The sequence below is a fragment of the Cryomorpha ignava genome (genome assembly GCF_010686655.1).
GTDB classification, from domain to species: domain Bacteria; phylum Bacteroidota; class Bacteroidia; order Flavobacteriales_D; family Cryomorphaceae; genus Cryomorpha; species Cryomorpha ignava.
The window spans coordinates 1-52,500 of the sequence record NZ_JAAGVY010000005.1 but is presented as its reverse complement, the minus strand read 5'-3'; the positions used below and the strand labels follow the sequence as shown (position 1 = coordinate 52,500).

39 protein-coding genes and 1 rRNA gene (1 of these 40 only partly in view) are annotated in these 52,500 nt (G+C 38.8%); 26 read left to right on the top strand and 14 right to left on the bottom strand.

The features are described from left to right. The 4 genes from rrf to G3O08_RS04415 all read left to right on the top strand — a co-directional run. Positions 1-91 (top strand): 5S ribosomal RNA (gene rrf, locus G3O08_RS04430) (it extends 17 nt beyond the left edge of the window). 500 nt (positions 92-591) lie between these two features. Further along, positions 592-1,398 carry a hypothetical protein gene (locus tag G3O08_RS04425; RefSeq protein ID WP_163283477.1) on the top strand — a complete coding sequence of 269 codons (807 nt, stop codon included), beginning with the start codon at positions 592-594 and terminating at the stop codon, positions 1,396-1,398. 79 nt (positions 1,399-1,477) lie between these two features. Further along, positions 1,478-2,005 (top strand): hypothetical protein, encoded by a 528-nt coding sequence (locus G3O08_RS04420; protein WP_163283476.1) that lies wholly within the window; start codon positions 1,478-1,480, stop codon positions 2,003-2,005. 500 nt (positions 2,006-2,505) lie between these two features. Then, positions 2,506-8,985, top strand: a complete 6,480-nt coding sequence (locus tag G3O08_RS04415; RefSeq protein ID WP_163283475.1) for a PKD domain-containing protein — start codon at positions 2,506-2,508, stop codon at positions 8,983-8,985. A gap of 121 nt (positions 8,986-9,106) precedes the next feature. Here G3O08_RS04415 and G3O08_RS04410 read toward each other — a convergent pair whose 3' ends face one another. Further along, a complete protein-coding gene (locus G3O08_RS04410; RefSeq protein WP_163283474.1) occupies positions 9,107-9,757 on the bottom strand; it encodes a sulfotransferase family 2 domain-containing protein in 651 nt (216 codons plus the stop codon). Positions 9,758-10,108: 351 nt separating this feature from the next. Here G3O08_RS04410 and G3O08_RS04405 point away from each other — a divergent pair, with 351 nt between their 5' ends. From G3O08_RS04405 to G3O08_RS04390, 4 genes are read left to right on the top strand one after another with little or no spacing between them, the layout of a single operon-like run. Beyond that, positions 10,109-10,771 (top strand): outer membrane beta-barrel protein, encoded by a 663-nt coding sequence (locus tag G3O08_RS04405; RefSeq protein WP_163283473.1) that lies wholly within the window; start codon positions 10,109-10,111, stop codon positions 10,769-10,771. Then, positions 10,768-11,379, top strand: a complete 612-nt coding sequence (locus G3O08_RS04400; RefSeq protein ID WP_163283472.1) for a hypothetical protein — start codon at positions 10,768-10,770, stop codon at positions 11,377-11,379. The genes G3O08_RS04405 and G3O08_RS04400 overlap by 4 nt, the downstream gene beginning before the upstream one ends. A gap of 19 nt (positions 11,380-11,398) precedes the next feature. Further along, a complete protein-coding gene (locus G3O08_RS04395) occupies positions 11,399-12,034 on the top strand; it encodes a hypothetical protein (protein WP_163283471.1) in 636 nt (211 codons plus the stop codon). Further along, positions 12,034-12,624, top strand: a complete 591-nt coding sequence (locus G3O08_RS04390; RefSeq protein ID WP_163283470.1) for a hypothetical protein — start codon at positions 12,034-12,036, stop codon at positions 12,622-12,624. Before G3O08_RS04395 ends, G3O08_RS04390 begins: the two co-directional genes overlap by 1 nt. A gap of 50 nt (positions 12,625-12,674) precedes the next feature. On the opposite strand, the gene G3O08_RS04385 is transcribed toward G3O08_RS04390, so the two are convergent. From G3O08_RS04385 to dnaB, 3 genes are all read right to left on the bottom strand, one after another. Further along, positions 12,675-13,577, bottom strand: a complete 903-nt coding sequence (locus tag G3O08_RS04385) for a T9SS type A sorting domain-containing protein (RefSeq protein ID WP_163283469.1) — start codon at positions 13,575-13,577, stop codon at positions 12,675-12,677. Between the two features lie 102 nt (positions 13,578-13,679). Continuing rightward, the gene (locus G3O08_RS04380) at positions 13,680-14,864 is read right to left on the bottom strand and encodes an asparagine synthetase B (protein ID WP_317164030.1); all 1,185 of its coding nucleotides are present in this window, start codon (positions 14,862-14,864) and stop codon (positions 13,680-13,682) included. A 79-nt stretch (positions 14,865-14,943) separates the two neighbouring features. Next, complete coding sequence (gene dnaB / locus G3O08_RS04375; RefSeq protein ID WP_163283468.1) at positions 14,944-16,488, bottom strand: replicative DNA helicase; 1,545 nt, start codon at positions 16,486-16,488, stop codon at positions 14,944-14,946. A 70-nt stretch (positions 16,489-16,558) separates the two neighbouring features. Between dnaB and G3O08_RS04370 the strand changes: the two genes are divergently transcribed. After that, entirely contained in the window at positions 16,559-17,869 is a 1,311-nt protein-coding gene (locus G3O08_RS04370; RefSeq protein WP_163283467.1) for a hypothetical protein, read from the top strand. Between the two features lie 9 nt (positions 17,870-17,878). On the opposite strand, the gene G3O08_RS04365 is transcribed toward G3O08_RS04370, so the two are convergent. Beyond that, positions 17,879-18,832: an acetyl-CoA carboxylase carboxyltransferase subunit alpha gene (locus G3O08_RS04365; protein ID WP_163283466.1), complete on the bottom strand. Its 954-nt coding sequence runs from the start codon at positions 18,830-18,832 to the stop codon at positions 17,879-17,881. An 85-nt stretch (positions 18,833-18,917) separates the two neighbouring features. Here G3O08_RS04365 and ispE point away from each other — a divergent pair, with 85 nt between their 5' ends. From ispE to G3O08_RS04350, 3 genes are all read left to right on the top strand, one after another. Next, entirely contained in the window at positions 18,918-19,736 is an 819-nt protein-coding gene (gene ispE / locus G3O08_RS04360; RefSeq protein ID WP_163283465.1) for a 4-(cytidine 5'-diphospho)-2-C-methyl-D-erythritol kinase, read from the top strand. 187 nt (positions 19,737-19,923) lie between these two features. Further along, on the top strand, positions 19,924-20,172 hold the full coding sequence (locus G3O08_RS04355; protein WP_163283464.1) for a ribbon-helix-helix protein, CopG family: 249 nt from the start codon (positions 19,924-19,926) through the stop codon (positions 20,170-20,172). Further along, on the top strand, positions 20,153-20,569 hold the full coding sequence (locus G3O08_RS04350) for a type II toxin-antitoxin system VapC family toxin (RefSeq protein WP_163283463.1): 417 nt from the start codon (positions 20,153-20,155) through the stop codon (positions 20,567-20,569). Before G3O08_RS04355 ends, G3O08_RS04350 begins: the two co-directional genes overlap by 20 nt. A 7-nt stretch (positions 20,570-20,576) precedes the next feature. Here G3O08_RS04350 and G3O08_RS04345 read toward each other — a convergent pair whose 3' ends face one another. Further along, the gene (locus tag G3O08_RS04345; protein ID WP_163283462.1) at positions 20,577-21,656 is read right to left on the bottom strand and encodes an LptF/LptG family permease; all 1,080 of its coding nucleotides are present in this window, start codon (positions 21,654-21,656) and stop codon (positions 20,577-20,579) included. Positions 21,657-21,661: 5 nt separating this feature from the next. After that, positions 21,662-22,792, bottom strand: coding sequence for a tRNA guanosine(34) transglycosylase Tgt (gene tgt / locus G3O08_RS04340; RefSeq protein WP_163283461.1), 1,131 nt, complete (start codon positions 22,790-22,792; stop codon positions 21,662-21,664). A 95-nt stretch (positions 22,793-22,887) separates the two neighbouring features. Here tgt and G3O08_RS04335 point away from each other — a divergent pair, with 95 nt between their 5' ends. From G3O08_RS04335 to rsmG, 3 genes are read left to right on the top strand one after another with little or no spacing between them, the layout of a single operon-like run. Beyond that, positions 22,888-24,018 (top strand): glycosyltransferase, encoded by a 1,131-nt coding sequence (locus G3O08_RS04335; protein WP_204336770.1) that lies wholly within the window; start codon positions 22,888-22,890, stop codon positions 24,016-24,018. Next, positions 24,006-24,617 (top strand): RNA polymerase sigma factor, encoded by a 612-nt coding sequence (locus G3O08_RS04330; protein WP_163283460.1) that lies wholly within the window; start codon positions 24,006-24,008, stop codon positions 24,615-24,617. Before G3O08_RS04335 ends, G3O08_RS04330 begins: the two co-directional genes overlap by 13 nt. 8 nt (positions 24,618-24,625) lie before the next feature. Next, a complete protein-coding gene (gene rsmG, locus G3O08_RS04325; protein WP_163283459.1) occupies positions 24,626-25,237 on the top strand; it encodes a 16S rRNA (guanine(527)-N(7))-methyltransferase RsmG in 612 nt (203 codons plus the stop codon). A gap of 446 nt (positions 25,238-25,683) precedes the next feature. On the opposite strand, the gene G3O08_RS04320 is transcribed toward rsmG, so the two are convergent. Further along, complete coding sequence (locus tag G3O08_RS04320; protein WP_163283458.1) at positions 25,684-27,486, bottom strand: ABC transporter ATP-binding protein; 1,803 nt, start codon at positions 27,484-27,486, stop codon at positions 25,684-25,686. 149 nt (positions 27,487-27,635) lie between these two features. Here G3O08_RS04320 and rpmH point away from each other — a divergent pair, with 149 nt between their 5' ends. Continuing rightward, entirely contained in the window at positions 27,636-27,794 is a 159-nt protein-coding gene (rpmH, locus tag G3O08_RS04315; RefSeq protein ID WP_163283457.1) for a 50S ribosomal protein L34, read from the top strand. A 219-nt stretch (positions 27,795-28,013) separates the two neighbouring features. Here rpmH and G3O08_RS04310 read toward each other — a convergent pair whose 3' ends face one another. Next, entirely contained in the window at positions 28,014-28,862 is an 849-nt protein-coding gene (locus tag G3O08_RS04310) for an alpha/beta fold hydrolase (protein ID WP_163283456.1), read from the bottom strand. Positions 28,863-28,985: 123 nt separating this feature from the next. On the opposite strand from G3O08_RS04310, the gene carB reads away from it, so the two are divergent. Next, entirely contained in the window at positions 28,986-31,802 is a 2,817-nt protein-coding gene (carB, locus tag G3O08_RS04305; protein ID WP_163283455.1) for a carbamoyl-phosphate synthase large subunit, read from the top strand. Positions 31,803-31,949: 147 nt separating this feature from the next. On the opposite strand, the gene G3O08_RS04300 is transcribed toward carB, so the two are convergent. Continuing rightward, positions 31,950-32,519, bottom strand: coding sequence for a transposase (locus G3O08_RS04300; protein ID WP_163283454.1), 570 nt, complete (start codon positions 32,517-32,519; stop codon positions 31,950-31,952). 459 nt (positions 32,520-32,978) lie between these two features. Between G3O08_RS04300 and G3O08_RS04295 the strand changes: the two genes are divergently transcribed. Together G3O08_RS04295 and G3O08_RS04290 are read left to right on the top strand one after the other, a co-directional pair. Then, positions 32,979-33,212: a DUF4834 family protein gene (locus tag G3O08_RS04295; RefSeq protein WP_163283453.1), complete on the top strand. Its 234-nt coding sequence runs from the start codon at positions 32,979-32,981 to the stop codon at positions 33,210-33,212. Positions 33,213-33,221: 9 nt separating this feature from the next. Beyond that, positions 33,222-35,918, top strand: coding sequence for a YfhO family protein (locus G3O08_RS04290; protein ID WP_163283452.1), 2,697 nt, complete (start codon positions 33,222-33,224; stop codon positions 35,916-35,918). Between the two features lie 10 nt (positions 35,919-35,928). Here G3O08_RS04290 and G3O08_RS21655 read toward each other — a convergent pair whose 3' ends face one another. Together G3O08_RS21655 and G3O08_RS04280 are read right to left on the bottom strand one after the other, a co-directional pair. Next, positions 35,929-38,067, bottom strand: a complete 2,139-nt coding sequence (locus tag G3O08_RS21655; RefSeq protein ID WP_317164035.1) for a T9SS type B sorting domain-containing protein — start codon at positions 38,065-38,067, stop codon at positions 35,929-35,931. Positions 38,068-38,097: 30 nt separating this feature from the next. Further along, a complete protein-coding gene (locus G3O08_RS04280; protein ID WP_163283450.1) occupies positions 38,098-38,775 on the bottom strand; it encodes a LamG domain-containing protein in 678 nt (225 codons plus the stop codon). Positions 38,776-39,545: 770 nt separating this feature from the next. Between G3O08_RS04280 and G3O08_RS04275 the strand changes: the two genes are divergently transcribed. The 3 genes from G3O08_RS04275 to G3O08_RS04265 all read left to right on the top strand — a co-directional run bounded on the left by G3O08_RS04275 (position 39,546) and on the right by G3O08_RS04265 (position 44,072). After that, complete coding sequence (locus G3O08_RS04275; RefSeq protein ID WP_163283449.1) at positions 39,546-41,870, top strand: T9SS type B sorting domain-containing protein; 2,325 nt, start codon at positions 39,546-39,548, stop codon at positions 41,868-41,870. A gap of 422 nt (positions 41,871-42,292) precedes the next feature. Next, entirely contained in the window at positions 42,293-43,204 is a 912-nt protein-coding gene (locus G3O08_RS04270) for a glycosyltransferase family 2 protein (protein WP_163283448.1), read from the top strand. Between the two features lie 112 nt (positions 43,205-43,316). Continuing rightward, the gene (locus G3O08_RS04265) at positions 43,317-44,072 is read left to right on the top strand and encodes an FkbM family methyltransferase (RefSeq protein WP_163283447.1); all 756 of its coding nucleotides are present in this window, start codon (positions 43,317-43,319) and stop codon (positions 44,070-44,072) included. A 140-nt stretch (positions 44,073-44,212) separates the two neighbouring features. Here the strand turns inward: G3O08_RS04265 and G3O08_RS04260 are convergent, their stop codons facing one another. Further along, a complete protein-coding gene (locus G3O08_RS04260) occupies positions 44,213-45,709 on the bottom strand; it encodes an oligosaccharide flippase family protein (RefSeq protein WP_163283446.1) in 1,497 nt (498 codons plus the stop codon). Between the two features lie 615 nt (positions 45,710-46,324). On the opposite strand from G3O08_RS04260, the gene G3O08_RS04255 reads away from it, so the two are divergent. From G3O08_RS04255 to G3O08_RS04240, 4 genes are all read left to right on the top strand, one after another. Continuing rightward, positions 46,325-47,629 carry a glycosyltransferase family protein gene (locus G3O08_RS04255; RefSeq protein ID WP_163283445.1) on the top strand — a complete coding sequence of 435 codons (1,305 nt, stop codon included), beginning with the start codon at positions 46,325-46,327 and terminating at the stop codon, positions 47,627-47,629. Continuing rightward, positions 47,622-48,776, top strand: a complete 1,155-nt coding sequence (gene wecB, locus G3O08_RS04250; RefSeq protein WP_163283444.1) for a non-hydrolyzing UDP-N-acetylglucosamine 2-epimerase — start codon at positions 47,622-47,624, stop codon at positions 48,774-48,776. Before G3O08_RS04255 ends, wecB begins: the two co-directional genes overlap by 8 nt. Continuing rightward, positions 48,773-49,414: a PIG-L deacetylase family protein gene (locus G3O08_RS04245; RefSeq protein ID WP_163283443.1), complete on the top strand. Its 642-nt coding sequence runs from the start codon at positions 48,773-48,775 to the stop codon at positions 49,412-49,414. The genes wecB and G3O08_RS04245 overlap by 4 nt, the downstream gene beginning before the upstream one ends. A 143-nt stretch (positions 49,415-49,557) precedes the next feature. Next, a complete protein-coding gene (locus tag G3O08_RS04240; RefSeq protein ID WP_163283442.1) occupies positions 49,558-50,403 on the top strand; it encodes a UDP-3-O-(3-hydroxymyristoyl)glucosamine N-acyltransferase in 846 nt (281 codons plus the stop codon). Positions 50,404-50,667: 264 nt separating this feature from the next. Here G3O08_RS04240 and G3O08_RS04235 read toward each other — a convergent pair whose 3' ends face one another. Next, positions 50,668-52,224 carry a T9SS type A sorting domain-containing protein gene (locus tag G3O08_RS04235; RefSeq protein WP_163283441.1) on the bottom strand — a complete coding sequence of 519 codons (1,557 nt, stop codon included), beginning with the start codon at positions 52,222-52,224 and terminating at the stop codon, positions 50,668-50,670. Between the last annotated feature and the right edge of the window lie 276 nt (positions 52,225-52,500).

The following is a 52,500-nucleotide window of genomic DNA, read 5'->3' as shown; positions in this document are numbered from 1 at the left end:
TGAGGTCCACCTCTTCCCATTCCGAACAGAGAAGTTAAGCTCATTAGCGCAGATGGTACTGGTATTCCGGGAGAGTATGTCGTCGCCAATTTTTAGAACCCCTTGTAACTTTGTTGCAAGGGGTTTTTTTATGGGTTGATGTCCTGTTTTAAGCTCGTGCTGCTTGTGGTGCTATTTCTAGCTTTTGGGATTTTCAGTTCGGCTTAAATGTCCCTGTAAAACAGAAGACAGATAATTTCCAAGTTTTAGAACTTTTTGTAACTGAAACCGCATGAGGGTGATTGATTCGGATTTATGAGTTTTGAATTAATTTGTATGATCCTTTATGATAAATATATTTAGAACCTAGGATATTCATGTTTGACTTGTCATGATACCTTGGTGTGGAAGAGTTAATAGTTGTATCCGATTTTATTTGCAGGAATGGCAGGATCTAATTGCTCTATTACCTGGTACTAACTAAGCTGCATTTCTCACAGCTATGTAAGAATACAACATTTCGTTAATATTCGCTTTTTAGTTTGTTTGTTTGTTTGTTTGTTTGTTTGTCTCATTGAAAATTCAATATATTAAATTAAAAATTAGAGTATTATGAAAAATTCAACGAGATTATTTACAAACGAAAATCCAATTATTTTAACTGGGAGAAAGATTCTAGCCTTATTTGTTGCCGTCGTATTCTTCACAACGTCTTGTTCCCAATATGAGATTGATGCACCACGAAAGTCAAATAGTGATGGTAAAATGCAAGCTGCTAAATCTATGAATACTACCGGAAGGATCCATATAGAATCAATAAAATACGTAGAAGAATTTGATTATATAAATGATATTTCTAAATATGATCCGTTCATCTATACAGAAACTGGAACTAAAGAGTTTGATACCCAAACAAAATTAGCAAATAGAATATGTCACTTTTATGATTCACTTGGCTATTCGGTTGATAGAATTGCTCTAAATGACGCTGTTACTAATTCTCAAAATTTGACAGAGTCAGATCTTCTCGCAGCGGGTATGCAAATTGAAGAGATTAACTATAATGGTGAAATGACAGCTCTTTTCGATAGTAGTGCTCTTTCTCTCCGCGACTTTGAGAATGAGCTGAATAGATTGAAAACGGACTTTGAAAATGATAATTCACTTTCAGCTGCTTCAATTTTACGTCTTAATTTTAATTACGATATTGCTATATCATTGGTTTCAGAAGGACAAAATAACGGTGCGATATTAGTTGGAGATCTTGAGGATGATTTACCAGGATTGCATTGCGGTTTTTATTTAGCTTTTTATGCAGCATCTTTTATTGGGCTATGTGCAGCAACAGGCGGAATAGGTGGTGCTGCGGCTGTAGTTAGTTTTGCCGGAAGTATTGCTGGAGTAATTGAAGGATGTTAAAAATTTGCTTTCTGCGTTGAAGTAATTAATCTAAAGAAAATATATTATGGTGTTGGTTAGAAATTGGGAGATTAGGGTAATGGCATTGAGTTCGTTTTCATTATTGTTTTTGGCTTTCCTTTTGAATCGTGGTTTCTATTTTGAGTCACTTATTTTTACGAATTTGGTCGAGATATTGATCCTAATAGGTTTCTTAAGTATATTTCATGCTTGGGCATTGACAATTTTTTATAGGAATAATGACAAAGATGACTCATCAGCAGACTCAATTCACTCATTTGATTTAAAAAAACAAATTTCTAAACACATTATTTTTTCAGTTGCAGCTTCAGTATTATTGATGGTGGTTGTTAAAAAATATTATTCTGAAACATTGAGTGTTCTTCAGGTATTGGGAAGCTATTGGTTTGGAATTGTGTGTATGTTTGGTTGTTTTAAACTGTTGAGTAATTTCTCAAAAAGAAGAATATTCCGAGAAATATCCTTAAATTTTGCCATATTTGTTACTACCTACTTAGTGCTTGGGGCTGTTTTATATGAACATTCATTGATAGCTAAATTTTTGATAGACTGGTATCCATTCGGTAACGTTTTGATTAACTTTTAGATACCTTTTTTTGGCTGGTAAGAAAATAGTTTGAACTTCTGAAGGTTTTCGGAAATAATCTTTTTTTCCATTCTATATTGAGCAGAGAAGTTAAGCTCATTAGCGCAGATGGTACTGGTATTCCGGGAGAGTATGTCGTCGCCAATTTTTAGAACCCTTGTAGAGAAATCTATAAGGGTTTTTTTATGCGCGATAGTTTGGTAGTTTAATAATGTGCTGCATGAAGCTGTAATTATTTTCAACCAAACTCTCTCTCTTTCTCAATCTGCGCCCATCTGCATCTTGAATCAGTCAATATGGCTTATTGCATTGCGAACTTAAGTTTTTTTAAAAAAACTCTGTTCATTGAATCAACCCTGTACTTAATTCCACCAAAGCGCCATTTCAGCAAATGGCTCTTGGTATAGCATTAAGTATTTCTCACCTTCAAACAATGAAAACAAACCACAAAGTGCACGTTTTCAAGTTCTTAATCTAATTTTTTAACCAAAACTCAACCAATGAAAAAGTTCTCACCTGGCCTATTCTTGATAGTAGGTATTTTTTTCGCAACCCAATTATTTTCACAAGTTTATGATTGCCCAGACCTCTTAGCCAACTTTGGCGCAAGCTGTGATGACGGTAATCCAACAACAGTGAATGATATTGTTACTGAAGATTGCATGTGCCTTGGAATTAATTATGGTGCTATTGATGATTATTTCTGTGTTATTGGAGGTGATCCATTAATGCTGAATGTATTAGATAATGATGAGTTTTTTGGAGATGACTTTATTTTCGTTCAATCCCCGGGAGATGCGTGTTTTTACATTGATGAAATAGGTAATGTATATTATACTGACCCTGACGCTCCTCCATGTTGCGGCACTCATATTTTCAACTACGAGGCCTACTCCCAATTTGGCGAAATTTCTATGGCTACGGTTACAATAGTTGTAAAATGCCCAAAACCCGATTGCTCCCTGATTAATTTAGAAGACTTTCAAGGTGACGAAGGAAATCCTAGCGATCCAATTCCATCATGTGTAAGTGTCTGTGATTCTTCCAATACCACCTTCTATGTACCCTATAATTCCAACAATTCTTATAATTGGGACGTTGATGGTGGAACATTGTCATTAGGCGCTAATGCAGCGGAAATTAATGTACTATGGGGTTCAGCAGGAACGGGAAATGTAGAACTTACAATCAACGGAATGGAAACCATTTCTCTCTGCGTAACCATTATGTTGGGACCAACAGCCAATTTTTCGTCTGACGGTTATGTATGCTTAGGCAATCCAATGAGTTTCACAAACTTCTCATCCAATTCTGACCAATATGTTTGGGACTTTGGCGATAATACTCCATTGTCATCTGATATGAATCCAACGCATGAATTTACATCTCCCGGCACGCATACGGTTACCCTGTACGCAACTAAGTTAAATTACGACTTAGACGGAAATCAACTCTGCTGCTGTACGGATTCTATAAGTATGGATGTGATAGTCGATTCTTTGCCTGGGCCAAATATCTACTGGATCTCAACCCTCTGCCAGGGAGATAGCTCTAAATATTGGACGGATGCCAGTCACTGCTCTTCCTATACTTGGTCGGTTACAAATACCAATGGTGATGTAATACCATTTAACTTTTATGGACAGGACAGTTATAACGATACTATATGTGTGTTTTGGAGTGGCGGCTTCGATGGCATAGTATCACTGGCTGTTACAGGATGTGATGATACATATTGTACTGATCCGACTGAAGTTACTGTACCAATTATTCCATCCGTTTCTAATATCGACGGACCTTCAGAGGTATGTCTTAATTCCACGCATGTCTATTCTGTACCAAAATGGATATCGGCCGAATATACGTGGACTGTGCTTGATATCTTTGGTGATCCTGTACCATTTACCGGTCAAGGAATGCATCAAATTAATATCAACTGGACGGTAGCTGTTATTTCTTCCATTCATGTTGAATACACCAGTGAGTTTCTAAATGGAACAGCGAACCACTCTGGCACAGAGTGCTCTGGAGTTGCTGATCTGATGGTTCAGGTGAAACCCTATTTTGAATTGTTTACGCAAGAAACTGTAGTCTGCGTTGGCTCAACTTCTTTATTTAGCGCAACGAGTTCACCTTCGTCAGACTATTCGTGGACAATTACCCCCGCAACCGCCACGTTAGATGTGAATAATATGTCTATTACTTGGGACGGTGGGACTGGCACTTATACCTTAACAGCCACGCCTAATGATCCGTCCGTATACTGTAACAATGTGCAGACCAAAATATTTAAGGTGATCGAATTACCACCCCCGCTCACCATTGAAGGCCCTGATAGCATCTGTGCTAATGACCAAGTGTTATATACGGTGACTTCATCGGAAACGGGAGTTGGGTATATTTGGAACGTGACCGGGGGTACCCCCACATTCTCAAATTCAAATTCAATCCTTGTAACATGGGCCGGGGCGGGTAGTGTGTCCGTGTACCAATATCTTCTTGAAGAACCTGGGTGTTCTTCTGATCCCATAAGTTTGAACATTGTTGAAAAATCTGTCAATGGGCCTTTGGTTATTACCGGCAATGCGAATTGTACCAATACCATTGCTACCTATACGCTGACTCCCGCTCAAATTGATGATGCCAATATAACCTGGTCCATTAATGGAATCACTGACGGAAGTATCATATCTGGTCAGGGAACGGATGAGGTTCAAGTGCAATGGAACAATAGCCCAGGTATAAAATATGTGAAAGTTGAAGTGGAAGTTTGTGGAAATATTGTAACTGATTCTGTAGCTCAAACCCTCTTTAGTCCGATTAAACCCGTGATCACCCAAAATGGAAATTTATGTCCGGGTGTGACGGCAGTTTTAGAAACCGCGACAGGATTTGACACCTATTTGTGGAATACTCCAATTCCACCAAGTACTAGTAATACAGCGTCAATAAGCACAGCCGGAAATTATTCGGTTACAACTATTGATAACAATGGTTGCAGCGCCACGGCTTATTTCAAAGCAAGCGAAGTGCCTGGTCCAGTTGCAAATATTTCTACTGGCGATAATCCCCACTTATGCATAGATGGGGGTGGTTCTGTAAATATTGTTGCTCAAAACGATAGTTATGAATTTCAATGGTTTTGTGATGGAAGTGATCAAGGACCCTTTAGTACCACCGCTAATTTACTGCACCCAAATACAAATGTTGAACACACTTTCGCTTACAAGGTTGATGTATTAGATACCCAGACTGGATGTATAAACACATCTAACACCATTTATGTAGTTCAAGATTCTTGTATTGGAACTACAGCTCCATGTCCAGTGGATTCAAATTCAGTAGTCATAACTTCAAGCTATCCTGATTCTCCATACTGTAATGACTACATATTTGATGTTCACTTATTCAATGCTAGCATGGGTTCCTGGTCATTTGGAGACCAAACTAATTCCAATATTCAAAATCCAACGCATCATTATAATAAAGCGGGATGTTATTATGTCGTTCTCAATGCCTTGGTGCCGAGAAACGACAGTATAGGTGGATTCTGTTCAGTCGGGCGTGATACTTCAATTTGCGTTCCGGTAGCGGCTGACTTCGCATTCGAATATATAGGATGTGACTCTGTTCAGTTCACAGATTTTTCTACTTATATCGATGACCCAATTGTGTCATGGAATTGGACGTACTCACTGAATCAGAATCCCCCACAAACTTTCTTTTCATCAGATCAGAATCCCAAAGTAAAATTTGTTCCAGGATCGCATAGTGTGACCTTAGAAGTTACAAACGCTGATGGCTGCAAGGCAACAATCACCAAAATTATTGAAATCGGATCAATAAACATTAATTCAATCACCGCAAGTTCGATACCTGATCCGCCATGCGTAGGTGATGCGATAACCTTTTCAACAGATGCTCCCGGAGCAGTGGAATGGTTATGGGATTTTGGTGATGGAGCGACATTTTCTGGCACCAGTCCTATTCACTCATATATTTTAGATGGAACTTATTCCGTTATTCTGACTGTTACAGATGCAAACGGATGCACCGACTCAGGTACAATAAGCATTATTGTAAATCCGGGCATCCCAGATGGACTTGCCATTGTTCCGGGCGATACTGTAATATGTGAAGGAGACACACTAACACTCACCGCCCCTGCCGGATACAGTTATCTGTGGAATACCTTGGATGATTCGCAGACAATTGATGTATCACAAGCAGGAACGTATTCTGTAATAATTACTGACGCTAATGATTGTTCCAGGGAACTGGATGAAGTTACAATATCTGTTTATCCTGCCCCGGTTGCTATCATAACTGGAAATCCTATTATATGTGATGGAGGCTGTACAACTCTTATTTCGCAGTTTGCGCCTAGTTATTCCTGGAAGGATGGTTCAAATACGACAATAGGAACATCTTCTACCTTTCAGGTTTGTCAAGGTAATATTAACAACCCATATACGCTCACAATTACCGATGTAGATGGATGCAGCGACACCTCAGATCCAATAGATGTTGTGGTCGAACCTTCACCCAATTTTGTAGTTGATATTTCTCCGGATGCATGCGAAGGAAAACCAATCACATTATCAGTAAACCCACCTCAACAAGGCGTTCATTACAATTGGTCTACCGGACAATCCGGTGAATCCATTATTGTGTTTCAGGCCGGAACATATACTGCTATTGGAACGAATACCTCTTCAGGTTGCTCCCACGCCGCCTCCGTTACTATTCATCCATTACCAAATTTATGTCTGGTTCCGGTGGGTTGTTATGAGTTGTGTCCTGACACTATCTGTGGCCCTATAGGATTGGCCTCATATCAGTGGTTGTTTAATGGTGCACCTATTGCAGGAATAACAGGCATGGAACATTGTGTTGAAGCCTTAGTTTCTGGAACATACAATTTAGTTGGTTCAACAGATTTTGGATGCGCTGATACTTCCGGTGCACTTATTCTAGATATCCTGAATTGTGATTCAGCGACATGTGAAAAACTCATTGTGTCATCCGATCTCTTAAATAGCACAGATGGATTGGTAAATAGTTGTTGCGCTTCTTTAAGCTATACTGGAAATTTATTTGACATTATAAGTATGAAAATCCATAGTTCTGATGCCGAAATGATTTTTGATCTCAGCTCAATTAATCCTCAATTGCAAGCTACTGGATCGAATGCCAATTTTATAAGCCTAGCGAGTATTAATAATGGAGACCTCATTCCAAGTGCCATTCCAGATTTCATTGAATTCTGCTTTGGAGAGGTGAATGCTAGTCCACAAAATGTAATAATCGATTGGTATGACTTTGCCGGAGAGATAGTCTGCTCAGATACGTTGATTTTCGACTGTCCGGTGGAACCAGATTGTACTTATCTGCAAAGCGACAGTATCTATTGTAATCATGACCAAGAGGTATTGTACGATATTACAATATGCAATCCTCACAACGGTGAGTTTGCCGTAGGTTATATCATTTTTGAGGTGCTCACTCCAACAGGCGTAAATTTGACACCTCCGAACATAGACTTAAACAGTTCTGGAACACCGATCCTCCCAGGTTCTTGTCAAACATTTACGATTGCTCTGTCCGGTGATAACATTGCGGGTGGAACCTTTTGTTACAACATACTCACACATGAGTTTAATCCCGACTCTATTCCAACCACTTTGTGCTGTTCACTAGACACAATCTACTGTGTAGAAATACCAATCTGTGATCCTTGCGCTTTAGTTGGAATCGAGAGTTTATGCCCAGTCCCGGGAGAAGATTGTTGTTATAATGTTCATATTTACAATGACTTTGATGATGACTTTTTTGATGAAATATCGGTTTGTACGGTATCTCCAAATACAACATTGAATGTTGACAACCCACCAAATTCTGGCTGGTTTACTCAAAATCTAACAAATACTTCTGTTAGTTTCATACCAACTGATGGCAGTCTTGATATTGGTTTATTTCAATTACCTAAAATTTGCGTATCAAGCGAATTCGGACCCGATCATTTGGTGGAAGTAAAATGGATGAAAGATGATACAGTTTATTGTAGAGACACCATATCACTATTTTGTGAGCCTGATTGTGGATACCTATTTGATACCAATGTTTCCTGCCTTCCGGGTGATATGTGGGGATTTTCGGCATCTTTAAAGAACATGTCTGGTCATCCAGTCGATTTAGTTGCAATAACCTTCGATGACGAAATAGTAAATGGCAGTTCTGGGCAATTTCTTTTGACTGGTGGAATTCCCTCCTTAGGTGTTTATCCATTTTTCAATTTCACAATTGATAACACTCTCGCTCTGCCTGGTGACACTATATGCTTTACTGTTACCCTGCATGATGAATCTGAACAAGGAAATCATTTGACCTGCTGTAGTTTCCACTATTGCATTGTGCTTCCAGAATGTGAAGTAGATTTAGAATGTTTATGTGAGTCGGAATTCTTTGACCATTTGAATAATGGAATAACAAGCACTCAGGATAACTCCATTCCAAATCTATACACTTTCCAATTAACAGATCATGAGTATTTTCAGGGTTGCGATTTTGTGGAATGGAATTTTGCAAGTGGACCTCCTCAATATTCAAATGGTGGTGCACCGATCATACATACTTGGTCATCTCTAGTTTGCGCTACAGTTCACAGATTTGATGACAATGGAATGTATTGTTATGAACTGGTGTGTAAAACGTTTCCGCTCATTTCAGAATCGCCTCTATCGATATATCCTAATCCGACACGCCGGATTTTTAATATCGTTTCGCAGATTGAGATCGTGGAAGGTATGATCGTTGAAATTAGGGATATTAACAATAGACCGGTATTCAGAAAAGATGTCACAAATGTAAACACCGATTCTAGAATTGAAATAGATATAGCTGACCTATCATCCGGATTGTATTTTGTTCATTTCATTACCAGTGAAAATCATTGGGTAGAAAAGATAAGCAAGCAATAATTACTATGATGTTTGCCTCCATAGTGGGGGCAAACATCTATTTTTGTATCAGCGTAGTAAATTTAAGTGAGCGATTCACAGCTTGACTTGTGCTGTTTCTTTATTCGAGCTATTGGTTTTTTTACTTCAGTAGGTCTTTATCATACCCAAAAGCATCAAAATCTTCTGAATAATATTCAGCGATATATTTCCAGTTCTGCTCATCGTATGCATCTCTGTAATCCTTGTGTTTTCGAGTATTCTTCTTAGGGAGCTCATACGGTATACCCAATTTCTTGCAAACCGCATTAAAGTCGTCATTTAAACTTTCAAACTTGCCAATAAAGTCTACGGAAATATCAGCCTGTAAATTAATGATGTACGATTTTTGAGTGGGCTCTCCTACCACCTCAAGATTTTGCAACATACCTCCAAAGCTCCCATAAGATTCAATCAGTTTATACAAATTGTGCGTTGGATGGCTCAATACATGCAGATAAAATGAGTATGCGCGATCGTATGGATTTCGCACAACGCAAAATTTAAATATTCTATTCAGTTCTGCTTGCGGTAAAATGTTTTCTAAACGCTCATAAGTTGTATGCGAATCATAGGTTCGCTTGATAGATAATCCCGTTTTGAAACAGAAAACAGGATATTTTTCGAGTCTTCTTCCTATATAGTTTAATACCCCGCTCTTGCCTGAATATGGGGCGAGAACAGATCGAATGCTCGTTCCGGCTGTTTTAGGTATGTGGATAAACAAAAAAGATTTCTCTTTGGAATATAACATGGGTATCTATTCAATGATTTTGAACCGCCTATAAAAGCGGCAAATATAATGCAAAGTTGCGTCAATACTGAATTTAGAGTTTGAAATACCTAATTTCTTCTTTGTGATTTAGCTTAATGACTTATATTGTTTAGTTGTATTTCGACGTTCGTTTTAGTGACACTAATCTGGATCATCAAATTAAGAACCAAACGAAAAAATAAACATAGACGTGGATTAGGAATCGAAGCATTCAAAATAACTTATTGAAGTGAGTTAGAACATTTATTCTTATCTTGTTTTCGATAGACGAGTTTGTTTTACGAATTTCCATACGAAATTTGTAGAATTTCAACCAAAATTTCTTGAGCGATGCCTTCATTTTTTCTTCGAATTAAAGCTGCGTATGTGGTTTGTTGGATTCTGCTCGCCACAAGCGTTTTTTTTATTCCTAAATTTACGAACGCACAATTGGCCGATGTATATCTCAATGTAGGTGGTTCATACACTGTATTTCTTCGAAAGGGTGACATTCAGGTTGGCAAGAGTATACTTTCTCCGGAAATGGGTGTAGGGCTTAGTTTTTATATTAATGACAAGCAAAATTGGAAGATCAAGTCTGAATTTAAGTATTCGGGCCGAAATTACAATACTACCTTTCCACAGACTGAATTTCAATTTCGCGCGTGGGGATTACAGCTTAACGGCCTTGCTGAGTATCCGTTTTCTCAAAAATGTAGTGGCGAAGCCGGTATTGGAGTGTACTTCTACCAAACCTTTCTTTTTGAAAATGGGGTAATCAAGCTTTTAGGAGATCAGAGCAAGTCGGTGGATTTAAACTTGATTGCCGGCGTTAATTATCAGATTTATGAGTCATTATTTATAGGTTTTAGAACCAGTTTGGGTCTAATTCCTATGGTAAAGGTTAAGGCTGTTGGCAAATTTGGCGAAATGGATGGAAAGCAACATTTGCTCAATGCATTCACGCCAGAATTGTTTTTGAGAGTTAAACTTTATAGAAGGAATAAGGTATGAGGAATATATTCGCAACATTATTAGCATTTATAGTTTGCATATTGGTTTCTTGCGATTATTCTGAAAGGGATATTGCAGATCCCCGGCTTCCTCGCTATACCGAGCAAGGCGCTAATACTGCTGGGTGCGTTATCAACGAAAAAGTCTGGTTTGATCCGTGTTATTTTGGCTTATTTCCTTCATGGACAAGTTGTGATGGGCTCACTGTAGCCTGCGATAGCTTGCTAAACTATTCAGAATTGCGTTTCAGCGGGGGATATTATTCACCGGGTTTTGAAGATCTCGAATCATTGAGCGTTGTTCTACGACTTCCTTCCAAGCAGATTAGAAATTTAGGGAGTCTTAGAGCGTTGATTGGTTCGGAACTCCCCATTGATGGCACCTCAGTTTCGGCCGATTTAATTACCGATGGAGTGAGTCTTTTAGCCTGCAGCGAAGCAGAAACCGTTCAAACCGGTAAAGTTTTTTTCAGGTCTGATGGTTCTGATCATAAAGCATTTGCTGGCACATTCGGGTTTTCGGCCAGCAACGATTGCGGTAGGTATGATGTATTTTACGGCCGATTCGACTACGATGTGACCCAAGTGAATTTTATTTCATTAAATTGACTTTATACAGAATGACGGTATGAGTAAATGCTTTAAATATTGTGGAATTGTATTTTTAATGGTCTTTGAATCCGTTTTCTTTTCAAATGTTTTGTTCGGCCAAATGTATTTCCAGGGAAATCTGCAGTATAGCATTTATAACCATCATAAACCTTTAGACCTGGTAGATGTAAACCCCGATTTAACTTTTGGACTTGGTGTTATGATTTTTGCCAATCAAAAAAGTAAATTTGAGATTGGCGCAGAGCTGAACTCTTTTCATCGCAATTTTTATCAAAAATATGACGAAGCAGATTACAAGTACATATTTCGGGGTTTAGATTTGAGATTGCTAACAAATTACTCAATTTCGGAAAAGTGGAATCTAACAACCGGAGTTGTAGCCGCAACTTATTTTCCGGAAATTAGAATGAATGGTGAATATATTGTTGAAGGCGAAGGTTTTCGAGAATCCGATTATGGAGTTTTTATTGGTTGTCATTATTATCTTACCAAATCTTGGGTTCTGGGAGCCCGATTTGACTTTTGGTTTGTAAATATGCTCGAATACCAGTTAATCGGTGATTATGGTGATTTACAACCAAAGGTAAAAGACATTCGAGCTAATACAGCCGAGGTTTTTTTACGATATCAATTTTTTAACCGATGGAAATAATGCGCTGGATATTCGTTTTAATTGGGCTTTCCACTTTAATGGCTTGTAGAGATATTCCTTACGAAGCCAGTCCGCTTGATCCGCGGTTGCCAGCATTTTCTGCCGATGGTACGAATACTGCGGGAGCATATATTGACGGATACTCCTGGCTAGCCAGCCGTTCGACGGTAAGTTATGAACCCCATTTTACGATTTGTACCAATCCGGATTCTGTCGGAACCCGAATACTAGTATCAAACGGTTTTCAGATTATTGAAGATGATTTACAGAAGCGTGATGTCGGTTTTTTTCTGGGAGATTTATCCATTCGATATAAAAATCAACTTTTAGAATTAAGAGATACAGTGATTAATCTAGACGGAGTATCGAATTATGGCATGCTTATACTTGATAGTGAGTCTCCAGACACGCTAAGATATGGGGTAGGCAAGTTATATATACGCGATGTGATCTCTAAACCTGGTCTAGAGTCGCTAATCGTTTCAGGTACTTTTGGTTTCGATATTAAATCCAATGGTCTTAACCATACTGTCTATTCAGGTCGTTTTGATTATAGAATCAAGGATTCTAATTTTTGTTATTCGTTCTGACAAAGTTAAATTGAAATGAGATTGTATTTTACTTTATTATCCATCTGTGACTACTCGATTTGTAATTTCCCAAAATGCCGAACTTCAGCATTTGAAACTTCCACTACATACATGCCTGCACTTAACGCTGGAAGTTCGATGTTTGCCAATCCTGAATTAATGTTTTCTATAAAAACCGTTTTCCCATCAAGCTGCGTTATTTTGAGAGTACTGGCACCCGCGAAATCTATGTCGATGGTGAGATATTCTCTCGCCGGATTGGGGTAAAATTTTAGTTCGATGGGATCAGGAGCTGCAGAAGCCGACAGAAAACAACTCCCAAATTCAGGATTTGTGTAGATGAGTGAGGGGCTTCCAAAGCATTGCAATTTGATATCAGTTTCGTTATCGCAAGCTGGTATCGATCCCAGGGGAATGAAAAACCCAGAAGTTGCTCCAATATATTCTAATACCGAAATTTCTTGTGTGTAAAAATCCAGCTGCGGCGGGGGCATAAAAGGGTTTGAGTAAGAAAGAATCAATTCGTTTACAATCATCCCATCAATACTAACTTCGTTTACAGCCACTACTTCCACCAGAAGTGGTTGATAACTATTATTGAATTCTATTGGGATGGTATGTATCCATGTGTCTCCCGGCACGGCATTAAAATTATAAACCATTCGAAAGGTGCTATCTACCTCTGTGGCGAAATAGATAGAGTCGTTTGATTCGTAAAAGTAGTACGGTGGCGATACAGGTGAGCAGAGAAAAGGAAAGTTGTCAATATCCATTTCGAAACAAAGCTTATCGGCAAATATGGTTTGGGTAATTCCGAAAGTTGCCTGATAATGTTCAGGTTCTGACATTATGCCGTAATTATAAACCCATAAGCTACCTGTTTCAAACCATGAATTTTGCTGGGCGAAAAGGCAGAATGGTGCAAGGAAAAGGAAAGTAAAAATTGTTTTCATGGCGGTTCAATTTAGATTTGCCTTCAATATAAAAATATTATTTTAATCAAATATTTCGTAAATCAAACAATCTTGAAAACCTATTTTACTAAAGCAGCTTCATTATGTCTTCTGCTTCTTTTTCTTAGCCGCAGGAAATAGAATATTATTCAATATCAATCTATAACCTGCACTATTTGGGTGCAAATTGAGATCTGTTGGCGGATCGCCTACGCGGTGTTGGTAATCTTCCGGATCGTGGCCTGCATAAAAAGTCCATTGTCCTTTTCCGAATGATCCATGAATATATTTAACGCTGCCCTGTGCTTTGCTTTCACCCATTACAAGTACATCACTTTTAATGTACTGCTTTTTGAATGCTGTTGTTTGACCCATAAAGCCTTTAATTACAGATAGGTGGCTCTGGGTAAGCATAGTTGGAACAACGTCCCACTTGGCAGAGAAATCAAATAGGGTAAAAAAGTCTTGCGTTTGCTGTGTTTTGGTGTGAATGTCTGTAGCATCGATAGAAGAAAACTCATAAACCAGCGGATCCATTTCGAGAACGAAATTCTGAAAAGCAAATGTTTGATCAAAGTCAAGTTTTGATTGTGCTGCTCCATCTGCCGGATCACCGTCATACATGCTTTCACAAATATCTGTATTCTGTGCCGAAAGGGCTATGTCATATGTATCGGTGCCAGAGCACATTGTAAAAAGAAAGCCGCCTCCGGCAGTGTATTCTTTTATTTTTTGAGCAACTGCCAGTTTTAACTGCGATACTTTTGCAAAACCCATTTCTGCTGCTTCGGTTTCGGCATCGCGCACTTGTTGCTGATACCAGGCTGCATTTTTATAACTGCGGTAAAATTTGCCGTATTGTCCCGTAAAATCTTCGTGGTGGAGGTGAAGCCAGTCATATTTTGGCAATTCCATATTGATTATTTCTCGGTCGTAAATAACTTCATAAGGTATTTCGGCATATTCCATTACTAGCGTTACTGCATCATCCCAGGGCATTTGAGATTTTGGTGAATAAACCGCGATTTTAGGCGCTTTTTCTAATTTCACCGTTTCCATATTTACTTCGGGATCAGCAATATCGCGAATTATTCCCGCCGCCTGCACATCTGCAATCACCTGATAGGTAACTCCGCGGATAACACATTCTTCTACAATGGTCTTATATTCGTCCATCATAAAGCTACCGCCGCGATAGTTGAGCAGCCATTGCACCTCAATATTATTTTCTAATACCCAATAGGTTATTCCATAAGCCTTTAGATGGTTTGACTGAGTGTCGTCCATAGGTATTAGAATTTTTGCCGAAAAGGCAGAACCCGATAAACCAAGCAAACAGATTACTAAAAATGCATGGACTCCAATCTTAGAAAGGAGCGTCGTCATCTTTTTCTTTATTGAAAAAATCATTGTCATTGTCATTCATTCGCGATTGCATAGTGATGGTTTGAAACTGATCAAACCCACCTCCACTGTCTAAACTGCCCGGCTCGCCGTACGCCATTTCCAGATTCTCAAATTTCGCAAATTCTTTCACAAATTTCAAGGAAACTGTATCTAAAGCTCCATTACGGTGTTTAGCGATTATGATTTGTCCAACCCCTTGGGTAGAATTACCATCTTCGTCTTGTGTAATGTCGTAATATTCAGGTCGATAAATAAAAGACACGATGTCTGCATCCTGCTCTATCGCTCCAGATTCACGCAAGTCGCTAAGCATTGGTTTCTTATCGCCACCACGTGTTTCTACAGCTCTACTAAGCTGAGATAGTGCAAGTATGGGAATCTCTAACTCCTTGGCAATGGTTTTTATTGTACGAGAAATCATGCTTATTTCCTGCTCGCGGTTTCCGGTACGGTTATCGCCACCAGCCGTCATAAGCTGCAAGTAATCAATAATAATACACTGAATGCCGTGTTTTTGCTTCAGGCGACGCGCCTTTGCCCGCAGTTCAAATACTGAAAGCGACGGTGTATCATCAATATAAATAGGTGCAGTACTTAATTTTTTAATTCGTGTGTGCAACTGGGTAAATTCGTGATCTTCCAGATTTCCTTTTCGCAGCTTTTCACCTTTTATTCCTGTTTCTCCAGAAATAAGCCTGTTTACCAGCTGCACAGAAGCCATCTCGAGCGAGAAAATCGCCACAGGCACATTAAAATCTACAGCCATATTTCGAGCCATAGAGAGTACAAAAGCCGTTTTACCCATACCCGGGCGGGCGGCAATTACCACCATATCAGACTTTTGCCAGCCCGAGGTTACGCGGTCGAGCGATGTAAACCCTGTGGGAACACCACTTACTCCGTCTTTATTTTTTCGAGCGGCCTCAATGGCCTCAATAGAATCTTTAATTACATCGCTCAAGGGGCTAAAATCCTTTCGGATATTGCCTTGCGCAACTGTAAAAAGATCAGCTTCTGCTTTGTCTAAGAGATTAAATACATCGGTACTTTCTTCGTAAGCTTCGCGGATGGTGGTAGACGAAATGCGAATAAGCTCGCGGAGAATATGCTTCTGCGATATGATGCGGGCATGAAATTGAATATTTGCCGAACTTGCCACCCTATTTGTTAAAAAGCTGATGTAATAAGCACCACCAACAAGCTCCAGTTCGCCGCGTTTTCGCAATTCAGCTGTCACCGTCAGAATGTCGATGGGTTGTGAATTTTGAAACAATTCCTGTATGGCCGCATAAATCTTTTGATGATTTTCGCGGTAAAACGATGGCGGTTTAAGAATGTCAATAATATCATTTATGGCATCGCGTTCTAGCATTAAAGCCCCTAGCACTGCTTCTTCTAAATCGCCTGCCTGAGGGGGGATTTTGCCCATCTCATTGTTTTGAATGGGTAAATTGTTGCGTTTAGCTCTGCGTGTATCGGTTTGTGATTGCGAATTCTCGTCCATAGGCCAAAGATAGTATTATGAAACGGGGCTTTACGATAATATGGTATATTGTGATATGAAAAGTTTTCATTTGAAGTTCTCAACATTTGTTCATACCAGACTTAACTGTCTAATGGTGATCTTGGTAGTTTTTTCGCTTCAGGGGTGTAATGAAAATAAAGACGAAGAATCGCCTCGTGTTATTATTGAATCGCCTTATGAAAACCAAAATTTTTCTACTGTTGATACACTTACTATTTTTGCGAATATTACAGACAATGAGAAAATTAAATCAATTGAGATAAGTCTACTTGATACCGATTACAATGGCCTCGGAATAGCCCGATCATATCAGACATCTGGCAGTCCATTGAATTTTTTGACGGATTTCATTCTCGATGAGCCATTCTTGAATTCGGGAGTGTATAATTTGGCTGTTCGCGCCAATGACGGTGAAAATACCGGATCGGGTTATGTTCAAATTCACCTTACGGCAGTTGAACGTGTTATTGAGAATTATTTGGTTGTAACCAAAAATTCAACCGAGGCAGGAGTGTATCTTGGAAGTGAAATAAATGACTGGCAGGAAAAGGGGGTTTATAGTATTGATTTGAGCGGGGCAGCACTTAATTACCGGCAAAATATTCTGGGACTTGCAGGCGGAGTAATTGGCGATGCTGTATTTTACGAAATTGAAGAATTTGATGTTGTTGCGACAATTCCGGGCTTTGGTGGCAATTCACTGCCTTATTTTTTCGGGTTGGAATTCTCCGCAAAAGCGGAACGATTCTACTTAATGCAACGCGACCCGCAATTACGAATATTGGACAAATATGCCACACCTGTTTCAGCTGCTCAACTCATTCCCAATTTTTTGCCTGAAAAGGTATTTTCAATTGATGACGATATTTTTGTTCTTCAAAAAAGTATTACATCGCCCACGCTACTGATGGGCAGATACGCTTCGTCGGGATTGCTGTTGAATAGTTATACCATGTCGGGGCCGGTTAAAGAAGTGGCCAAAAAGTCGCAATCTGAAACTTATGTATGGGAAGATGGTGCAAACGGAGCTTCAATGCTGATTTTAAACAGTGGAAATAACCTTATGGAAAGCGCATATCTTAGGCAGGGTGAAACACTTCATGCGGCAAAAGAAATTGGAAATGGCTCATTTATAATCTCTACATCAACTGGATTGTACCGATATGATTATAGCGGAGGAACAACGGTGCTCAATACTTTGATAGAAAGTCTGACGGCATTGTATTACGACGACCTTAACGGAATAATATACGGTACTGCGGAAAATAAGCTTTATCAAATTTCTACCACAGGAGTGGTAATCAACACCTATACTTTTGCTGATTCAATTGCCTATTTTGCAGTGAACTACAATAGGTAGTGCAGAAGATTAGCTGATTGAACCCATGGCAGCAAATTTCTCAATTCGCTTTTCTACTCTTTTCGCCGGTGTTAATTTTTTGAGCTTTTCAACATTCGTTAGTATGGCCTCTTTTACATTCTCAAAAGTTGCTTCCGGATCAATGTGCGCACCACCAACCGGCTCTTTAATAATTCCATCTATCAACTTGTTTTTAAGCATGTCTGAAGAAGTAAGTTTTAAAGCATCTGCAGCCTCAATCTTGTGATCCCAATTTCTCCAAAGAATGGTAGAACAATTTTCGGGAGATATTACAGAATACCATGAGTTTTCGAGCATAAGCACTTTGTCGCCAACTCCAATACCTAGCGCACCTCCAGATGCTCCTTCGCCAATAACGATACAAATAATAGGAACTTTGAGTTTGGCCATTTCAAACAAGTTGCGGGCAATGGCTTCACCCTGTCCGCGCTCTTCGGCCTCAAGCCCAGGAAAAGCTCCGGGAGTATCGATTAACGTAATTACCGGCTTGTTAAATTTTTCAGCCATTTTCATCAGGCGCAAAGCCTTGCGATACCCTTCAGGATTTGGCATTCCAAAGTTGCGATACTGACGCATTTTGGTGTTTATTCCTTTTTGCTGACCAATGATCATAAATGACTGACCATCAATTTTACCAAAACCGCCTACCATCGCCTTATCATCGCCCACGGTTCTATCGCCATGAAGCTCAACAAATGTTTCGTTGGTAAGGTACTTTATATAGCTTAAGGTATAAGGTCTCTCGGGATGGCGCGATACCTGCACTCGCTGCCAGGGCGTGAGGTTTTTGTAAATTTCTTCGCGCTTTTGCTTAATCTTTTGCTCTATATCGCGCACCGTTTTGGTGGTATCTACATCGCCTTTTTCTGATATTTCTTTCGCTTTTTCAAGCTGTTCTAATAGCTCGCCGATTGGCTCTTCAAATTCTAATAGTACTGGCATAGAGTTTTGTGAATTAGGACGACAAAATTAAGATTTATTTTGCAACAGGCTTTTTTAATGATGGTTTTGAGTGCATATTTGCCATATGGTGGTATTTCCCAATGCTAAAATTAATCTCGGACTCAATATTACTGAACGCCGTAAAGACGGCTATCACAACCTTTTAAGCGTTTTTTATCCGATTGCTTTATGCGATGTGCTTGAATTTGTAGAAGCAGAAAATAATCTGGATGATGTCCTTACAACCTCCGGATTGCCCATACATGGAAGTGCCGATCAAAACCTTTGCATAAAGGCTTTAAAAGTAATTAGAGAGGTCTATCCAGTCCCTCCTTTGCGTGTTCATTTACACAAAATAATACCCATGGGTGCTGGTTTGGGCGGTGGCTCTGCCGATGGTAGCTTTTTTCTAACTGCCCTCAATACACATTTTAAAATTGGCTTAAGTTCCAATTTTCTCAAAGAGCTTGCTTTGGAATTGGGCAGCGATTGCCCCTTTTTTATTGATAATAAGCCGGTTGCTGTTTCCGGAAGGGGGGACGTGATGAAAAATGTTGATGTAAACCTGAAAGGGAAGTTTATTGTGGTCTTTTTTTCAGATGCGCATATTTCAACAACAAAGGCGTATCAAAATATCGTCGTAAGCGATCCGGAGATCACTCCGAGAGAAATTGTAGAAGGAAAGGAAATATCGAAATGGAGAAAATATTTAACCAATGATTTTGAGCCGTATGCCTTTCGGGTTTTCCCCAGTTTAAATGATCACAAAGAAATATTGTATAACGCTGGAGCGGAGTTTGCGGCTATGACCGGAAGCGGATCGGCAGTGTTTGGGATTTTTGAAACGCGCCCAAGTGATTTTCCCGGATCGGGTAAATTTAATTTTTGGACTGGGCAGTTGTAGTGTTTTTAACCCCAACTAAGCGAAGTGAATAAAGACGTCAAGGTTATACGAAGAGCGCGCAGAGGGAAACCTTCTTTTTTCTTTAGTTCTGAGCACTAAACGAATGAATAAGACTAAATTTAAAAAGGAATTTGCATATGTCATACATAAGTATTACATTTGATTTCAAAAGTTTTATTTAGAAACCATGCTTAGTTTTAGAATTTCACCCAAAACCGAAAAGGAGCTTTCAGAGTACTGCGAGAAAACAGGTACGCCAAAATCGCAAGTTGTTAAAGAAGCTTTAGCTCAATATCTTATTCAAAAGAAAAACAGCCTCGACCCCTATGAGGCCGGTAAAGATCTTTTTGGGCAGGAAGGAAGTGGAGAAGAAAAGAATTCCAAAAACTATAAGTCGATTGTAAAGTCAAAAATAAATGCGAAGCATTCTCATTGATGCCGGGCCGCTCATTGCACTTTTTGATAAAACGGATGCCTGGCATGATAAATCAATTGCCTTCTTAAAAGATTTAAAACGACCGCTTATTACCACCTGGCCGGTGGTTACAGAAGTTTCATATATGCTTAGCTTCAACTTGAAAGCTCAAATGAACTTTCTAGAATGGATTAATCGAGGAGGGCTTGAGATTATTGATATTGAAAGTGGTTATGTTTTTCGGATTATTGAGTTGACCAAGAAATATAATGATGTTCCAATGGATTTAGCAGATGCCACTTTAATAGTTGCGGCAGAAATGACGGGTATAAGGGAAATTGCCAGTATCGACGGTGATTTTTACGTTTATAGAGATATACGCAATCACTATATTCGAAATATTTTTCTCGAAACTTAGCCCAATCCTATTTCTGTGCATTTCTAATGACGAAAATACTGATAATGAAGTAAATGATATTTGGGAGCCAGACAGCCAGAAGAGGGTTGAGTCCCGCATTTGTAGCTGCCACAGTGGTTACTTTCATCGCAAATATATAGGTTATAGCTATCAGAACTCCTATCGCCAGATTGATTCCTATTCCACCACGCTTTTTCCGACTGGCAATAGATACCCCGATGATTGTGAGAATATAAGTGGCAAAAGGATACGATGTTCTTTGATGCTTTTCAATTTCATAATGGACCGTTTTATCCGAGCCTTTTTTTCGTTCTGCGTCAATAAAATCGGTAAGCTCTTTGTAACCCATTGTAGATGCCACACTTATGCGCTGCCCAAAATCTCTGGGTTTTAAAGTAAGCAAAGTATCCATCTTGCGCCCTTGTTCTATCGTTTCTAAGCTATCATCAAAATGACGGATATAGTAATTTTCAATTTCCCATTTCCCGGAAACGGAATCAAAACGCGCCCGATCTGCGAGCAATTTAGATTTTAGTTTTCCATCGGTATCCCATTTCTCAATAGAGAACTTGTATCCAATATTATTAATTGTACTAAACGATTCAAAATATGCGATGGTATTTGGCGCATACTGTCGATGCAGGTTTTTGTCGTTTATTCTAAATTGCTTATTCAGGTATTCTTCTTCAAACTGGAGTCTGGTTTTGTTGGAAATAGGTAGCTGATAATGCGTAAAGTAAAGTGATACTCCGAATAAGATGGTTGCACCAAGGAAATATGGATAAAGAAAGCGTTTGAAAGATACGCCACTGGCAAAAATGGCTACAATCTCTGTGCGCTGCGCCAATTGGCTGGTAAAGAGAAGCACACTTAAAAAGATAACTAGCGAACTAAAAAGGTTTCCGTAATAAAAAACGAAATTGACGTAATAGTTAAAAACGATTTTTAAAAAAGGAGCATCACTTTTAATGAATTTCTCGAGCTTTTCTGAAATATCAAATACAACAGCAATAGACATAAGTACTGCCAGCATAAAAAAGAAAGTTCCAAGAAACTTCTTTACGATATATAGGTCGAGCTTTTTCATTTACCCTAAAGGCGGTAATCGAGTTTTTTTACCATTGTATTTTTCCAGCTCGCAAAGTCGCCTGCAATGATGTGCTTGCGCGCTTCGCCAACGAGCCATAAATAAAAGGCAAGATTGTGAATACTCGCAATTTGCGCTCCTAAAATTTCTTTGCTAATGATCAAATGTCGTAAATATGCTTTAGAGTACCCGCTATCTACATAACTTGTGCCATTAGGGTCAATAGGGCTAAAATCATCCTGCCATTTGGCATTTCTGATGTTAATAATTCCTTCGCTAGTAAAAAGCATCCCGTTTCTGGCATTTCGCGTGGGCATTACGCAGTCAAACATGTCAATACCTAAGGCAATATTTTCCAGAATATTTACCGGAGTGCCCACACCCATAAGGTAGCGTGGCTTGTCTTTTGGTAATATCGCTGTTACCACATCGGTCATAGCGTACATTTCTTCGGCAGGTTCGCCTACAGATAAACCACCAATGGCATTTCCTTCGCGGTTTTGAGAAGCGATGAACTCGGCAGATTGCTTTCGCAAATCAGTGTAGGTGCTCCCTTGTACAATTGGAAATAGCGTTTGGTCATATCCATATTTCGCATCAGTTCCATCAAATCTTTCGCAGCAGCGCTTAAGCCATCGATGGGTGCGCTCCATGCTATTTTTAGCATATTCGTAATCGCAGGGGTAGGGAGTACATTCGTCAAATGCCATGATAATATCGGCACCGATCGTTCGCTGAATATCCATAACACGCTCTGGGGTGAAAAAGAGCTTCATTCCGTCAATATGCGACTTAAAACTCACTCCGCTTTCAGAGATTTTTCTGCTATCGGCAAGCGAATACACCTGATATCCGCCGCTATCTGTTAGCTGCGGACGCGTAAATCCATTGAAGGAGTGCAATCCTCCGGCTTTTTCGAGAATGTCTAAACCGGGGCGCAGATATAAATGGTAGGTATTGCCCAGAATGATCTGCGCCTTAATGTCCTCTATAAGTTCGTGTTTGTGAACGGCTTTTACGGCTGCCGCCGTTCCCACCGGCATAAAAATAGGGGTTTCAATCGTTCCGTGATCAGTGGTAACAAGGCCTGCACGGGCATTCGACTTCGGGTCTGTGGCTTCTAATTTAAACTTCAATGGATGTTGTAAACTTTGTTGAAAAATTAAAACGGCTGCAAAGATAAGAGTAATTGAATAAGACGGCGGTTGTTCTACCTTTACGGCGGTAAATTATGGAAGTATTTTTAAATCAGGATATGCTGATAACCATTATGGAGGTAATATTTGTAGCAGCTGCTGCAATACAATTATTTTTTTACCTCTACTTTTATTTGCAGGTTGCGACTTATCGTCGAAAAGAGGGGAAGGCCCACACACCGCCCGTGAGCGTGATAATTGCAGCCAGAAATGAATACGATAATCTGGCGGCGCATTTGCCATCTATCTTAGAGCAAGACTATCCCAACTTTGAAGTTGTGGTTGTAAATGATGGATCCTGGGATGAAACAGAAATATTACTTGAAGAATTTCAAAAGCGATACAGCAATTTGAAAGTGGTTATCAGACCAGCGAATGATTACCACGATGCCGGCAAGAAATTGGCTATTACTCTGGGAATAAAAGGAGCCAAGCACGAGAGATTGCTCTTTACAGATGCCGATTGCCGCCCTGTTTCCAGACAATGGATACAATCAATGATTGCAGAGGCACAAGGCGATACATTGGTTTTGGGGTATAGTCCTTATTCAAAAACGAAAGGATTTTTAAATCGAATAATTCGGGCTGATGCTTATTTAACGGCAATGAACTATATGGGATTTGCCCTTGCGGGAATACCGTATATGGGTGTTGGCCGAAATTTGTCGTATTCAAAGACCAGTTTTTTTAAAATAGGAGGGTTTAAAAAGCATTATAGTATTGCTTCGGGCGATGATGATTTGTTTGTGAATGAAGTAGCAAATAAGACAAATACAGTTGTTTGTCTCGAAAAAAATGGCGTTGTGGAGAGTCTTCCCGAAGCGAAATGGAAGTTTTTTTGGCGTCAAAAGCGCCGTCATTTATATACGGGGCGAAGATATAAGCGTATTCATAAATTGCTATTGGTGCTTCAACCTATTAGTTATCTGATGTTTACAGCTTCGGCTGTGGTGCTGCTTGTTTTCCACAAATGGTTGTATATTGTTATAATGACACTAAGCTTTCGTGTGTTGTTACAATTCTTTATTTTTAGGCGATCATCTCAGAGGCTTGGGCAGACCGATTTATTGATTTTTATTCCGCTGCTTGAGTTCTTTGTTGTAATGATGAATGGATTTATTCATATTGCCAACGCATTTGCAAAACCCAATAAATGGAAGAACTAGTTTCCAAATTATCACCAAAAGCACAAAAAGATTATAAGCTGGTAGTTCTCGCACTCGAAGGCCAACAAAGTGCTTACGCCGAATTGATGGAACGATACCGCGAGAGTATCTACTACATGCTGCTCAAAATGGTAAATAACACCGACGATGCAGACGATTTGACAATAGAAGCTTTTGGAAAAGCCTTTAAGCGACTTTCGCAATACCATCCCAGTTATGCATTTAGTACGTGGATGTTTAAAATAGCTTCAAATAATTGTATCGATTTTATTAGAAGAGAGCGTAAAAAGCGCACCATGTCAATAGACACTGGTATTACCAACGACGATGGCGACAGCGTAACTTTCGATATAGAATCTGATGGCCGCGATCCTGAAGAGGAGCTTATACGCGATCAAAAAATGGAAGCTATGCGCGAAGTGGTTATGAAGCTAAAGCCGCGTTACCGCGAATTGGTTATCCTAAGATATTTTAAAGAATACTCTTACGATGAGATTGCTCAAGAGCTTGATCTGCCCCTCGGAACGGTTAAGGCACAGCTTTTTAGGGCTCGCGAGTTTCTGGCTAATATGATGAAGAATACCAAAGAATCTATTTGATTCTGAATATGGACAATAGTCTTTCAACCTATTTTCCCGACTTAAATCAGGAGCAAAAAGAGCGATTTGCCGCTTTAAAACCACTGTACGAAGAGTGGAATGCTCAAATAAATGTGATAAGCCGAAAGGATATGGATCACTTTTACGAGCGCCACGTGCTGCATTCGCTTGCATTGGCCCTTTACTGGAAGCCAAAACCGGAAGCGAAGGCAATTGATATTGGCACCGGTGGCGGATTTCCCGGAATACCTTTGGCCATTCTCTATCCCGAAGTAAACTTTTTGCTTGTCGATTCCATCGGAAAAAAGATAAAAGTCGTCAACGAAGTTGCTGCTGCTTTGGGTCTCAAAAATGTAACCGCCATTCAAGAACGTGCAGAAAATATACCCGGAAAATTTGATGCCGTGCTCACCAGAGCCGTTTCTCGATTGAACGTTTTGATCCCTTATTGCATAAATGGCAAAATGAAAGCTAAAACACTTTGGTGTTTAAAAGGTGGCGACCTTCGTGAAGAAGTAGAAGAAATTGATCGGTATCCGTCAGTAGTTTATAAGCTTGGCCAGAAAATTCCCGGAGAGTTTTTTGAGACTAAGCAGGTTGTTTTTGTGCAGCTGGGTTGAGGTTTCTAATGGGAGTTAAGTTTCCCTCTTTATATGATCATCATGTAAAGGATATCCGCAGAGCTCGCCAAAGTTCGCTAGGGGTTGTATGTCGATTTGATGTTTTTATCCGCTATAGAACTATTTATTTTCTTTGGTGATTTATAGAATACATCAAAGGTTAATAAGCTTTTGAATCCAGAAATTATGAATATCTTCTTAATAAACTTAGCGAAGTAAACCTAGGATTACACCCTATCGCGTGATCTCAATTCGGTCAAAGGTTGAAAGATAATTTTATACCCATGGGTATAATACCAGTGAGTATAAAGTGGCCTGATTAATAATTAAAGAAAGGTATTAACCGCGATAGAATCTATCGCAAAAAGCAATATCACGTTTGTGCAAAGCAGACAAGCATTTTCTCCAACAAATTCTCACTCGAGACTAGCGACTCGAGACTAAAATCACGCCTCCACACTCTGCATGCGCTGCAATTTTCTATAAAGTCCGGCATCAAGTGCAAGAAGTTCTTCGTGATTTCCTGATTCGATAATCTTTCCATCTTCGAGTACTACAATTTTATCGGCATTGCGAATGGTGCTGAATCGGTGGGCAATAACTACGCTTGTGCGGCCTTTCATAAGGTCTTCGAGCGCTTGCTGTACAAGCTGTTCGCTTTCGCTATCAAGCGATGATGTAGCCTCATCGAGAATAAGAATTGCCGGATCGCGCAACACGGCTCGGGCTATTGCGATACGCTGACGCTGTCCGCCGCTAAGCTGCACGCCTCGCTCACCCACAAGGGTTTCAAATTCTTCCGGAAAGGACGTGATGAATACAAAAGCATTGGCTTTTTTCGCTGCTTCGATTATTTCATCATCACTGGCGCCGGGACGGCCATAAGCGATGTTTTCTTTAATAGTGCCATTGAAAAGCAATACTTCTTGTGGCACCAGGGCAAATTGCGATCGGTATTCTGTTAAGTCATACGACGCTGCATCTTTGCCATCAATCAATATTTCTCCACTTACCGGATTGTAAAACCGCAGCAAAAGCGAAGTGATCGTTGATTTCCCGGCTCCCGAGGGGCCTACAATGGCGAGCTGCTCTCCGGAATTAATGTTGAAGCTAATATCTTTCAGCACAGGCACATCGCTACGCGTTTCGTAAGTAAAGGCTACATTTTTGAAAGCAATATCGCCTCGGAAATGCTTTTTAGAATGACTTAACGCCTCTTTGGTTCCTTCATCATCTTGCTCAATGATCTCCATTAGATTTTCTGTTGCCCCAATGGCCTTTTGGATGTTAGCGTACAAATCTGGTAAGCTACCAATGGATGCACCCAAAAATATGGTGTACATAATGAAAGCTATGAATGACGATTGTGGCAACCCACCATCTTGCGTAAGCAAAACTCCTTGCCAAATAACAAATACAATAGAGCCGAACATACATAGGATAATGAATGATACGAATAGTCCGCGCCACACTGCCCCCTTAATGGCCAGGCTTTTTATTTCATCTACTACAACTTTGTATCGTGCAAGCTCAAAAAATTCATTCGTAAAAGCCTTTACATTCTGAATTCCCTGAAGTGCTTCTTCCAAAATTCCGTTTGATCTGGCTGCGGCGTCTTGTGTTCTTTTGGAAATTTTTCGGATAAATCGTCCGAAGAAAACGGCTAAAATAGCTACGACCGGAATAACGCTAAGCATGATAAGTGCCAGTTTCGGCGAAAGCCATATTAAGGCTGCAATACCAACAATGATGGTGATTATTTGACGTACAAATTCAGCTATCGTAGTTGTGAAAGTGGTTTGCAATTGATTGATATCTGTAGCTATGCGGCTGGTTAGCTCACCTACTTTATTATTATTGTAAAATGTAAGGGGCGCCATTAGCAATTTTGAGAAGGCATCTTTTCTAATGTCGCGAAGGGTGTATTCTGTAACGCGTGTAAAAAGCAGAATTCTAAAAAAGGAGAAAATTGCCTGGCTGGTAAACACAATCATAAGGGCTATGATTATTGTGTCGAGTGAATCGAACTTGAGCAGACTTTCTGCCGTTTCGGTGGGTGTAGCGGTGTCCTGACCAATAAGTTGCCCCAGAAAATATGGGAAAAGCAGAGCGGTAAGACTGCTGAGAATTAAAAAGATAAATCCAACAGTGAATATGCCGCTATAAGGCTTTATGTATTTAAAAACTCGAGTTGCTTCTTTAAGAGATGGCTTTTTTTTCGCAGAATCATTCTCTTTCTCTTTTGCCATGGTGTAATTTTGGGCAAAGGTAAGCACCTATTTCTAAAGGCAGTGTCATAGTTTTGTAGAATTATGAATAAAGTTTTTGCAGAACAATAAAAAAGTCTATTTTTGCACTCCGTTTTTAGCGAGTTTTATAACGCGAAACAATAAGTATTATGAAAAGAACATTCCAGCCTTCAAACAGAAAGCGACGTAATAAGCACGGATTCCGCGAACGTATGGCATCAGCCACCGGCCGGGCAGTATTGGCATCTCGCCGTAAAAAAGGACGTAAGAAACTTACGGTATCTGATAATAAACTGCACAAGCGCTAAGATTTTCAGAGCTTTAACGCATTCAGCCGCCTTGTCTTTATGATAGGTCGGCTTTTTTTGTTGGATGAGAATTTTAAGAGTTAAATAAGGATATTCAGATAAGTTAACTGTGAAAATTGGGAAATGTATTCCCGATTTTCACGGTTTATATACAAATATGGGTTTTTATAACTTGAAATCCGAAATATCCGGTTTTCCTTGATATATGAGCATAAGTCGTTACTCCGGCATCCTCATCAACCTCTTTTCTTCAATCGTTTTCGCAATTTGCGGTGTAAGCATTACATGCCCACTGTCAAGAATATGCACCTTAAGTTCTGGAAAAGCCTTTTTCAATCGCTTTGCATTTTTAATAGGAATTATCCGGTCATGTTTTCCCATAAATAAGTCTACAGTAATTCCATGTCCCGAAAGGACAACCCCAAGAATATTCATTTTGGGTTCTATTTTTCGCAAAAAAGTCCAGACATTATAAACCTGCCATTGCATTTCGGAAGATTTGATGTGGGCAAGCACAAATATTTTTCGCTTTTCGCTTATAAGTCCGATTCGAAAAACAAAGTCGAGCATTTTTAAAAAGAAAGTATTATGTTTAATAAAGTATCTGAATAGAGCCCTGCCGGGCGCTGAAAAACTTAGCAAGGCATACCAGCTGTTTACTATCAAACCATCTGGTGCGAAGAGATACATCCCACCAATTTTTTCAGGCATTATTTCGGCTAGCTTTAAAGCAATGCGTCCACCCAGACTATATCCCATCAGCCATGCCTTATCGGCTTCGATATATTTCAAAAATTCTTCAAAACAAGTTTTCAACTCTTCAGGTTGAAATGGCCCTTTATCCGGCTCGCGATCGCCGATGGAGGTACTTTCGTGAAAGAAAACATCAAAAGCGTAAACGGTGAATTCCTCATGTAGATTTTTGGTGAAAGATGCGTAATCGCGGTGGCTACGGCTAAATCCGTGAAATGCAAGCAGGGGAGTTTTACCCGTTCCCCAAGTGGCGTATTGCATAGATATTCCACCGCTGTGGAAAAGTTGAAGATTTACCTTGGTGGAATTTGACATCTTACTGGAAAAAACAATTACTTTTGCAGACTAAATGAAGCAAATTTACGGCACATTTAGTCATTCGCTGCATAACCACTTGGTTTTTTGCTCACTCCCTTTTTTCAAATCTAAAAATTTTACATGCCACGAGATACTAGCATCAAATCGGTACTGATAATCGGTAGCGGACCTATTGTAATAGGACAAGCCTGCGAATTTGATTATTCGGGGTCGCAAGCCGCCCGCTCTCTTCGCGAAGAAGGAATTGAGGTTACCCTGATAAATTCAAACCCGGCTACGATTATGACCGATAAGGTAATAGCCGACAATATTTATCTAAAACCACTTGAGCCGGAGTACATTAAAGAAATTCTTCAAGAGCATGATATTGATGCTGTATTGCCTACAATGGGTGGTCAAACGGCTCTAAATCTCGCTATAAAATGCGATGAGTTAGGCATCTGGAAGGAGTTTGGCGTCCGCATGATCGGTGTAGATATTCACGCTATAGATGTAACCGAAAACCGCGAGGCTTTCAGAAAGCTGATGGAAGAAATCGATATCCCGATGGCTCCTCAAGCTACCGCAAACTCATTCCTTGAAGGAAAAGAAATAGCACAAAAATTTGGTTTTCCATTGTGTATTCGCTCAAGCTATACCCTTGGTGGGGCAGGAGCCGGAATCGTTCACAACCAAAAAGATTTTGATGCATTGCTTACGCGCGGCTTGCATGTATCACCTATTCACGAGGTAATGATCGATAAGGCAATGCTGGGCTGGAAAGAATTTGAGCTTGAACTGCTGCGCGACCACAATGATAATGTGGTGATTATCTGTTCTGTAGAAAATATGGACCCCATGGGAATCCACACTGGCGATAGTATTACTGTAGCTCCGGCCATGACGCTAAGCGATCGCACGTATCAAAAAATGCGCGATATGGCATTTAAAATGATGCGGTCTATTGGAAATTTTGCCGGCGGTTGCAACGTGCAGTTTGCGGTAAGCCCCGATGAGAAAGAAGATATTATCGCCATTGAAATAAATCCAAGGGTTTCACGCTCTTCGGCTTTGGCTTCAAAAGCCACGGGATATCCCATTGCAAAAGTTGCGGCCAAACTTGCCATTGGTTACCATCTTGATGAGCTGAAAAACCAAATCACGAAAACTACTTCTGCCTTTTTTGAGCCCACGCTCGATTATGTCATTGTAAAAATTCCGAGATGGAACTTTGATAAATTTAAAGATTCTGATCGCACACTGGGTTTGCAAATGAAATCGGTGGGTGAAGTAATGGGCATTGGTCGCTCGTTTCAGGAGGCCATCCAAAAAGCCTGTCAATCGCTTGAAATTAAGCGGAATGGCCTTGGCGCAGATGGGAAAGAATTGCGCGATCAGGAAAAGATATTGCACAGTCTCGAGCACGCTAGCTGGAACAGACTATTCCATATTTACGATGCCATTAAACTGGGTATTCCATTTAAAACCATCCACGAAAAAACCAAAATTGATTATTGGTTTTTGAAGCAAATTGAAGATCTTATTCTTTTTGAGAAAAAAGTTGAAGTGCATACCCTCGATACACTGCCTCGTGATATTCTATTTGAGGCCAAGCAAAAAGGCTACGCTGATAGACAAGTGGCGCACTTACTACGCTGCCTGGAAAGCGAGGTCTTCAAAAAACGAAATGAAATGGGAATCAACCGGGTTTACAAACTGGTAGATACTTGTGCCGCAGAATTTGAAGCCCAAACTCCTTATTACTACAGCACTTTTGATGAAGAAAATGAATCGGAAGTAAGCGATAAAAAGAAGGTAATTGTGCTCGGCTCGGGGCCAAACCGCATTGGTCAGGGCATTGAATTTGATTATTGTTGTGTGCACGGGGTGCTTGCTGCCAAAGAGTGCGGGTATGAAACAATAATGATCAATTGCAACCCCGAAACAGTTTCAACCGACTTTGATACAGCCGATAAGCTATATTTTGAGCCGGTTTTCTGGGAGCATATTTACGATATAATTTTGCACGAAAAGCCTGAAGGTGTAATTGTGCAGCTCGGCGGTCAGACGGCTCTAAAGCTTGCAGAGAAGCTTAGCCGGTATGGCATTAAAGTTATTGGCACGAGCTACGAAGCACTTGATTTGGCCGAAGACCGAGGTAGTTTTTCTCGCTTGTTGAAAGAGCACAATATTCCTTATCCAAAATTTGGCGTAGTTGACAATGCCGAGCAATCGCTTGAACTTGCAGATGAGTTGGGCTTTCCACTTTTAGTTCGTCCTTCTTACGTGCTTGGTGGTCAGCAAATGAAAATCGTTATTAATAAGGAAGAGCTCGAAACGCATGTAATCGATATTCTCCATGATATGCCGGGCAACAAAATTCTGCTCGATCATTTCTTAAGCGGAGCTATCGAAGCAGAAGCAGATGCGATTTGCGATGGCGAAGATGTTTACATAATCGGTATTATGCAACATATTGAGCCAGCCGGAATTCACTCTGGAGACTCGTACGCTGTATTACCTCCATACAATTTGGGCGATTTGATTATTGAGCAGATAGAAACAATCGTTCGTAAGGTTGCGGTAGAGTTAAAAACTGTTGGTTTAATCAATGTGCAGTTTGCCATAAAAGACGATGTGGTGTATGTAATAGAAGCCAATCCACGCGCTTCTCGCACCGTTCCGTTTATCGCGAAAGCGTACGACGAGCCCTATGTAAACTACGCCACCAAAGTAATGTTAGGCGAGAAGAAGGTAAAGGATTTTAATTTCAATCCCAAAAAATCGGGCTACGCCATTAAAATTCCTGTTTTCTCTTTTGATAAATTTCCAAATGTGAATAAGGAGCTTGGCCCAGAAATGAAATCTACCGGCGAGGCTATTTATTTTATAGACAGCCTGATGGATCCGTTTTTTAGAAAAATTTATAGTGAGAGGAATTTGTATTTGAGTAGGTAGGGTAACGATAATTTTAAATTTGTACACGATCAGACCTCAAAGGTTTTTAAAACCTTTGGGGTCTTAATTGCTTCTAACTTGGGGCAGGGATCTCAAAACGCAGAGCAATCTAAATCTGTGGGGTCTTAATTCAAATTAAATTACGAATTATTCAAGTAAAAATGTCTCATCTAAATTATCCATTAAATCTTGTCTATATTGATGACAATAAATGAAGTTGTCTAAATCTTCGAATAGATTTATTATTTCTGTACGTTTCAATTCAGAATGCTTACTTGAAATTAGTGCCCTATAAGATGAGTGTGGATAGCCTCGGTAATCTGTTGTAAAACCGTGATGTTTTGGATTTAAATGGACATAAAGAATCATTGCTCTCAAGTAATCTTCATTTGTGATTCTTTTTCTTGGAAAGCGAGTTTGAAAGAGGCTTCCTGATCTATCATAGGTTTTGTTAATTGCTTTTGCGAATGAATTGAACAAATTTGAAATTCCTTGGGATATTTTGTTTTCGTCTTGTATCGACTTAGTTATGAGAACGATATGAAAATGATTTTTTAGTAGGCAATAGGCGTAGATATCAGCGATCGGTGTTACATGTTTCTTCATCAAACCTAAGAAGTAGGAATAGTTTTTTTCTTCAATGAAAATATTTTCTCCGTTATTACCTCGGTTATAGATATGATAAAACTGATCGCTTATTATTGGTTCGTATTTCATGAAGCTTGAGGTTTTTGCTAATCCAATATCTATGAATGTTTACAAGTTATGGATTAATAATTAAATTTATTCTGGTGTTGAACGGGGGTATGAAGATTAGGCTTTAAACGTTGCCAAACGTCTTCAAAGATCCCAAAGCTTTTTAAACTTACGATCTTTTGGGAGTCCGTATGTAGCGAAGCGTTATCTTTAACGCCTTTAAAAAACAAACACTGCTGAAAAAATCTATGGGGTCTACCTTCTATATTGATTTTTCGTTACGCTCATCTCAGTTTACTTATAAAGACCCCAAAGGTCGCCAAGACCTTTGAGGTCGGCATGCGATTTAATTTATTCAAATTAACATTTACCAATTTTTCGCACCCAAAACCACAATACTAAAACCAAAGTCGTTTTCAATTATATGAATAAAACTATCTTTGGGGCTTACTTGAAATTAACAAATCGAGATTTACAATTGTGATACGTGCATTAGCTATAATAATACTACTTTACCTCGCAGTACGATTCCTTAGTCGGATATTTATGCCGTCTAAGTCTAAAGCAAATCAGCAGAGTCGATACAATCAGGCACAGCCAGCCGATAACCGTAAGGACGGCGAAGTGCGCATTGAGTACACCGATCCCGAAAAGGCAAAGCGTCGCAAAGACAGCGGCGAAGGGGAGTACGTTGACTTTGAAGAACTGGATTAAACTACCCATATGAGCCAAATTTTCCGAAAAATTCTTCCACATTTAATTGTCATTGCGGCATTTGTGGGCATTAGCGCTATTTATTTTTATCCCGCCTTTACAGGAAATCAACTCAAGCAAGGAGATATTACACACTTCCGTGGTATGTCGCAGGAGATTTCAGAGTACCGTAGAATGTTTGGTGAAGAGCCGTTGTGGACAAATTCTATGTTTGCAGGAATGCCTGCTTATCAAATTTCTGTCCTTTATCCCAATGATATTTTAAGGTTTGTAGATCAAGTCATAACACTGGGTTTACCGGTTCCGGTCAAGTATTTGTTCTTGTACATGGTTGGGTTTTATTTGCTTTTGCTTGCCTTTCGGCTAAAACCCGGACTGGCAGCAGTGGGTGCACTGGCATTCGCTTTTTCATCTTATTTTATCATAATCATAGAAGCAGGTCACAATTCCAAGGCGCACGCCATTGGCTATCTCGCTCCAGTTTTGGCCGGAATTATATGGACCTTTCGCGGAAAATTTCTGCTGGGAGCTGCAGTAACGGCCTTTTTTGTCGCTCTGCAGGTACATGCCAATCACGTTCAAATTACTTACTATTTCGGAATCTTGGTGGCATTTTATGCTCTGGCAAGATTAATTAACGCCTTTCGGCAAAAGGCAGTGCCACAGTTTGTTAAGGCCTCTGCGTTTTTGATAGTTGCCGGTGCAATAGGCGTTTTGGCAAATTCTAATATTCTATGGAATACCTATAATTATAGCAAGGCAACAACCCGAGGAACATCTGAATTGACAATTAATCCCGACGGGTCGTCTAATCAAAGCAATGTTACTGCCGGATTAGATCGCGATTACGTAACCCAGTGGAGTTATGGAATTGGTGAAACATTTTCTCTTCTTATTCCTAATGCCCACGGCGGTGAATCGGGTGCATTGATTGACGAGAATACGCAGAAGGAGAATCCGCAATTGTACAACGATTTGGCGCGTGGCTATCAGGCTACCAATGTCTTTCCAAATACGTATTGGGGCGATCAACCGTTTACTTCGGGGCCTGTGTATGTTGGTGCATTGATCGTTTTGCTCTTTTTGCTCGGTGCTTTTTTTATTCAGGGTCCTATAAAATGGGCTTTGGTGGCAACCGCTATCCTCACCATTATGCTTGCATGGGGAAAGAACTTTATGGGCTTAACTGATTTTTTTCTGGATTACATTCCCGGGTATCACAAGTTTAGGGCGGTAACCATTATTCTTTCAATAACTGAATTGGTGTTCCCACTTCTCGGATTTTTATTCCTGAAAAAGGTGTATCAGGAACCTGACTTTTTGATCACCCGGAAAAAGAAATTTCTAGCTGTTTCCGGCGCACTTGTGGGATTATTGCTTTTACTTCTGGCGATACCTGACACTTTTTTCAGCTTCTTAAGCTCTAATGAATCAAATGCTTTTAATGCTGCTATCGGAGGCAATGCGGGTGTAGATGTACTCAATTATGCCGAAGCCTTGAAAGCTCAGCGCATAGCTAATTTTAGAGGAGATACTTTTAGATCTCTGGCATTTGTTCTTTTGGGCATTAGCCTTATTTGGGCTTTCGCCAATAGAAAATTGAAAACGCCTATTTTGATAGGAGCGCTTGCGTTGCTGGTCATTATTGATCTCTGGTCGGTTGATAAGCGGTATTTGAACAACGAGAAAGTACGGGGCAAGTTTGTGCAATGGCAGCCAAAAGAAGATGCGAAATCAGCGTATCTTGCTACGCCCGCCGATCTGGAAATTCTAAAACGGGAGGAACAGAATAATCCGCGATTGACAGATGAAATTAACGGAGCGGTAAGTGCTTTCAAAACCGAGCAGAAAACCAAAGGCAAGTCTGATCTAAACCAAATCAACGACGTAAAATTTGCGGCCTTGCGATTCAATACAGATTATAGAGTCTTGCCGCTGCAAGGTACTTTTCAAGATGCGCGCACTGCTTATTTCCATAAGTCTATTGGTGGTTATCACGGTGCTAAGCTCAAGCGCATTCAGGAGGTATATGATTTTTATATCGCTCCCGAAATGTCTGCGATTATAAATGCTTTGCAAAATGACCCAACAGTAGATAATGTAAATAGGGTGCTTCGCAATAATTCGGTTTTGAATATGCTCAACACCAAGTATATCATTTACAACAATGATGCACCTCCAATGGAAAATCCATTTGCACTAGGGAGCGCCTGGTTTGTAGAAGATTTGGTGAAGGTGTCTGATGCCGATCAGGAAATTCAAGAGCTTGGCGATATAGATATTCGGACAGAAGCAGTTGTAGATGAGCGTTTTGCCGATGAGCTAAGCGGTTTCTCTTATCAGGAAGCAGCTGATGCACAGATAGCGGTAGAAACTCATTTGCCAAACTACATAAAGTATCTGTATGAGTCGCCTGTTCCGCAGGCCACAATCTTTTCAGAAATGTACTACGCCGATGGCTGGAATGCTTATTTGGATGGTAAGAAAGTAGATTATTTCAGAGCAAATTATCTATTGCGGGCTATGATTATTCCCGAAGGAGTTCATACTATAGAGTTTAAGTTTATGCCACAATCTTTTGCTACTGCAAATATTGTCAGCAGCATTTTTACAGTTGCTGTTTTATTATTGCTTGTCTTTGGTTTTTGGAGCGAACGAAGAAATATGAAGTCGGATGAAGTTTGGCCCGAAGCGGTGGAAAGCTGACCCAAACTCATCATCTCACCAAAGTCACAAAGCCGCGCTGCACTTTCACCTCTGTAGTGTGATATGAATATTCTATTACATAGTTGTAGATATCGTCGGGGCAGTAATAGCCGTCCATTCCCCCGTTCCAGCCATTATTAAGTGAATTGGATTGAAATACCAGCTCTCCCAAGCGGTTATAAATGCGCATTTCAAAATTCTCGATATTCACTGCTATTGGCTTAAATATGTCGTTTATTCCATCCCCATCGGGAGTAAACCCATTTGGAATATACAAGGCTGGGGCAATTATAATAGGAAGAAAGAGGTGAAATTCACAGCCGTTGTAATCTACATAGCTTAATGATATTGTTGTATCGGCATCAAATGAAAGGAATGTGGAACCGGATAAAACAATTTTGTACTGCGATTCTATAGGTGACAGATCGTAGTATTCTCCTGCGAAAAGATGAACCGGATCGAGTTGTGTGAATCCTATATCCTCGTAAACCTCTACATAATCTGAAAATATTTTCACGCAAGTGCCGCCCGACAGCTGCAATTGAATCAATTGGTTGGTATAAATCTGTGCAGTAGTCACACTATCATTCGGATTATTCATTATATCCATCGGAAACCATGAATAAGTTTCTGCACCTTGGGCTGAAAGTAGAAGCGGCGCTCCTGGACAAACTATGCTGTCTAAATCAAGAACGGCATCAAGAATGTATGTAGTAAGCTGAACTTCAAATAAATCACTTCCGCATGAGTTCGTGGCCTCAACTTGGTAGGTGATATTATTTTCATTAAAGATACCGGAATTCGCTTTGGTGGCATTTTCCAAACCAGCTGTTGGAGTCCAGTTCCAGGACGTTACTTCATGATTACCCGTATTGTTAATATTTGCGTAAGCTGTATCACCAACACAAATATCTAAATTGGAAATTCCGGAGATATGCGGTGCTTGGTTTACAATAACCTCAATAGTTTCACTAATGGTCTCACACTGATCCGAAACAGATACCTGATAGGTAGTATTGGAATTCGGAAACGCTAATGGATTAGGAATATCTAGCGCGCTTAAAGTGTTCGAATTAGCCCATTCAACATCTGCTTCAGAATTTAATTGTCCAGGTATTTCGATTGTATCCCCATTGCAAATGGTCAGCTCCGAAACAAGCTCAAAATCGAGCGGATCGGTGATGGCAACTGCTAATTCAAAAGTTATGTTTGGAGCGCAAGGATTCGATGCTGTAAGTGTATAAATCGTAGGTTCTGTAATTGTAATTTCTGGGTTTAACGCTGTAGGGTCAGAAAGACCAGCTGTAGGTACCCACAAATAAGTATTCTCGGAAAGATTGGCATCTAATTCAGGATTAAACATTTGATTTGGACAAACAGTTAATTCCGATTGACCTTCAATTTCAAGCACCTCTGTAGTGTTTATGCCTATTGATACCAATAGCGTATCTGTAAAACCGCAATCGCCAGTTGCAACCAACATGTAATCTGTTGGTTCGCTTACAGTAATTGTTGGGTTTAGAATATTGGGATTACTAAGACCAGTCGCAGGAGTCCATTGATAGGTGTTTCCTGAAATGGTTTCTGATAAATCTGGAATGACAGTTGTACTTGAGCATGTTGAATATTCAGTGGTTCCGGTGATTAATTCTCCTGGGTTTGTTTGAATTATTTCTACTGAATATTCAATCTGCCCACATCCATCAATAAAAGTAAAATTAAAAACGCCAGGCTCATCAAATGAATACGATGTAACGAGATCACCATTTTGATCAAGTATCTGATCCCAACCAGAGAATCCTGAGAAATCCAGAAATTGGCTCTCTCCTTCACAAATTGAAATGCTGTCTGGTAAATCAGGGGGCTCTGGAGCTTCACTTATTATGGTATTTCCTTCAGATTCATAAACACACCCGCTGTCCATTATAATTTCAAGTGAAAACGGAAATAAACCATTAGAATTATAGGATTTGGTTGGTGATTGGCTATTTGAAGTGCTTCCATCTGCGAATGTCCAAAGTACTTCTGTGATATTGTTTGACTCTCCGCTGAATTCAAAATCATAACTGAGGTCTGTGTTCATACACCCCTGATTATCTTGTGTTTCAAGAGTTTCGGCACAATTTGGTTCATCTGCAACGCAAAGAATTCCAATCTCTTCGGCAGTAAGAGCCCGGCTTCAATACTTAAAATCATCGATAGCTCCTTCAAAGTAGAACGCTGGTAGGCCTGTATTTTGATCATGGCGTCCTATACATCCAGGAAGTTCGGAATAAACAAGACTTCCGCCCGACCCTCCATAATACCCGCCTAATTCTACGCAATTGACATAGATCTGCATATCAGAAGTAGATGTAACAACGATAGAAATATGCGTCCATTCATTTGTTTCTACTGTGCCCGAGGAAACGTAATTTTCGATTGAGCTTGAATTGTAAAAAGGAGATCCATTTCCGAAGCCTACAGCATATTGATTTGTAGCCGCACCGGAAGTAAAGAATACGCCTGAATTTTCATCCTCTTCAAAAGATGTATTGAATACCGCGCGATCCTGATTGCTATCACTCGTATATTTAATCCAAAAGGAGAAAGAGACTGGCAATTCTGGCTTGAGTGCAGCTATATTGGGGAAGTTTACATAGTCATTAGAGCCATCGAAAGATGCCGCTGAATTTGGATTTCCAAGCCTGTCAGCGGTATAGCCCATTCCGAATGGATCGCCGTCATAATTGTTACCACTTTGGTCTTCGGTTGTTCCATTAAAAGAATAATCAAGCAACAGTCCGTCATTTATATCTTGGCCAATCGAAAATCCAGCGGTAAATAGTAAGAGAAAAAGGATCGAAATAGGTTTCACAGAATGGATTCTAAGTTTAAAAAGCCTCGACAATATACCATTTCATGCGTTCAATACAAATTTTTAAGTGTTCAATTCGCGGTTAACTCATTTTAATTAAACACCCAATTTAGTCAGTAAATAATTTTTATCCCATTGCGTTTATTTTCCGTGTAGATTTAATGCCCGGCTTGCAGATATTCTGAATTTTAATCATTTTCAGAGCATTTTTTTTTAAAGAAAAGTAATACAAGGCATTGTCTTAGCGCTTTCTCGGTTGGTGCTGATTATCTATTGCCAGGAATGATTAACCCAGAGGGGTCGCCTACTATTATGTTTAGATTTGAGCCTCATTCCTTTGCTATGGCAAATGTTGTGAATTCTGTTTTCTCGGTTGCGGTAATGTTGCTGCTGGTAGTTGAATTTTGGAAGGGGAGAGAGGAAGAAGGACTTCTGTGAACAGTGGATAGCTGATACAGCTTTTTCACCTTAAAAAGGAAACAAATCCCCGTTTCACTTTACATCTGTATCGTGGTGTAAGTATTCGAAGTCGAGTTTGTAAATCCTGTACTGACAGTATTTTCCTCAAATAGCTCGGCGAGATGTTGAAATTATATCGGTTGTAATGGGTTGAAAATGGGTTCAAATTTTTATATTTGATTTTCAACAGGTTGCCTCCTTTCATAAAAAAAGCGATTATTAGACCTTTAAAGACTTATTTTTTTGAAGCTTTCTCAAACTCATTTTGGTTTGCTGCCCTTTTTATTTTTGTTTTGGCAAGCCAGAATAAAATGTATGCACAGCTAACAAATGGGTTGTTGTTGGATTATCAACTCAATGGCAACTTTTTAGATTCTTCTCCTAATGGTTATAATGGCACTGGTTTTAATGGAACTTTTGCCAATGACAATATGGGTAATCCTCAAGGTGCACTTGCTGCAAACGGGAATAATACTTATGTTGAGTTTCCCAATGTTCCGGAATTGAAACCTGATTTCCCTATCACAATGGCTGTTCGCGTCAGTTTTGACTACTTGGATGGAACCCAGATAATTGCTGCGACTGATTTTGGTGTCAATACCCACAGTGGTGCCTGGCTTCAGGTTTCATCTCAGGATAAAATTACCGCTTCTTACGGCAATGCTGGTGGAGGTTTTAATGGTTCAAGCCGACATGGGAAGCAGGCTAATTTTAATCTGCAAAGTTATACATGGTATTCAATAGTGGCCATTTTTAGAGGGTATCAGGATATTGATATTTACATTGATTGTGAACTGCAAGAGGGGTTTTATACTGGAAATGCACAAACCATTGGTTATACGGATGCAGCCGGATCATTGTGCCGAAAAAGAGGTAGTCCGGAATCGACCACTCCACCTTATTATCTAAGTGGAGATATTGATTACTTTATGTATTGGGACAGAGAATTAACTCCCGAAGAAATTGTTCCATTATGCGAAGATTGCCCGGGAGAGCTTGTCGTTTTGGATAATCAAAGATGTGTGGGGCAAGTTGTAGGATATACTTTCGGTTTAAACGCGCCAGCAAGTGATATAAATGAAGCATTATGGACATTCGCAGATGGTTCTGTCTCTTATAATTGGTTGTCATATAAAACCTATGATTCAGTTGGGTCATATCCGTTTACATTACAAGTCACTACCGAAAATGGATGTGTTTTTGAAACCTCAGGGATTACTTTAATTATCGAAATCCCGGATAACCCTGTCTTACCAGATAGTATTTCAATATGTCAAGGCGATAGCTATTTCCTCGATCTCTCTGATTTCTCTGATTGGGATCAAATATTGGATTCAAATGGTAATCCCGTAACTTCTTACTCTTTTGACGAACCGGGTATCTTTAATTTTGAATTTATTCATGCATGTGGTCCGGTGGAGGTCTCTGTTGAAGTATTTCAAACGAATATAACCGGGTATCTTACATATGTTGGAGAAAATCCAATATGTGAAAATTCAGTGGTTGCTTTTGAGATTAATGAATGGGAAGATATTCAGGATAGCGTGACTTTCTTTTTGAACTTTGGGAATGGAAATGGAGAAATTGTTTCTAATGCTTCAATGAGTAACTTGTACTCAAATGCCGGCACTTATCTCATTGAACTATCTGGAACTATTTCAAACTGTGAAGTGGACGAATCCTTAACGCTAAACGTTGAGGCTCCTTTAGATTTTGAACTTGATTCATTGTACGATATTTGCCAGGGAGCTGTAGTTTCGATAAATTTTGACGACTATAACTTTCCTGTGTTTGATTCGAATGGCTCAGAAATAGAAATTTTCAATTCAGATAGTAGCGGGACTTACGTTTTCTCAGCCCAAAATGCCTGTGGGTTAGTAAGTGAGCAAATAGAAATTGAAGTGACTCCCTTTCAACCTAATCCGTTTGCGCAAGAAATTTTAATATGCCCCGTTACAGATACTCTTATAATTGGTTTTGGCAGTAATTCTTATATGTACAGCTGGAACACCGGGCAAAATACTCCCATAATCACTGTGAATTCTGGCGGAAATTATTCTGTTACGGTAATAGATTCGTCAGGGTTTTGCAGCAATAACTACATTTTTAATGTTGCCGAAACTCCTCTTATTTTAGATTCCATTTTTAATGTACCCGAAATAGAATTTTGCATGGAGGGGAATACCGTATTAACTCCAAATAATCTGGGGTTTCCATATACTTTCCCGGATGGGAGTATAGACACTTCATACGACGTAAAAGTCCCAGGAACTATTACAGTAAATTATTCTGATGGCTGTTATGAATATCAGGAAAGTATTGAAATAGCTATAGAAAATTGTCTTTGCCCTCTTATTGTTCCAAATATATTTACGCCCAATGGAGATGGTAAAAACGAGGTTTTTAAGACATCTTACAACTGTGAGACACCCATTTTTTATATGTCCGTATTTAACAGATGGGGACAACTGATTTTTGAAAGTAGCGATATAGATATTGGTTGGAATGGTCAAATAATTGATAACCAAAATGAATCATCAGAAGGCGTTTATTTTTATCTGATTGAATACGCTCAATATGTTGATGACCTGCCGCATTACAAGACGTTAAAAGGCAATGTGACTTTGTTGCGATAGACTCAGAGTGTGTTGCTGAAATTCAGCACCAAAAATGTTCTGTAAAGACTAATTAATTCTCTATTTAAAGACTTCGTACCGTTTACAATTCACAGATTGTGAATATCTTGTACGATAGCAAATAATTAAGCAATTCAAAGAAATGTTTGATTAGAAGCGATTGAATGTTCTATTTCATACTCGTCGGCATCCGATTACAAAAATCCCGCTACAAGTGTTTTTATGATAGCTGAAGCCCCGACTATTTTCAGGCAAGTTAAAATCATATAAAAATTTTTCAAATCTATCCTTTCAAAAGAGGCGGAATTTATTGTAGGAAAATTGAGACCTTTGCCAAAGGAAACGTGACTGAAACACATCAGGTCTTAAATCCGGCTTTGCTTATAAGTTCAATCATTTCTTAGTTGCAGATTTAGAATAAAATGAAAAAAACAATCTCAGTAATAGTGGCCACATACAATTCAGAAAAATCAATTGAAAGACTTTTAAACTCCATATTAAACCAAAGTGGTATTGGAAATGACTTTGATATTGAATTAATTGTAGTGGATGATTGCTCGACAGATAAAACCACTGAGATAGTTAGAAAATATAACGCCAACCTTTTAAGTACCAACAAAAACTCTGGCGGACCTAATACCGGACGAAATATTGGCCTGAAAAAAGCCTCAGGAGATTATATATGCATTGCCGACCACGATGATGAATGGAAAGAAAATAAAATACTATTGCAACTTCCGTATTTAGAAACAGTTCCTATTGTAACTTGTGGATATACTATACACGACATAGAAAGAAGTAAGAATATCGATAAGGTAAATACATCAATTGAAGGTTTTCAATACTTTGGAAGAAATGAGACTTTTTTGCAAAAATTGACAAAATCATTAACCGGCCAAATCACTTATTTAGGTGGCATCATATATAAAAAGGAATTGAAGGATATCCTTTTTGAAGAAAACTTTGGTATGGTTGATTATGATTGGTTATTGCGATTATTGCACCTTAAAGACTCTATAGAAGTTTGTGAGTCTTTATACGATAGACATGTGAGTAAAGTGAATTTATCCTTAAATGAAAATTATCGAATTAAAGATTTTTACTTCTCCTTGATGTTTATAGAACAATACTTGCCCTTATACCCTAAAGAAGTGAAAATTTCTTACAAAAAAATACATGGTAGCAGAGCTCGGTATTACTATTTAATAAATAATATGAAACTAGCACGATTTTACTTTTTACGATCTCATATTGATTTAAAGACCATAGCCTATTATATCACTTCATTTTGGGGTTCAAAATATGTTATAAAAAAGTACAACGTTTTTGGTTGAAATAATTAGTTCGACCCTAAATTTGAAAACCACAGAAATACAATACGTTTTTTCACGACTGATTTAAGCTATATCATTCATATAAAATTAGAACCCAGTTAGTAATATAAATATGCTAGAAAGAATTAGAGAACAATTAAACTCAATTAGGTTAAATTACCTTTCAAAGAAAAGGGGACGAGTGCTCGCTCGCCAAATAGACGAAAAAAAGATTGCACATTTAATTAAGAAAGTAGATTGCGACCATAAATGGTACGGCAATAATTACGGTGGATTTTATATTAATCCAGTATTGCTTAATTCCAATTCAATTATATACTCATTTGGCATTGGAAAGGACATCTCTTTTGATAAGACTTGTATGAAAAATCATAAATGCAAAATTTTTGCTTTTGATCCAACTCCGAAATCGATAAATTTTATAGGAAAACAAAACCTTCCTGATTCATTTACTTTCTTTAGTTATGGCATTACTGAGTCAGAATCCGGTGTTTTTAACTTCCATTTACCAGAAAACCCAAAAGGAGTATCTGGCAGCCTGGTTGAAAGTGATGCTGTAAGCGCAGATAATTCAATTGAAGTCGAAATGAAATCATTCGATGATATCGTAAATGAATTGGGGCATAAACATATCGATGTTATAAAAATGGATATTGAAGGTTCAGAGTATACCGTGTTAGAAAAAATACTGAATTCTGAGGTCACAATAGACCAGATGCTTATTGAGTTTCATGACCGACTTTTTGATCAAGAGAATTATAGATCAAAACAAATAGTGGAAAAGTTGAATAATACGGGATATGCCGTTTTTGCTAGTTCAAATACTTATGAAGAAGTATCTTTCATACACAAGAGGAAATTATTGTAACCAAATATTTTGTCTGCTCAAGCGTGATCAACGCAAAAAATATTCATTCGCTTCATAAGCCGATTTAACACATGGAAATTTAAGCGGAAATTTGGAAAAATTGCTGGAAATACAAAAAACACAAAATTCGTAATTATTTCTTAATCCTTTTTAAAACTGGTTAAAAATTCTTTAATTCCACCTTTTCGGATCATTCCTGTTATTTTTTGAACTTTTTCTCTTTCCACTTTATCCGCTACAGCGTAAAAAATAAATACCACATACCCCACAGTCAAGCCTGTTTTGATGATAATTCTACTCAATAAATCCAGGTCGTTAAAAAATATTCCTATGGCTATAAAAACGGCACAACTTACCATTAAAACCGTAATTCGCTTAAACTCATAATCGATGCGATAGTTTTGTTGCGCCATTTTATAAGTCATGATTGTCATGCATATATAGCTTATTCCGGTGGCGAGAATTGCGCCTTGCATATTGTATCTAGGAATGAGTAAAAAATTCAGGGCAATGTTTATAACCATCCCTGCAATGGTTACATAAGCCTGATACTTGGTATGCTTCGTTAGCAAAAAAATATATGAAATATAGTTTGTAAGTGCCTTAAATAAAAACATATAGGCAATAAATGGAACCAGATTTACAGCGAGCCAATAATCAGGATTGGTGCTGCTGATTAATTTAATTCCTTCTTTGCTAAAGAGTGAAACCACCAAAGTGACCAGAATAGTGATGCCAATAAAATAGGTAAACATTTTACTGTAAAACCGATCAAAATTCGCATCACCAAACTTTTTGAAAGCAATCGGTAAAAAGCCCAATGAAAAGCTGCCGATTATTAAAAGATTAGACAAACTCCCAATTTTATAGGCCATTGTATAAATACCTAAATCAGAAAGTTCACCGTAAATTTCAATAATTATTCTATCTGCTATTGTGAGTAAAGTTCCTGCAATAGTTGTAAAGATAAGCGGAGCACCAAAATAATACATTTCTCTGGCTGCCTTTTTATCGAACTTGAGTACCAAATTTTTAAACTGAAAGAAAAATGTGGATATCAGGAAGGTAATATTCGCACATAAAAAGCCCCACAAAGCGCCATAGACCCCCATATCTTTCACAGATACAAAATACCAAATAAATCCGATTAGCGAAAGAAGTTTCAATCCGAAAAATCCAAGGTATTGTGTCGATTTTTCGCGTAAGCGAAGTAGTTGCAACGGGAGTACGCCGAGTATTTCTATAACAATTGAAATAAATGCAATTGTGAAATAGGGTGCATATTCGTCGGTCTCAAAAATTACCCGGCTTAAAATGGAGTTTAACGGAAGGAAGATCGCCAAGAAAATACCCCCGAAAAACAAAATCATCAAGAGTGAAGTGGCATAAATTTTATTCTGACTTTCTATATCATCTTTTTCACTGGCAAGTCTTAGCATAGAAGATGGCAGGCTGAATGAGATTACTCCCACGAAAAATAGCGTAATAAGCTCGAACCAACCGAGCAAACCAAAAGCCTCTGTGCTAAGCGAATTGGCATAGATGGGCAGCAGAATTAACCCTGCAACCTTTACCAATAAGGAAACTACTCCATAAATAGCCGTTTGCTTAAATGTATTGCGTAAATCTTTAATCATGAATTAGAGTACCCGAAATAACAGCACAATGTAAATCTAATTGTGAGTATAGCATAAAAATTCCGATTTTGAAACTCATATTCCCTGAATTGGATAACGTTTCGTAAATCCATTCTCAATTAGTCGAACCAAAAAACCATATTTCATTCCTATCAACTTATTACTCTCAAAAATCAACGGACCAAAGAAGTCGCGAAAAGTGAGGATGATAGCGCCGAATATTGTAAAATTCTCAACATGCCCACCAACGATGTCAAGTAAATTTTTTGTTGTTTCAACTATCTTTATCGCTCTTCTGTCGGAACATTGAGTTAGGAATTTGTATGGGAATCACTCCGGCAAAAATCGCGTGGCAACTTCAGGATGAAGCACTATGCCTTACTCATCTACGCTCAATGAAGAGGTATAAATGTGCAGCAATACAAGCCAGACAACTTTTACAATTACATTGCTGATGCCGTAACTAGCTATTTGACCATAGGTTCCCCAACAGTCTTTGTATTATACAAATGGAGTTTTTGTGATGGGAACCACCTAAAAGCTGTTTCGATACTTCCCTTAAATTTGTCTCATTCCATTAGTGCAGGATTCATGCGATAGCCTACCTTTGCAAACGTGAAAAAAGTACTAATAATAACGTATTACTGGCCGCCAAGTGGAGGGATTGGCGTGCAGCGCTGGCTGCAGTTTTCAAAAAATTTACCTGACAACAATTGGAGACCTATAATTTTTACAGCAAAAAATGCGAATTATCCGATTGTGGATGAGATGCTCTTAAACCAGGTTCCAGATGACATTGAAAAACATAGCGTAAGAGCCCCGGAGCCTAACAATATCATATCGTTGTTGCACAAAAAAGGAAATAAATCCAAAAGCCTTTATAAACTTCAACAGCAATCTAGTGTAAATACTTCGCCTTTGAAAAAGCTGATGTGGGCTATAAGAGGTAATTTTTTTATTCCTGATGCCAGAATGTTTTGGATAAAAAGATCATTCAAGTATCTCGATACTTATTTGTCTGGACATAATGTAGATGCAATTATTTCAACAGGCCCGCCTCATAGCGCTCATCTCATAGCAAAAAAAATCCATGAGAAATATCAAATTCCATGGATTTCTGATTTCAGGGATCCATGGACAAGCATGGATTATTTAAAGCAAATGAATTTGACAAAATTTGCGTTAAAAAAACACGAAAAGCTTGAAAAAGCCGTGTTAAAGGAATCAACCAATGTTATGGTTGTTGGAAAAACAATTCAAAAAGAGTTTAAAGAAAAGTACGACATTAATAGTAGTATAGTGTATAATGGCTACAACGGCTCGGATCTAGATCGCGATCCTGTTCAACTTGACACTAAATTTTCTATTGTTCACACAGGAAGTTTCTTGCATCATAGAAATTGTGACGATCTGTGGCTTTGCCTATCCGAAATGGTGAAAAAAAGCGAACATTTTGCGAATGATTTGGAGATAAAACTTGTCGGTAATGTTGCTCCGTTTGTTAAAGAGTCATTAGAAAATCATGATCTAACAAGATTCACAACTTTTATAGCGCATGTTGATCACATTAACGCGAAAAGAATTCAAAGATCGGCTCAATTGCTTTTATTACCGATTGATAGAATAGAAAATGCAGAATTCGTTTTAACAGGAAAGCTTTTTGAATATTTGCAGGCCAAACGCCCTATTCTATGCATAGGGCCTTCACATGGTGATGCCGCGGATATTATAAGGTCATGTTCAGCCGGGTCTATTATTGACTTCGGCGACACCAATTTAATTAAACAAGTTCTTATTGAAAAACATGAAAAATTCCGTAATCAAAATAATGAATGTAATTCGATAGATATTGATCAATATAGCTATTCGGAATTAACTAAGAAAGTTGTAGATTTGTTAAATAAGTCGATACATGATTAAGTTACTCACTGTAATTGGTGCCCGACCACAGTTTATAAAATCTGCCGCGATTAGTAGAGCTATCTCAAAATCTTTTAGCAATAAAATTGAAGAAGTGATTGTGCATACCGGACAGCACTACGATCCTGAGATGTCAAATATATTTTTTGATGAATTAAATATTCCTAAAGAAAAATACAATCTTAAAATAGGATCCTCAAATCATGCCCATCAGACTGCAAAAATAATGATTGCGCTTGATGAGGTCGTTGAAAAGGAAATGCCAAACGCTATTTTGCTTTATGGAGATACAAACTCAACTCTTGCGGCTTGTCTTGTTGGTGTGAAACGACACATTCCTGTCATCCACGTTGAAGCGGGGGTGCGCTCATTTAATAAATTATTTCCCGAAGAGGTAAATCGACTTATTTGCGATCATGTTTCATCTTTGCTATTTGTGCCTTCTGATGACGGAATTTTAAGTCTTCAGAAAGAAGGTTTTACCACAGCCGAAACAGAACCCGAAGACAATTTACTACTTAATCATCCAAAGGTATATAGATGTGGAGATATCATGTATGATAACACGTTATACTTTAAAGATAAAGCGGAAAGTTATTTTAAGGCGCTCATAGATAAATACCATTTACCTGAAAGCAATTTTTTCTTAATTACCGCCCATCGTCCTTCTAATGTGGATAATCTTGAAAATTTTAAGGCGATTCTATCTTTTTTACACTATGCAATCGATAGTTTAGGCAAGGAAATAATTTTTCCGATTCATCCCAGAACCCGAAAATTAATTGATCAAAATCAGGAGCTTTCAGGAATGATTGACGCAAAGGGCATTCATTGTATGCCGCCAATTTCATTTATAGAAATGATTGGATTGGAAAAAAATGCGGATCTAATTGTCACAGATTCGGGTGGCGTTCAAAAAGAGGCGTTTTTTATGAAAAAACCCTGTCTCATTATGTTGGAAGAAACTCCGTGGGTAGAGCTGGTCGAGTCCAAAAACGCTAAACTAGTTGGTAGCGATTATGATTTGCTTTGTCAAGGTGCAAAGTATTTTTTAGAAAATAAACCACAACATTTTGAAAGCATCTATGGCGATGGAAAAAGTGCTCATTTCATCTGTGAAAAAATAATTGAAAATATTAAAAAATGATTTTTGAGAACATTAATAGAGTCCTGATATTAGCTCCTCATCCCGATGATGCCGAGTTTGGATTGGGAGGTACTATAGCCAAACTAATAGAAAAAGGGAAAGAAGTCTTCGTAATTGTTTTCAGTCTTTGCGAAAAAAGCACTCCTGCCAATTTTGAAATTGGCGCAATAGAACAGGAAATGTATGCATCACTATCACTTTTAAAAATCCCTAAAGAAAACATAATCGTATTTGATTTCTCCGTTCGCGAGTTTCCTGCCAGACGTCAAGAAATTTTAGAACAAATGATTGAGGTAAGAAATAAGATTAAACCTGATTTAGTTTTTATCCCAAGTTCAAGTGATATTCATCAGGATCATGCCGTGATACATGAAGAAGGTAAGCGTGCTTTTAAATTCTACAACCTTCTGGGGTATGAAATGCCCTGGAATAATTTCGGATTTACATCATTTGTATACAATCCATTGGATGATAGTCATTTAAATAGTAAGCTTGATGCTATAGCGTGCTATAAGTCTCAAAATTTCAGAACCTATAGTTCACCAGAATTCATCACAGCTTTGGCTACTTTACGTGGAGGTCAGATATTAATAAAGTATGCCGAATCGTTTGAACTAATACGATTGATAGCAAAATGAGTCAAAAGAAAATATACTTTTCCGAAATTTCTGATTGGTACAGCGAAAGGAATGGGACAATAAAGAATTTTGGATTAGCAAAAGATCATGTTATATCATTTCCCAAAGCAATTCATATTTGTGATGCATCAAATATTGCGATCTTGACAAAGAAATATGAAAGTAATGCAACTCAAATTATAGCTCAAACCGACTGCAAATTAATAATCGTTCCAGAAGAATTACTAGTGTCGAATAGTGCTACCCAAGGCAAGGCTTTTTTAATTCATGATAATCCAAAACAATTGCTAATTGATTTCTGCAAAGAATTTTTAGCGTTTGAAGCTCCCAACAGTTCCGATAAAATTCACACTACTGCCATTATAGAAGAAGGAGCGAAAATTGGCAAGAATAATGTGATAGGAGCCAATGTTTTTATTTCAGAAAACTCCGAAATAGGGAGAAATATTTCTATTGGTCAGAATACAGTGATAAAAAACGCTACTGTTGGTGATAATGTTAAAATAGGGTCTAATACTACAATCGGTGAAAATGGTTTTGGTTACAGCAAACTTGAAAATGGTGAAATCGAGCTTTTCCCACATTATGGTCGTGTTCTAATTAAGGAAAATGTACATATTGGGAGTAACACTTGTATTGACAGGGGATCATTATCTGACACCATAATAAACCATGGCGTAAAAATTGACAACCTTGTACACATTGCACACAATGTTCAAATTGGCAAAAACTCATTAATCATTGCCTGTTCCATGATTGCCGGTAGTGTTGTAATTGGTGAGAATAGCTGGGTAGCTCCATCAAGTGCTATACGGAACGCCATTACCATTGGCAAGAATACTACGATAGGTATTGGGAGTACTGTTACCAAGAGCGTTGCCGATAATGAAACGGTACTCGGCAGCCCGGCTATACCGCTTGTTGATTTTGTAAGCCTGCGAAAGGAACAGAAGCAATGGCTGTTGAAGAATAAGCATAAAGACAGTTGAAAGCCTGATTGAGGAATATTAGGATAGTTCGAATAAGAAGGAGGCAAAAAAAAGCTGATGCTTCTTGCATCAGCTTTTTAACTTGATTAATTTATAGTATTTGATCAACCTTGTTGTTGCGAGCGTCAACAACTGGTTTACGATTTATTCAATAACGAACGATTTACTACATTCCATATAACAAAAAATGTTGGGAATTTCAACATGATAAATTGAAAAGCTGCCGCCTTGAGCAACCTTTCATTAATTAAATTAACCTTAAAGTTATTCTTTGACGAATATCATTTGTTCTACCACGTCCTTTTCTTCAGTTGTAACTATCAGAAAATATGTGCCATTACTAAATGATGAAATATCCTCTTGAACTAAAGATGAACCGAGAATCTTTCTGTTTGTCAATTCTCGTCCATTTATATCCTGAATAACCAAAGAGACTAAATCACCTTCATATCCTATCAGATTTATCTCAATGTTAAGGGTCTTCGAAACAGGATTAGGAAAAAGCTTTATTGCGTTTTCCGTAACCTTACCATTTCCATTATTTTGTTTCGAAATCAAAAGTTTTCTCCTCTTTTCCGAACTACAGACTCCATCTGGAGAAGTGAGTATATGTCGAACTATATAACAGTTACTAGTCAACAAAACTGGATCATCAGTACCATTAAAAAGGAAGTTTTGATCATATTGAGTTGGACGAAGCGCATTGCTACCAGAAGCTATCGATAAATCACTGGGAGGTGCACAACTTTCGGCTTCATAAATATCCCAAATATGATCCCAGACCGGATTTGTAGTTGCTGGCGAGCCAGAAATGCTGGTATAATTATTTAAATCTGCCCCGACATTTAAACTGAAATCTGCTGACTCAGTATAGAAAACATTTACCACCTTAGTAAATATGAAAGTTTGGCAATTGCACGTGACCCTCGCGGTAATAATTAATTGCGTTGCTCCTGTGGCATACTCAATGAAAATTGAGTTTCCTAAATACTGAAGTCCTGATATGGATCCTTGAACACTCCACTCAATCTCTGCCTCAGCCGGCCATCCATCTAAAGTATAGGTTGCATTAATTGGATTTGCACAAACGGTGGATGGACCACTTATCTCTTGGCTACCGCAACACCCAACTTCTTGATAGCAATCGATGATACAAGTACGAGTCAATGTTCCAGTAAAGTTCCGTCGATAACCTCCAGTCGGAGTATTAGCATGCTGTAAATGAGAAAGTCCGTTCACAGCAGGAGGAATTGTAAAACAACAACTCTCTTCGGTAGTACCATATCGCACAGTCAGTTTTCCATTTGTTCCGCCAATTCTTTCCAAAGTAATATGATAAGTTTCGGGAGCCTGGCCATGATCCCATGGTATGTCTATGATGCAACTATTTGTTAAATCACCATCATCATTAATAGTCACAGAAAAAGAGTTTATATTCTGAGTTCCTGATAATTGTACCATAATTCCATCTTGATCTGAAGCAAGATAATTTTGAAATTGATCAGTATAAAAATAAGATGGTGGTTGTGTACCGGCAGTCAATGCAAAAATACTATGTCCCATTGCACCAACATTCCACGTAGATGCGTCAATTAATTCAATATCAAATGATGCCGACCAAGATTCACACAGTATTCTTTGCAATGGTCTAAAGTAGCGAGTATCAAACCCTCCATCTATTACCCGATCCCAATGAATACCATCAGGCACTAACCACATGGATCCTCGAGGTTCATTATGATTAGAAGGTGTCTCAAAACCACCTTCCACAGATGTCCAGCTAAACTCGTCATTATAAATCTCGGAATTAATATCGCACATTATTTGTTGCGAATGTTGCGAATACCCAATCGAGACATTAACAACGAGAGAAGCAAAAAAACATGTAATTAACAGTTTAGTACATGACAAAAATATAACCCGCTGATAATCAGCAAATTAAATGTTAAAAAATTAGTATAAAGCATTGGTAATCAGTATCTTAGAAGGATAATCTCAAACATCTTTCAAGAACATGAAAACCAATGCTAACTTCAAAAGTACAGAATTAACCGAAACACTACACACCCATTTTAAGGGCACGATTAATCTGGCTCG

Coding starts and splice junctions, on each gene's coding strand:
- G3O08_RS04335 (WP_204336770.1), top strand. CDS start 22,888: ATGGAAGTATTTTTAAATCAGGATATGCTGATAACCATTATGGAGGTA.
- G3O08_RS04245 (WP_163283443.1), top strand. CDS start 48,773: ATGATTTTTGAGAACATTAATAGAGTCCTGATATTAGCTCCTCATCCC.
- G3O08_RS04365 (WP_163283466.1), bottom strand. CDS start 18,832: ATGCCAGTACTATTAGAATTTGAAGAGCCAATCGGCGAGCTATTAGAA.
- G3O08_RS04380 (WP_317164030.1), bottom strand. CDS start 14,864: ATGGACGACACTCAGTCAAACCATCTAAAGGCTTATGGAATAACCTAT.
- G3O08_RS04330 (WP_163283460.1), top strand. CDS start 24,006: ATGGAAGAACTAGTTTCCAAATTATCACCAAAAGCACAAAAAGATTAT.
- G3O08_RS04425 (WP_163283477.1), top strand. CDS start 592: ATGAAAAATTCAACGAGATTATTTACAAACGAAAATCCAATTATTTTA.
- G3O08_RS04410 (WP_163283474.1), bottom strand. CDS start 9,757: ATGTTATATTCCAAAGAGAAATCTTTTTTGTTTATCCACATACCTAAA.
- G3O08_RS04415 (WP_163283475.1), top strand. CDS start 2,506: ATGAAAAAGTTCTCACCTGGCCTATTCTTGATAGTAGGTATTTTTTTC.
- ispE (WP_163283465.1), top strand. CDS start 18,918: ATGGTGGTATTTCCCAATGCTAAAATTAATCTCGGACTCAATATTACT.
- G3O08_RS04355 (WP_163283464.1), top strand. CDS start 19,924: ATGCTTAGTTTTAGAATTTCACCCAAAACCGAAAAGGAGCTTTCAGAG.
- G3O08_RS04395 (WP_163283471.1), top strand. CDS start 11,399: ATGAGTAAATGCTTTAAATATTGTGGAATTGTATTTTTAATGGTCTTT.
- G3O08_RS04310 (WP_163283456.1), bottom strand. CDS start 28,862: ATGTCAAATTCCACCAAGGTAAATCTTCAACTTTTCCACAGCGGTGGA.
- G3O08_RS04405 (WP_163283473.1), top strand. CDS start 10,109: ATGCCTTCATTTTTTCTTCGAATTAAAGCTGCGTATGTGGTTTGTTGG.
- G3O08_RS04260 (WP_163283446.1), bottom strand. CDS start 45,709: ATGATTAAAGATTTACGCAATACATTTAAGCAAACGGCTATTTATGGA.
- G3O08_RS04420 (WP_163283476.1), top strand. CDS start 1,478: ATGGCATTGAGTTCGTTTTCATTATTGTTTTTGGCTTTCCTTTTGAAT.
- G3O08_RS04290 (WP_163283452.1), top strand. CDS start 33,222: ATGAGCCAAATTTTCCGAAAAATTCTTCCACATTTAATTGTCATTGCG.
- G3O08_RS04275 (WP_163283449.1), top strand. CDS start 39,546: ATGTATGCACAGCTAACAAATGGGTTGTTGTTGGATTATCAACTCAAT.
- wecB (WP_163283444.1), top strand. CDS start 47,622: ATGATTAAGTTACTCACTGTAATTGGTGCCCGACCACAGTTTATAAAA.
- G3O08_RS04320 (WP_163283458.1), bottom strand. CDS start 27,486: ATGGCAAAAGAGAAAGAGAATGATTCTGCGAAAAAAAAGCCATCTCTT.
- G3O08_RS04300 (WP_163283454.1), bottom strand. CDS start 32,519: ATGAAATACGAACCAATAATAAGCGATCAGTTTTATCATATCTATAAC.
- rsmG (WP_163283459.1), top strand. CDS start 24,626: ATGGACAATAGTCTTTCAACCTATTTTCCCGACTTAAATCAGGAGCAA.
- carB (WP_163283455.1), top strand. CDS start 28,986: ATGCCACGAGATACTAGCATCAAATCGGTACTGATAATCGGTAGCGGA.
- G3O08_RS04400 (WP_163283472.1), top strand. CDS start 10,768: ATGAGGAATATATTCGCAACATTATTAGCATTTATAGTTTGCATATTG.
- G3O08_RS04350 (WP_163283463.1), top strand. CDS start 20,153: ATGCGAAGCATTCTCATTGATGCCGGGCCGCTCATTGCACTTTTTGAT.
- rpmH (WP_163283457.1), top strand. CDS start 27,636: ATGAAAAGAACATTCCAGCCTTCAAACAGAAAGCGACGTAATAAGCAC.
- G3O08_RS04270 (WP_163283448.1), top strand. CDS start 42,293: ATGAAAAAAACAATCTCAGTAATAGTGGCCACATACAATTCAGAAAAA.
- G3O08_RS04235 (WP_163283441.1), bottom strand. CDS start 52,224: ATGTGCGATATTAATTCCGAGATTTATAATGACGAGTTTAGCTGGACA.
- G3O08_RS04385 (WP_163283469.1), bottom strand. CDS start 13,577: ATGAAAACAATTTTTACTTTCCTTTTCCTTGCACCATTCTGCCTTTTC.
- G3O08_RS04265 (WP_163283447.1), top strand. CDS start 43,317: ATGCTAGAAAGAATTAGAGAACAATTAAACTCAATTAGGTTAAATTAC.
- G3O08_RS04390 (WP_163283470.1), top strand. CDS start 12,034: ATGCGCTGGATATTCGTTTTAATTGGGCTTTCCACTTTAATGGCTTGT.
- G3O08_RS04345 (WP_163283462.1), bottom strand. CDS start 21,656: ATGAAAAAGCTCGACCTATATATCGTAAAGAAGTTTCTTGGAACTTTC.
- dnaB (WP_163283468.1), bottom strand. CDS start 16,488: ATGGACGAGAATTCGCAATCACAAACCGATACACGCAGAGCTAAACGC.